Source organism: Lactococcus sp. LG1074 (assembly GCF_017309525.1).
GTDB lineage: Bacteria > Bacillota > Bacilli > Lactobacillales > Streptococcaceae > Lactococcus > Lactococcus petauri.
The window spans coordinates 805,818-863,488 of record NZ_CP071293.1; the positions used below are offsets into that span (position 1 = coordinate 805,818).

Genomic DNA, 57,671 nt, shown 5'->3' on the forward strand with positions numbered 1-57,671 from the left:
GCACCGCGTTACAGATACTGTTCCGAATTTATCATCAAAGCACCCCAAATCTCTGAACTTCAATTACGAGAAGTACTGCAAGAAAAGGGCGATTCAATGGTTACTGCAGGAAATGCTAAACAGTTAAAAATCCATATGCACACTAATGAGCCTCAAAAGGTCTTGGCAAAGCTAGAAAAATACGGACAAATTATCTACCAAAAAGTAGACGATATGCGCCTACAGTACGAAATTTCTCAACAAATGTTAGCTCCAATAGCGATTGTTACAGATTCTATTGCTGATTTACCTCAAGAATTTGTGCTTGCACATCAAGTGCATGTTTTACCTGTAAATGTCACTGTGGGAGACCAAAATTTTCTAGACAAGTTGACAATTAATGCACAACTCATCAAAGAAAAAGCAGATGAAAATCTTAAGATGGGTACTTCACAGCCAAGCATCCAAACGATTGATGCGCTTTTCTCTTTTTTGGAAGGTAAGTATGAACATGTGCTTGTTATCACGGTAGCGTCACAACTTAGTGGCACATATCAGTTGATTGAGCAACGTATCAAAGAAAAAAATTATTCGAAAAACTGGATTCATCTCATTGATTCACGATTAAACTCTGTTGCTCAAGGTTTACTTGTACAACGGGCAGCCCAACTTGCGGAGAGGAAAGTTCCTATCCGACAGCTTGTGCAAGAAATCCAGCAGCTACGTGAAAGAATCTTCATCTATGTGGCAGTAGCTGACTTATCTCCGATGATACAGTCAGGAAGAATTCCTCAGTCTTTGGGAGCAATAGCTCAAAAACTCTCACTTCATCCAATAATTAGTCTAGACAAAACGGGCAATGGGAAACTCATCGGTGCTTCCTTAAGTCAGAAGCAAAGTATGAAAAAAATACTCAAAAAAATCCAATCCTTAGCAAAAAGTGGACAGATTGAAGATATTGCTCTGACTCATGTCTTGGCCCAAGGTGATATAGAAGATTGGCAGAAAATATTAAAAGAAAAAACAGGCAATGATTATAAGGTGATTGAGAGTTCATCTGCCATTGCTATCTCTGCGGGAGCGGGAAGTATCGCTGTCGCTGGAATTACAAAGGAGCAGTTATGATTTATGGAATAGTTTTAGGGGTTTTGCTTGTTTATTTTATTTGCTGGTTTAAAGTAGCAGACCAGAAGAAAAACTACGGATTAATCGATATAGCATGGGGCGGAGGTTTTGTTTTAACAGCGTGTTTAAGCTATTTCTTCAATACTCAAATAACCATGCAAAATAGAGCAATTTTGGTTTTGGTTGGGCTTTGGGGTGTGAGGTTATTCGTTCATTTAGCCCGACGCAATTGGAACAAACCCGAAGATTATCGCTATACAAACATGCGCCGCAGATGGGGGAGTCACGCGCCAAAACTAAAGGCTTTTTTCTCCGTCTTTATGGTTCAGTACCTTTTACTTTTTATTATTGCGCTGCCAATCATGCAAAGCAATCACCGCCCGGAAAGTCAAATTTTCTGGTGGCAAATTCTTGGAGTAGTGGTTTGGCTGATAGGTTTTGTTTTTGAAGTAATAGGTGATTGGCAACTGGAACAGTTTAAGAAGCATAAAGAAAACAAAGGAAAATTACTGACCAGCGGCTTCTGGTCAGTGACACGACATCCGAATTATTTTGGAGAAGCTGCATGTTGGTGGGGCATCTTCTTGATCGCTTTTACAGACATTTCTGATCTTTGGTTGATCGTGAGTCCACTTTTAATCACTGGTTTACTCTTATTTGTTTCTGGAGTCCCATTACTTGAAAGGAAATACAAAGCGCGCAAAGATTTTCAAGCATATGCACAAGTCACCCCTAAATTTTTCCCTTTCATCGGCAAGAAAGGACTGTAAAAAATCCCAAGATAAATTTCTTGGGATTTTTATGTCACGCCTCAGTTAACGTTCAAGGATAAACTCAGAGTTAACAGAGGTCTGTTTATTTGCTTTTGAAACAGCCTGCTCAAAAGCCATCCGCCCGACTTGACGGCAATGGTTGTCAATGGTGGGTAATTTGAGCAATTGTCCAGCGAGCAAACGTTCTTGTCCTACAATAATCGGTTTAGGAAGTCCTTGCTCTTCAAACCAACGCCAGACATTGGCCGCAATTTCGTCGGAATTAGCAAAAATTCCGTCAAATTGTGTCAATTGTGGAGCAAAGCGATAAGCATCCTCAGATGAGATAAGGCCTGATTTGATCTGCTCTGGTCTTGCTTCAAGTTGGTAAACATCCTTGTAAGCCTGTAGAGTAGTTGAGATTGTTGGACTTTTACCTCTGGATAAGAGAAAGCCAATATTTGAACAGTGTTGCTCCTTGAGCCATTCAAAGGCTTCACGATAAGCAGGGATTCGATTTGCATAGGTTGCTGGAATCCCTGAATTTTCAGGTTTGTAGCAGAGCACGATAGGACCATATTTCTGATATTTAAGAATCGTCTCTTCAGGCACTTGACGTGAAGTGAAAATGATGGCTTCAAAGGCCTTTTTACGTAATTTTTCTAGATATTCAATTTCTAAATCCTGATTATAGTTTGAGGGGAGAATAATAATTTTATATCCTGTTTCAAAGCTTTTCTCAAGGATTCCTTCTAAAATTTTGCTGAAAAAGGGTGACTTGATGTAAGGAAGTACAACACCGATATTATGTGTAGCTCCATATGCCAATTCTTGAGCAATCGCATTTGTCGCATAGTCTAATTCGGCAGCAGTTTTCAAGATTTCTTCACGCGTGTGTTGAGAGGCATAGCCATTACCAGAAAGCACACGAGAAACGGTGGCTTTGGAGTATCCAGTAAGTTTGGCAATATCAGAAAGAGATGTCATAAGGTTACCTGTTCGTTGATTTCACGAATAGCTGAGAGCGCCTCAGTTACACCGTGATCTGTATTTTTAGCTACCACTATTTTAACATGGGCTTTCACTTCTTCGCTAGCATTATCTACTGCGATAGGAAGACCGGCAACCTTCAAGAGCGGAATATCGTTATGTCCATCACCGATTGCAGCAATTTCCTCAAAGTTAATTTCCTTTTCTTCCAAAATAGCTTCCGCAGCATCAGCCTTAGTTTTTTCAGCAGATGTAATCTCTAAAGTATGTACTGTGGAACGAGTCACATGGATATCAGGAATATCCAGCTCTTTTAAAGCTTGTTCAATTTGTAGCATTTCTTCAGGGTTGAAAGACATCAGCATAATTTTGTAGATTTCAGATTGTCCGTCAAATGCTTTAATACGTGGTTCAGCTCCAGTAAGGGCTTTTTGGAAGAAAACTCCCTTGTCCTGTTTCTTAATGTACCAATGTGCCAAGCTGTACCAGCTGAGGCTTACATTTGGAAAGTTTGAAGAGAAGTAATCCAAAAGAGCGGAAACAATATCAGCCGGTAAGGTGTGCTTTTCAATCACTTGAATCCCAAAATCATTTTGAGTAAAAGTTAGATTTCCGTTGAAAGCGATCTGTGGTGTCTTTAGCTGAAGTTTATTCAATATAGGGCCCATCTCAATCGGGCTTCGTGCGGAAACAAGGCTAACGGGGATATCACTCAGGCAGACTGACCAGCGATTTGTATCAGAAAGGCTGCCACGTGTATCGAGAAGTGTCCCATCCATGTCTGTAAAAATGTGTTTAATCATCGTTAAATCTCCTTTATGTTTTTTTTGATGCTTTCATTGTAATTTATGAAACGCGTTCCATGTCAAGCGATATGCTTTTCCGATTTGGAAGATAAATTGAGGAGAAAAACTGGAATTTCATAAATTTTCACATAATTCTGTATAAATTCTTGCAATTTAAAATATTTTTACGTATAATAAGTTTTAAATTCATAAAGGAGAAAATCACATGAGCAAAACACTTCCATTGACAGTCTATTTCTTTTGGCGCAGATAAGTTGTGTTTATGCTTGGCATAGATACAACTTTTGAGTATTCTCAAAAAGTATCTGTGCCCGTGATAAAAAGCCGGGTAAATTACCCGGCTTTTTCTTTTTGAATTTAACCGCTCTTTAGTTTTTGTTAAACCATTAAAGTTAATCTATCGTGATCCAAGCAGGGCTTTACCTTTTTTATAAAAAACTAAAGAAGCAAAAAAAATAGAAATGAGGGATTTTACTTGGAAAATTCTAATCAAGAACTGAAGTCTTCAATGAAGACGAGACATGTGATTATGCTATCACTTGGTGGCGCCATTGGAGCGGGCTTATTTGCTGGTTCCAGTAACGCCATCCAAGCCGCTGGTCCAGCGGTAATGATTGCTTATCTTTTAGCTGGCGTAATTTTATATGTCGTGATGCATGGTGTTGGCCAAATAATCATTCATCAAAAAGAGAACACTGTTGGTTTAGCAGGGCTCATCTCCCCTTATGTGGGAAAAAGATTTGCCCACTTTACAGACTGGGTTTATTGGTCCTTATGGATGGCTGTTATGGTAGCAGAATCAGCAGCCATTGCTCAATTTTTAGGAGTTTGGCTCCCCCAAATTCCATCGTGGATTTTTGTACTTATAGTAGCTATTATTACCTTGGGGCTAAACCTTTATTCAGTACGTGTCTTTGCAGAAACAGAGTATTGGCTGGCTTGGACAAAAATTATTGTCATTCTTATTTTGATTGTTGTGGGACTTTATTTAGTCGCTACTCAAGTTTTCCATCTCGGCCTTAGTGACGGCCTTGGAAGAATGAATACTTATGGCGGATTTATGCCTAATGGCATGCAGGGAGTGTTTAATTCCATGCTTATCGTTCTTTATTCTTATGGTGGATCAGAACTTATCGCCTTGACGGTTGCAGAAGTAGAAAATCCTAAGAAAGCTATACCAAGAGCGATTCGAGGAGTTATTATCCGTATTTTCTCTTTCTATGTTATTCCAATGTTTATCTTTGTGGAGCTCTACTCATGGAAGTTTTTGAGTACAACAAAAGAAAGCCCGTTTGTCTTATTTTTTGAAAAACTTGGGATTCCAGGGGCAGCTTTGATTGTTAACTTTGTTATTATTTTAGCTCTCTTTTCTGTTATTAACTCGGCTATTTATGCCACATCACGTTCGGTTTATTCACGGGCCAAAGATGCAAAGGGTCCAATCGGACAAACGCTAGGTAGACTCTCGAAGAAACAAATCCCTGTCGCAGCAATCATCTTTTGCTCAGGCATGCTCTTTATCGGAGCTATTCTCTCCTTTATTTTTGGCGATAATCTTTTTGTCTATCTTGCAGGATCAATCTCTTATACGATTCTTATTGTATGGATGATGCTCTTGATTGCGGCGATTATTTTCTATTTTAAAACAGGACTTGGTGGTTGGTTTGTCAAGACGGTTTCCATCCTTACTTTAATTGTACTGCTTATTGTGGGCTACAATGTTGTGATTTCAAATCCGTGGGGAATTTCTGTATTTGCCTTAGTCGTCTGCCTTCTTAGCCTTTTAAGCTATCGTAAAAAAGAAGAGTAAATAAATGAAACAATAAACTGTCAAGTATTTTTCTTGACAGTATTTTTTTGTTTTGATAAACTTATCTTAATAATAAAAGCGAGGTAAGGTCTATTGAAATTATAAGTCATGAAAATTGAAAAAACGTTAAAAGCGGTTCTGCAAGAAAGACCGCAGATGTTTTTTCGCATTCATGATTTATAGAAATAGACTTTCAAAAATAAAGACCTTTTTGGGCTTATTTTGAACTCCTTTTCTCTATTTTTGTGGATGCGAAAATAGAGAAAAGGAGTTTTTATTTTGAATAAAAAACAGAAAGAGATGCAAGCTCGATTAGAGAAAATTAAAGCAGCACAGAAAAAAATACCTGTTCAAACAGGTAAGAAAATACAGGCAAAAGGCCTTAAACATGCAACAAAAGCCCACACAAGTTCGCAGCATTATACGATAGGTTTTAGCTAAAAATGAGAACAGTGTGGTTTAAAAAGCATATAAGCTTTTAGAATAGGAGAAAAATGTCGAACATTAAAATAAATCATTTAACATTTGGCTATACCGATCAGCTTATTTTTGATAATGTAAGTATTAATATTGATGATCAATGGAAGCTGGGATTAGTTGGCCGTAACGGGAGGGGGAAAACTACACTTTTAAAAATCCTTCTCGGAGAAGTGGAAGCACACATTGACATAAAGACAAATAAGAGCTTTGTTTATTTTCCTCAGACGATTAATGATAAAGAGCAGTTGACCTTATTTGTCTTGCAGGAATTAGCTGACTTTGAGCAGTGGAAACTAGAACGTGAATTAACATTAATGGGGGTTGACTTAGACACTTTATGGCGTCCTTTCAATAGTCTTTCTGGTGGAGAGCAGACAAAGATGCTGCTAGCAGTTCTATTCTTGGATGAGCACAATTATCCGCTCATAGATGAACCAACCAACCATCTTGACAAGGCATCACGTGAGAAAATTGCTGCCTATTTGGCAGAAAAGAAAGGCTATATTTTAATCTCACATGATCGTCAATTTCTTAATAAAACAACGGATCATACAATGGCGATAGAACGTGCGGATTTACAAGTGTATGCAGGTAATTTTGCTGTCTACGAGGAGGAAAAACGTTTGCGCGATCTAACGGAAAAGGCGCAAGACGATAAACTCAAGAAAGAAATCGGTAGATTGAAGCAAACAGCGCGTGAAAAAGAAGCGTGGTCACGCAATTTAGAAGCAACAAAATCCCGTAAGAAGCGAGGATTTGATTCAGAAACCAAACGTGTTGATAAAGGTTTTATTGGACGAAAAGCAGCAAATATGATGCAAAAGTCTAAAAATCTCGAAAAGCGCATGAAAGAGGATATCGCTGACAAGAAACTACTTCTAAAAAATTGGGAAGAAGTACCTGGCTTGGAAATGAGTGTCTTAGAGAGCCATCAAAAACGCTTACTGACAGTGGATAATTTAACGGCTGGCTTTGAAGTCTTTCTTTTTGAACCTGTGTCTTTTACACTTGAGCAAGGCCAAGTAATTGCCCTAACAGGAGAAAACGGTCGAGGAAAGTCTTCATTAATGAAAGTCCTCACTGGAGACTTTAATGGACGTTATGCTGGTTCATTTGAGTTGGCTCATAACTTGGTCATTTCCGAAGTAAGGCAGCTTGCAGATAACAAAGGTTTCCTAAATGAATTTGCTAAAGAAGAAAACTTAGAATTAGAACTTTTCCTTAACAATTTGCGCAAGTTAGGCGTAGAGCGCAAAGTTTTTGAGCAAAAAATCGAAAATATGAGTCAAGGACAGCAGCGTAAAGTCGAACTCGCTCGCGCCTTAAGTCAGCCAGCGCACATTTATCTTTGGGATGAGCCGCTCAACTATCTTGATGTTTTTAATCAAGAGCAAATCATTCAAATGATAAAGAACAGCAAGCCCAGCATGCTCGTCATTGAGCACGATCAGTATTTTGTTGATCAAGTAGCAGATATCCAAATCGAACTCGTAAAAAGCAGCGTTTAGCACACTGCTTTTTTATTTGAAAAAATTTAGAGATTTCTTGACATGTTCCTTTTATTCCTGTATACTAAAGAAGTCGAAAGAATGAAAGCGTTTTACGTGCGCGTTATTTTAAAGACACTGCTCTCTATCCAAGAGCAAACTTTCCTATAAAATGTTTACAAAAGTAAGAACGTCCGTTGGTGAAGCGGGCGTTTTTACTTTTTTTGAATAAAAACTCTACGAAAAGCATTATTACCTAAAATAAAAGCGAAACAGTCCTTAATTTGCTATAATTAGATAAGAATAATTTTAGAAAAAGGAGTTTTATTTTGGGGATTCTTGCCATTGTTGAACTATCTATTTTTGTCCTAAACTTCTTTTTATCATTGACCATTATTTTTCGCGAGCGAAAAAGCACCTCAACAACATGGGCTTGGCTCTTTGTGGTCAATCTTCTACCTGTCTTTGGCTTTATTTTATATATCTTAGTTGGTCGTGGCATTGCACACTATCGCATTTTTAAGGTGCAGCGTGCCTTTCGTGTGGGATTTGAAGAGCAATTGAAACGTACTTGGAGAGTGTATAACGAAGAGGGATTTATAAAAAAAATAACGAGAAATCATGGTATCACACAGCTGATTCATATGCTTTTTGTTGAAGAAAAAGCCGTTATTTCAGCAAATACCGGAGTGAAAATCTTTACAGATGGTCGTGCAAAGTTTGATGCACTACTTGATGATATTCATAATGCCCGACATCACATCCATTTAGAGTATTACATTTTTCGGATGGATCATCTGGGAAGGGAACTTACGAATGCTCTTACTGCAGCTGTAAAACGTGGTGTTGAAGTGAAAGTACTCATTGATGCTTGGGGAAGCAATAAGACAAAAATGCGTGAGTTTGATGAATTGACGAAAGCTGGTGGAGAAGTGTCCTATTTCTTTCCACTGATTTTATCCCTCATCAACCCGCGAACAAATTATCGCCTACACCGTAAGATTGTCGTTATCGATGGTCAAATTGGTTACACAGGTGGTTTCAATGTGGGAGACGAATATGCAACAGAAACGGCTAAATTTGGCTACTGGCGAGATACCCATCTCCGTTTAACAGGCGATGTTGTGTACTCGTTGCAGAATCGCTTTATTATGGATTGGAACAGTCAGCATAAGTTTGAAATATCAGAAGCAGAAGAGTACTTCCCAGCAGCCTTAGAAGAAGATCGGATCATTACACAGTTTGTGACCTCTGGTCCAGACGAAGTCAAAGCGCAAATAAAAATGACCTATATGAAGATGATAAACAGTGCAGAACGTGAAATCATTATTCAAACACCCTATTACGTGCCCGATGATGCCCTGCACGAATCTTTAAAATTAGCCCTTTTATCTGGGGTGGAAGTTCGGCTCATGATTCCTAACAAACCGGATCATCCATTGGTTTATTGGGCGACCTATTATTATGCAGCTGACTTGCTTAAGATGGGAGCAAAGGTTTATACTTATGAGAAGGGCTTTGTACATTCTAAAACGCTCATTATCGATGGGGAGTATGCATCTGTAGGATCAGCAAACTTCGACAATCGAAGTCTCCAACTTTGTTTTGAGGGAAATATGGTCCTTTACGATTATGATATTTCGCAAAAATTACGGGAAGACTTTAAGAAAGACCTTGAAGTCAGCAAGCGATTGACCATGGAGATATATGAAGAGCGAAGCACAAGCATTCGCTTCAAAGAAGGGCTTGCAAGGCTCATTAGTCCAATGCTTTAAACAAAAAATGATCCTATTTATACTTTAATAAGAAAGAGGAGAAAAACATGGATAACAAACTGAATATTGTCATTATTACCGGGATGTCAGGTGCAGGTAAAACTGTAGCCATTCAATCTTTTGAAGATATGGGCTACTTTGCCGTTGACAATATGCCACCTAACTTAATTGAAAAATTTGTTGAGCTTCTCAATACACCCGACAGTAAAATAAACAAAGTTGCAATGGTTGTTGACATGCGCTCACGTATCTTCTTTGACCGTTTACGTGGTATCGTTGCAGAACTCTCAAATCTACCAGAAGTGAATTTTAAACTTTTATTCCTTGATGCAAGTGATGTTGAATTGGTTGCACGATATAAAGAAACACGTCGCTCACATCCGCTCGCTATTGATGGACGTGTATTGGATGGGATTACGCAAGAGCGCGAAATTCTCTCGGATTTGAAGTCCTTGGCTGAAGTTGTAATCGATACAAGTGAGCTCACACCACGTAATTTGCGGGCTCGTATTCTTGAGCGCTTTTCAGAAACAAAAGAAGCTCCATTTCGTATCGAAGTTGTTTCCTTTGGCTTTAAGTACGGTTTGCCTATGGATGCAGACTTAGTCTTTGATGTGCGTTTTCTACCAAATCCACACTACATTCCAGAGCTTCGTGATAAAACAGGGCAAGATAAAGAAGTCTTCAACTATGTCATGAATCAAGAAGCTTCTGAAGCATTTTATAAAAATTTAATGAACATGCTCTTGCCGATTATTCCTGCTTACCAAAAAGAAGGAAAATCTGTATTGACAATTGCTTTTGGCTGTACAGGTGGGCAACACCGATCTGTCGCATTTGCTGAACGCGTATCCAAAGCACTTCTTAAAGAAGACTGGCATTTAAATACTAGCCACAGAGATAAGGATAGACGGAAAGAAACGGTTAATCGATCATGAGCAAATCAAAAGTAGTAGTTATAGGAGGCGGGACTGGAATTCCCGTCATTTTGAAGTCTTTGCGACAAGAAAATATTGATCTTTCCGCAATTGTAACAGTAGCAGATGATGGTGGATCTTCAGGTCGCCTGCGTTCAGCAATTAATATTGCTCCGCCAGGAGACTTGCGTAATGTTCTTATTGCCATGAGCGACATGCCCAAATTTTATGCAGATATTCTGCAATATCGTTTTGATGCAAGCGATGGAGAACTTGCTGGCCATCCTTTAGGTAACTTGATTATCGCTGCGATTGGTGAGATGCAAGGTTCAACTTATCAAGCAGTACAAACTTTAGCACGATTTTTCCACGTGCGTGGCAATGTTTATCCTTCCAGTGATGTGGCACTGACCTTGCATGCTGTTTTTAATGATGGGCACGAAGTTGAAGGTGAAAGTAAAATTGCTGATTATGATGGCTTGATTCATCATGTTTATTTGACGGAGACAAACACAGGCCAGAGCCCACGCGCCTCTAAAAAGGTGGTGCAATCTATAATGGAAGCAGATACGATCGTTTTAGGGCCTGGCTCCCTCTTTACTTCAATCTTACCAAATATAGTCATCCCAGAAATTGGTGAAGCCTTACTTAAAACAAAAGCTCGTATCATTTATGTCTGCAATATCATGACACAACGCGGGGAAACTGAGCACTTTAGTGATGCAGATCATGTGCGTGTTATCCATGAACATTTAGGCACTCGTGTGATTGATACCGTACTTGTAAATAGTGCGGAAGTGCCAGAAGAGTATATGAATTCAAATGAATTCGATGAGTATTTGGTCCAAGTTGTTCATGACTTTAAAGCACTCAAAGATGAAGAAGTTAACATTATTTCAAATGATTTCTTACAGTTGGTTAATGGAGGAGCCTTCCATAATGGTGATGCCATTGCTTCAGAAATCATGGGTATCAGTGCACGTTGTGAGAGAAAAAAAGAATGAGTTTTACGAGTGAAATAAAAAAAGAGCTCACGAGTCAAAAAGCAAGTCGAGGAACTTTACTCGCTTTAATACGCATGAATGGATCTCTGGGTATTTCTGGAGGTTTGACCTTGTCTTTGTCTACTGAAAATGCAGCTACCGCAAAGTATATCTATCAGATGCTCCTTGAAATTTATCAAATACGTGCTGAAATTCGGGTGCATCAGAAAACAACACTTTCCAAAAATAGAGTGTACACCGTTTTTATTGAAGATAAAGTTAATGAGTTGCTCAATGAACTGCAACTGTCGGATTCGCTGATGTTTTTGGATTCGGGTATTCCTGAGTCAGTGAAGTATGACCAACAAGCACAAGAAGATTATATGCGGGGGGCTTTTTTATCAAGTGGTTCGATGCATAATCCAGAAAAAGGCGATTATCAGTTGTCTATTTCTAGTGTGTATCAGGAACATGCTGAAGACTTAAAAGATATTTTTAATAATTTCGGATTTGATGCGCGTGTCATTGCGCGGAAGAATCGCTATATCCTTTATTTATCTAAAGCAGAGGAAATCATGGACTTTTTGACCTTAATTGGAGCGATGAAGGCACGTTTAAAATTTGAAGATGCAAAAATAATGCGTGAAATGCGTGGCTTGGCAAACCGTCAATCCAACTTTGAATCGGCAAATATAAACAAATCAGTGTCGGCAGCACAAGATGTAATATCGGCAGTTAAATATTTGGCAGAGAAGAAAGAGCTGGAAAATTTGCCGCCTGCACTTACAGAGGTTGCTCATGCTCGGATTGCTCACCCTGAAGCGACCATCAAAGAATTAGGGCAACTTTTGGATCCACCGTTGGGTAAATCAGGTGTGAATCACCGGTTACGAAAATTGACATCCTTAGCTGAAGAAATAAAAAAAAGCGGAAATTAATCCGCTTTTTTTAGTGCATTTAAAAACATTTCAGTAAGAATCTCAGGGCGCTTCAGTGCCCTTTCCAAAGGGATTGTTTTCATTCCTTCACTCATAATATCGATAAAAAGAATCAGATCCTCATCCGTGTAATCAGGAGAAATTTGTCCTTCTGCACGCCCTTTTTGAAAGAGTTTTTGATAAACAAGATGTTGAATATGTCGCATATCTGTATCAAAGAAGTTAGGATCAGTAGCGTATTGATTCATCATGTTTTGCAAAAAAATATCCGTCATCATATGGATCTGTTTTATTTTAAAACGCGAAACCTGGCGAAAAGTCTCACGAAAATTTTCCTTCGTGTTTACCAAGTGTTGAATTTCCTCAATCATAAAATTAAGTGCATTTCGTATAACGATATTCATCAAGTTATTTTTATTCTTGTAATATTTAAAAATTGTGACCTTAGAGACCTGTGCCAGTTGAGCAATTTCATCCATAGAAATATCTGAAATTAAGCGTTCTCGTAGTAGGTTAGAAGTCACTTCAAGAATGGCTTTTTTCTTTTTTTCTGTTTGATTCATTTTCTCGCCTCCACAAAAGAATACTTTATATGTATTATATCTTTTCGTTTGTACTCTTTCAACTAAAATAGTACAATATGAACTATAAAAGTAAAAATAGTACATATTATTTATGGAGTGAGGAGGAAAAGCAATGCAAAAGATTGTTGAAATAAAAAACTTGCAGAAAAATTTTGGTAAATTTCAAGCTTTGAAGAATGTTACATTAGATGTAAATGCCGGAGAAGTTTTGGGCTATATTGGTCCCAATGGTTCAGGAAAATCAACAACGATTCGTGTTTTGCTGGGGATTATTAAAAAGAGTGGAGGTTCAGCCACAATATTTGGTAAAGATGTGTGGACAGATGCCATTGGGATTCATAAGAAAATTGCTTATGTGCCTGGCGATGTATATCTTTGGCCCAATCTTTCTGGGGGCGAGATTATTGACCTTTTCTTGAAGCTACATGGTCATGCAGATTTAAAAAAACGTGATGAACTTATCAAGAAGTTTGAACTTGATCCCAAGAAAAAGGCGCATAGCTATTCCAAAGGAAACCGTCAGAAGATTGCCTTAATTGCTGCCTTAGCCACGGATGCTGAACTTTATATATTTGACGAGCCAACCAGTGGTTTGGATCCCTTGATGGAATCGGTTTTCCAAGCTGAAGTCCAGCGCCTCAAAAAAGCAGGGAAAGCCATTATTTTGTCCAGCCATATCTTATCTGAAGTCGAACGTCTAGCAGATCGTGTTGCTGTAATTCGAAAAGGAGAAATCGTTGAGACAGGCTCACTTGATGATTTACGTCATTTGACACGTGATACTTTTAAAGTCGAAACTCATCAAGCGCCAGAAGAGTTGCGTGGATTAGAGGGCGTACATGATTTACATCTCAATGGTAACAAGGCTGTTTTTCAAGTGGATTCGGATAAAACAGATGTTATCTTAAAAACCTTACTTAAGTATGGGGTGAAGAAGTTAGAGTCTACACCGCCAACTTTAGAAGAGCTCTTCATGCATCATTATGAGTAGGAGGTGGACATTATGGATAAACCATTAAATAAAACCTTCAGTATGCTGAAGGCCTTGCTCAAGAGAGATTGGTTAAAGCTGGTCTTTTGGATAGCCGGTGTGTTGGCTTTTGCAGCATCAGGAGTGGGTAAATTTGAGCTTATCATGCAGACTGACAGTCAAAGAGAAACTATGTTTAATGTTTTTCAAGGACCAGCTATGACGGCATTATTCGGTCCTATGACGGTCACTCAAGGAAAGGATTTTACCGCAGCAGCAGCTTATGGCACGACCATGCCTTTAATTACAGCAATAACATTTGCTGTTGTTTCTGTTATCTACGTTGTCAATCGAACGCGTAAAGAAGAAGAGGATGGAATTGCTGAAGTTTTCCGTTCTTTTCAAGTGGGAAAGCTAGCCAATACTACAGCTGTCGTTATTGAACTCTTTGTTTTACAAATCTTGATTACTGTGGTTTTGGCGATTTCAATTCAGTTGCAAAATATTCCGGGCATGACTTCTTTTAGCGTAAATCTCTTGTTTGCCTCTGCTATAGGTGCTCAAAGTTTAATGTGGGGCTTATTCGCACTTGTTTTTGCGCAAATCTTTTCCGACTCAGGTAGTGCTAAAGGTGCCACTTTTGGCTTCCTTGGCTTGCTCTATCTTATTCGTATGGGAACAGATACACAAAATGTAAATTGGGGCTATTGGAATCCCTTGAGTTGGTCATATCTGACCGACCCTTATGTTAAGAATCATTGGCTTCCTATCTTGTTAGCATTGGGATTAAGCCTTGTCCTTCTCGTTCTAGCTTATTTCCTTGAGATTAGACGAGATGTCAATGCAGGTTATATTCCAGAGATAAACGGTAAGGACCATGCTTCGAAAAGCTTGCTTAGTTTTACAGGACTTACGCTGAGGCAACAACGTACAGCCAGTATCGGATGGATTTTGGGACTTTTTGTTCTAGGTATCACTTATGGATCTATGATTGACCAAATCGGTGGCTTTGTTGAATCTAGTCCAACTATATCCAAACTCTTTAATATTGACCCTCATCTGGCAAATGAAGCCAGCAAGGCAGCAAGTAAAGCGATGATTGAAAGTTTTATGTCGACAATCTTTATGATTTGTGCGGTAATGGTTGCTTGTTTTGCGGTCACTTCCCTCATGCGGCTGGTAACAGAAGAACGAAAAAATCGGCAAGAACAGCTTTATGCTATGCCGATTAGCCGTTATAAAGTTTATGCAACCTATATGATTATCTCTTGGATATTGGGGGCTCTTGCTCAATTTGCAGTTGTACTTGGTATCTATCTGGCTCAAGCTAATAACGCCAATGCATTTAGCTTTGCTAAAGTAGCTGCTGCGGGGATGTCTTGGACAGCTGGAGTTTTCTTTATTCTGGGTATTTTAGGCTTGCTCATAGCCTTGGTTCCACGTTTGAGTGCTTGGATTTGGGTTTATCTTGGCTTTGCGTTCTTCATGAGTTATATTGGCAACAGATTGAATCTCCCGGCTTGGTTAAATAATTTTAATATTTTCCACCATATTTCAAGGCTTCCGGTCGAAACGATGAACTGGGGTAATTTTGTACTCATATTTGCTTTAGCAGTATCTTTTGTTCTACTTGGAATGGTTGCTTATCGCCAACGTGACTTGATTGGGGATTAAATAAAAAATAGTCCAGATGGACTATTTTTTTAATTGATGATAGCGATTGTACCAAATGTCAACATACTCTTTGGAGAAAGGTCCGCGTTCATTATTTATCCAATCAACAAGAATTTTTACATTTTCTTTCAAAATATGGTCAATTTCAGGAGAGTAGTTCATTTGTCTTCTGTGACGTTCATATTCTTCAACATCCAAGAGTTTTTTCTCGCCATCTTTAAATACTTTTACATCGAGATCGTAGTCGATGTATTTCAGCGCCTCATTGTCTAAAACAAAGGGGCTCGCAAGGTTGCAGTAGTAGCTGACGCCTTCCTCACGAATCATAGCAATGATGTTAAACCAAAACTTTTTGTGGAAATAAACGATTGCAGGTTCACGTGTGACCCAACGACGGTCGTCTGACTCGGTTACAAGTGTGTGGTCATTTACACCAATAATTGAATTTTCATTTGTTTTCAGTATCATCGTATCTCGCCAAATACGATGTAAACTGCCATCATGTTTATAGCTTTGAATCGTGACAAGGTCGCCTTCTTTCGGAAGATTCAAGGCTTCACCAACTTTCCAAAATTCAAAGTTCTCGCTTATTATTATAGCATAATATTCAAAAAGTTTCTGAACTTAGGTTGGCAGTTCAAAAAAACTTAAGCTACTAAGAAACTCCTTTGACAGATTCTGTTCACGATAATTTTGCCAGCTATCAAGTGATCTAATCGCCTGATATCTTTTACGCAAATGATAGTGTTCTTCGATTTGATATTCAGGATAATCTTGCAGAAAATCGCTAACCATTTGCCACTCGTAAGTGTAACCTAAGGGGCGGGAATGATACATGATTCCATCAATAGATTGAGCAGAAATACGATGATGTGCGTGTCCAAAGACCACGTCCGTAATTTGCGGAAACTGAATAAACAGCTCATGGAAAGCTTGGGAACCAAGATAAGCATTGAAGCGCTCAAATTTTTTATAAGCTGTATTAATGGAAAAAGCTTTGTGTGGAACAAAATGCATGGCAATGATGATACGGCCAGAAAAATCTAGATTTTCCAAGATGCTTTTAAGGCTGTTAAGAGTATGTTGTGTTGTGAGAGCATCGCTATAATCACGATGAATTTTACGATCAAAGTAAAAACTATTCTTAAAGGCTAAAAGTTTTTCCTTCGAGTAATCTTGAGTGAAAGAATAATCATACCAGCCATGAAAACTAATCAAAAGTGTATCACCAAAATACTTAAGTGAAAAATCCTGTGCATTAATTTCTTTTTCGGATAAATGTACCATATCGTGATTGCCAAGATTATGGCTGATATCGAAACACTTTGATAATTGATTAAAAAAAGGTGCCGTAATTTTTTTATAGTCGTTGGACATGTCGCCTGCAAAGTGCAAGTCTGTCACAGATTGCTCTTGTAGCGTATCAATAAAAACTTGAATTTCAGTATCTGTAAATTGATTAACATCCAGATGCAAATCTGAAAGCAGTGCTAATTTTTTCATAGTTAAATTATAACAGAAGCGCAAGTCAAGTTCTAATTGTGTTGACCGAAAAAAGACTACAGGAGTTTTTTATTTATTGATAATTTTGGACTAATTTTTCAATTGCCTCATCCAATAAGGTATAAAATGCTGCGATGTGTGCTCCATCCACAAGGGCGTGGTTAGCAAGAATCGAAAGGGGAAGCAACAGTTCATTGTTTTGTTCAAAATACTTTCCCCAGGTGATTCTTGGATTGCTGTCCGCAGGAACTGGTGTTGGATTAATCATAGAAGTGAAAGAGAACCATGGGAGCGTGAAGATAAATAATTTATTTAAAGTATCCTCTGCTTCCTCATCGATTGAGCGTATGGTTTTAGCTTTTTCTTGCTCTTCCACGGCATAGCTCAAAAATGCAGCAAAATCAGGTGTATAATCAAGATTGCAGTAAGTATAGGTTCCATCATCTAAGGAAACTGTGTGTGAAGTCTGACAGTTATCAAATTCTATAATTTTATCTTCAACGATACGTTGCTTAAATTCTGAAACACCGTTTGCTGCTTGTGACACACAGTAACAGATGGTCAAGAAAAATGGTAACTTATTCTCTTTTATCGTTGCAAGAAGTTGTGTAATATTTACGTTCACGGTCACTCCAACATAAGGTTGAGCGAGACTTTTAAAATATTCAAAATGTGAAAGCCGATTATAGGAAGCCATGTCAAGATATTTAAAATTCATTGTTTCTCCTCAAAAATCACTATTACAAGCGAGTACTTCCTTAGAGTGTATCATAGATTTCTATAATTTTGAAGGACTTATCCAGCTGTCAGCTAAATTAAAAGTATTTTTTTATTTTGTGTAGAGATGAAATGGTCGCGCTTTCTTTTCTTGGGGCTTTGTATTAAAATAGAAACAAGGAGTAAAAAAGTATGAAAAAATTAATAATGTTATCTGGTATTGCACTTATGTCATTGACATTGGTTGCTTGTTCGTCCGAAAAAGCTTCTAAAACAAAGTCCTCAGAAGAAAAAACAGAGGTGACAAGTCAAACATCAACGATCGAAAGTTCAGTGTCTACTGAAAGTACAAAAAGTATAGAAAGTGAAACAAGTAGCCCAGAAGAAGTGATACCAAGTTCAGAGCCAGAAACCTCTACTGAAGTTACTCCGGGCTCAAGTACAGAGGTACAAGAAGTTGATTTGGATGAAGCGGCAATTTTAAACAATGATTTTACAACACTGTCTGGCACATGGGGTGCTGGAAATGGCAATATTTTAATAATTAACCCAGACCATAGTGCAACTCTTAATGGAGAGGCACAGACAATTACTGTGGATACTGTAAGTTCAGGGCAAAAAGTACTCAATATTCGAATGGCAACTGGTGTGGCACGTGCTGGAGCAGCAATCGAAACATTAAAGGTTGGAGAAAAAAATCCATATGGCGATCAATCAGATACATCTAAGCCACGTCTGCTTTTAGTGCAAGGTGGGTCAAACAGTCCTGCTGAAGAATATTTCTACAGAAAATAAATTTGTAAGCTTATAAATTATAGCTAACTAGAGTCCGAACGATAATTTTGATATAATAGGGGGGGATCAAAATTAAGATTAGAATTTATATAGGTTATAGATGAAGAATACGGTAAAAATACTGCAAGGGATTTCAAGAATTCTCTTACTCGTTGTTGGCTTAGCATTAATCTCAGGCTCTCTCTTTTTTACTGGGGTTCATATGGCTAATAAAAACGTCACAAAAACTGAAACACAAGGTGTGATTGTCCGCGGGGATGAAGCATTAAAAGAGGTGAAATACACTTTTGAAGGTGTCAGTCACCAAGTACGTCCCTTGGATACTTACTTTAGAAACTTGGGCACTGTTGATACAAAAATCAAAATTTACGTGGATAATGAACATCCAGAACGTATCTTTTTGACTTATCGTGGAGATGGCCTGATGCGTACAGCGGGAATCTTAGCAGGTTGGGGTTTATTATTGTTGGTCATTCTCTTGGGGGAAAGACAGCTGATGAGTCGTATGAAAAAGCTTGAGCAACTTGCCGAAGAAGAAGAAAAAGAAACACTTTCTTGATTGTGTTTCTTTTTTATATCAACTCTTGTGCAAAAAAACACAAGCGCATTTCTTAAGAAAAATATAAAGCTATGCTACCATAGAAATATGACTATCTTACACAATAAAATTTCAAATAAAGAATTAAAAGAACGTTTAGAAGCTGAAACAGAGCCTCGTACAACTATTTCTTTTTATAAATATTTTAATATTGCTGACCCACAAGAATTTCGTGATAATCTTTACATGAAATTTGAGGATTTAAAAGTCTTTGGTCGTGTTTATATTGCGAAAGAAGGAATAAATGCACAAATCAGTGTGCCTACTCCTAATTTAGAAAAGTTCAAAACGACCCTTTACCAAACAGCGCCAGAACTGGATGGCCTTCGTCTGAACTATGCGATTAAAGATGATGGAAAATCTTTCTGGGTCTTACGCATGAAAGTCCGTAACAAAATTGTTGCAGATGGTATTGATGATCCAACGTTTGATCCTTCAGATGTTGGGCAGTACTTAAAAGCTGAAGAAGTGAACGAAATGCTCGGTAAAGAAGACACAATCTTTGTTGATATGCGTAACCACTACGAGTACGAAGTGGGACATTTCAAAGATGCCTTAGAGGTACCATCTGCAACTTTCCGTGAGCAGTTACCAATGGCTGCAGATATGCTTAAAGACGACAAAGATAAAAATATTGTCATGTACTGTACAGGTGGAATTCGTTGTGAAAAAGCCAGTGCCTTTATGAAGCATGAAGGTTTTGAAAATGTTTACCATGTGGAAGGCGGAATTATTGAATACGCGCGTAAAGCTAAAGAACAAGACTTACCGATTGAATTTATCGGTAAAAACTTCGTATTTGATGAACGTATGGGAGAACGTATAACAGACGATGTTCTCTCAACATGTCCGCAATGTGGTGAAGCTTGTGATATGCATACAAACTGTAAAAATAAAGCTTGTCATCGTTTATTTATCCAGTGTGAAAATTGTGCAGAGCGCTTTGAAGGTTGTTGTTCACAAAGCTGTGTGGAGGAACTCAGCTTATCTGATGAAGAAATCAATGCTTTAATCGCAGAGCGTGCAGCGGATCCAACATTCTTCACAAAAGGAAGAAGCTAAAAATAAAAAAAGCAATCTTTTAAAAGATTGCTTTTTTTAATTGTTCCTTGAGTTCTGTTTCAAAAGCAAGCACGCGCTCCAAAGATAAAGCAAAATCCGCATCGGCAATATTCATGCGCACGAAAAATTCCCCTGACTGATAACGAATCATAATATTTGGTCGTACCTTTTCATGCAGAGCATCCTGTGTCTGTTCATTACCATAGATATACCAGAAATATTCAAGCGCTTCTTTGTTATGGAAATCATCGTTTACCAGTAAAAGAACAGTTTTAAGTTGGTCAGAAAATTCGAGTTCTTTTGCATAGGTCCCATCTTTATAAAGCGGAAGTCCGTCATACCAAAAGTGGACATTCTGACCAAAGGTTTCTTCAGCAAGCTTATTCATAATCTTTCAAAACCCATTCGTTAATGGCATGCGCGACACCAGATTCAGCATTAGATTTTGTGACATATTTGGCAATTTTTTTCAGCTCTTCTTTACCATTGCCCATGACAACTGGGTTGCCAACAGCTTCCAACATAGAACGGTCATTTTCTTGATCACCAATTGCCATTAACTCGTCCACATCTAGGAAGAGTTTTTTAGCTAAGTGCAATACAGCATTTCCTTTGCTGGCTTTTTTATTCATAAATTCAAGATAAAATGGAGTTGATTTAACCATGTTATAACGCTCGAAAAATTCAAAAGGCAAGTAGGCGATAGCATTGTCTAAAACTTCAGGTTCATCAATCATCATTACTTTTGCAACTTCAAGTGCTGCAATTTCCTCAGGCTGACGGAAATAGAGGGGCATATTAACCAAGGAAGCTTCGTGAATAGTATATTTACCGATGTCACGATTACTTGTGTAGATTCCTTTTTTAGTAATGGCATGCATATGTACACCGATTTTACGAGCTGCAGCATCAATATCAAGAACATCTTCAGCTTCTAAGGTTTCCATAATGAACTCTTCGCCAGTCGCACGTTGCACTAAAGCACCGTTATAAGTGATGACATAATCACTATAATCCGTCAATTCAAGTTCTTCCAGAATATCATGAACACCCATAAGTGGACGACCTGTTGTAATAACAACCTTAACTCCAGCAGCTTTAGCTTCAGCAATTGCCTGCTTAACTTCTGGCGTGATTTTACGTTCCGGGTCCAATAGTGTACCATCGATGTCAATAGCGATAAGTTTAATCATTTTATTTTTTCTCTTTTCTAATTAAAGGTTGGTTTGCATAAAGGTAATGAATTCAGGATTCTCCAACATCACTTTTGGGAAGTAGAAGCGGCTGTTTCCGTGAATGGTGCCCGCTAAACTTGCCACAATAGGAGAGACCTCGGAAAGCTCAATGAGGCTACCATCTTTTTGTAAAATTTCAATCTGTGTTCGTGGTTTATTCGAATTGGGACGATAAAAGTCATAAGGGAGATCGAAATTACTGTTTGTTCCCGTGAAATATTGCGGGTCAAAGCCAGCTTTTTCCACTTGATCACGCAGTTTGTCCAAAAGCGAAGCATCAGAGTTAAAAAGATCCAGTTGTTTTTCTTGTCCTTGATTATACTCTAAGGATTTTAAAAGATGGCGGTTGATATACATCTGAGCAAGCTTAGACAAAATATCATCTTCGTTAGCCATCCATGTTTGAAAATAGGTATTCATTACACCATCATCCAAGGCGAGATAATCATGCAAAGTTTGTTTATTCTCAAAGAAAGGAACTAAACAAGGACTTGTATGCGCAAAGTAATCGTGATCAAATTGGTATAAATATTTAGCCCGCTTCAGCAAGTTTTGGAGAATGACTTCCATGGAGCGACTTGCCGGATGGAAGTAAACCTGCATGTACATTTGGTAACGGCTCACAATGTAATCTTCAACGGCATGCATACCAGAAATTCTGAAGACAATTCCATCTTCATGAGGCGCAATTACACGCAGAATCCGAGTCAAATCAAACTGTCCATAGACTGCACCAGTATAGTAAGCATCCCTTAAGAGGTAATCCATACGATCTGCATCAATTTGACTGGAAATAAGTTGCACCACTTGTGGGTTAGGATAGTCATGGGAAATGACTGAAGCGACCTGCTCAGGAAAGTCAGGACTTACTTTGCGTAAAACCGCATTGATTTCAGTAGCTGGTGAGGTAATTATCTCACGTGTCATGGCTTCGTGATCTGTGCCAAATAGGCCTTCAAACGTATGAGAATAAGCACCATGACCGACATCATGTAATAAAGCTGCACATTGTGTAACTAAATTTTCTTCTGGATTCCAAGTTTCAGGATAACGCTTAGTGAACCATTCAGTGATTGTTTTAGCGATATGATAAACTCCCATACAATGAGAGAAGCGACTATGCTCGGCTCCGTGAAAAGTGTATGAAGAAGTTCCCAGTTGTTTTATACGACGTAAACGCTGGAATTCTGCAGTGTTAATTAAATCATAAATTGTTTCGTTTTCGACATGAATATAATCATGGACGGGGTCACGAAAAACTTTTTCGAGCTGTGCCATACAACCTCCTTTGCATTTTACATGCAATTATCTTGACGTAATTGAACAAGTTGTGGTTTCAAGATAAGTTTTTCGACAAAGAGTCTTCAAGAGAGACTCTAACTTAATGAAAACTCTTGCATTACTGTAATATAATTATAACCGAAATTAACATAAATTGCCATTTTACTAATAAGGCAAGTTATAGTAAAATAACAGTTATGGAAATTACTATTCGGAACCGTATTGTTATTGATGGACAAGAAGAATTTATTCGTGAAACTTTTGAAGGTGATGTTAAAAAGTTAGGGAATAAAATTGCATTATATTATAAGAATGCTGAAGAAGAAAAAGTCTTGATAAAGTTTGATGACAAAGAGTTGAGTATGACACGTTATGCTGATAAACCGGTTGTCATGCGTTTTCACAAAGAACTTCCAACGCATACTCTTTATGAAGGTTTGGGACGTTTGGAGATTTTGACAGATGGTTTTCATATGAATGAAGAGTTAAAACATGTGAAATTGAAATACCGCTTAGCTCAAAATGATATCCCGATCGGGGAGTATCGAATGAGAATTGATTGGAAATTGAGTTAAAGATGAAAAAAATATTACTCCCTGAGGAACTGTACGACCAGCTGGAGTTGTCAGGTGAAAAAGAAATTGAAGTCGTTGAAAATAATAAAAACAGCTTCACCATACGTGCTAAAACCCCCAACAAGAGAGAAGAGGCAGCGCGGGTCTTTCTAATCCCCACAGCGCTTAGCACACTCCTCTTTTTTGTTGCCAGTCAGGTGATGGGACTGAGTCAGATTAAATTGTCGGGGACAGCCTCGATCTCAACTGGCGTTTTAGTTATTGCTAATACGATCGCTTTAACATCTTTTATCATTGCTTTTATTAAAAAGCGGAAGGAGCTTTATCATACCATGTTACCGCGCGTGTACTGGCGAACTTTTCCCTCTGTTATTCTTTCTGTTTTTATTATCGTCACTTTAGGATTAGTTGCCTTATTTTGGTTCTTGAACCAGCTTTTTTATGGCTTGAGTTTTGATGTTTTTACGTCAATGCTGATTTTTGCTATTTTTTCTGGAATTTTAAATTACCTGTTAATTTTTGCTGTAGACACATTCTCCATCCAAATGATGATTAATATGCTTATTATGGTTTCTGTTGGTGGACTTGTCGCAAGTATGGCCGCCAACAATAACCAATACTGGTGGCAAAAGAACTTCAGCCTGCTAGGAACGAGTGAATCCAACACAAGCTTGCAGTTTAATATGACTTTGGTTGTTTCGGCTGCCTTGATGATTGCTTTATTTGATTATATATTCGTCTCGATTCGTGAAAAATTAGGGCATCGTATACGATTTATGATATTGCAAATCTTATTAACTTTATGTGCCATCTCTATCGCTTTGGTTGGCCTGATTCCTAATAATGGTGATGGTTTGGCGCACATTATGCACGATGTGGCGGCTCAGCTCATTGTTTTGTTTATGAGTTTATCAATCTTAGGAATTCGCTGGTTTTTACCTGACTTAGATAAAAACATGTACCGCATTTCTTATGGTTTAGCAGGTTTGATAGTTTTTGGTTACTTCTTATGGCATCCGCTCTATTATCTGAACTTAACTGCCTTTGAAATTCTTTCCTTTAGCTTATCTTTTGCATGGATCATGCTCTTGATTAATACATTAGTGAGGATATTGTTTAATCCACGTGTCGTTTATCAAGTTGATATCGTAAAAGACGTAGAAAAAATCACAGAAAAATAAGCTGTGGTTTTTTCATATACCAAAAGCAGAGCAGCTTTTTTTTACCTTAAGTAAAAGCTATGGTAAAATAAAGACGATAGGGAGGTCAAAATGAAAGAAGTAAAAGTATTTTATAATGAAAAATCAGGAAAAAATGACGAAAACGAAGTATTAAATACAATTAAAATTTTTTTTGGAAAAGAAGAAAACAAAGCCTCTCATGTGGAATATATCAATCCAGATAGCCCAGAAGATGCAGTACGTTTAGCAAAAAAAGCAAGTCAAGAAAACACAGATCTTGTAGTGGCACTTGGTGGAGATGGAACGATTAATAAAGTATGTGGAGGCGTATTTGAGGGAGGAAGCAAATCTATCTTAGGTATCGTTCCCAATGGTACAGTCAATAACTTGTCAAAATCACTCCATATTCCTCAGAATATAGAAGCTGCCTTGCAAAATCTCAATGAGGGGAAGTTGCAAAAATTTGATATTGCTAAAGTTAACGATGATTATATGATTTCCAGCTTAACCTTGGGAATATTGGCAGATATCGCTCAAAATGTGAGCAGCTCAGAAAAGAAAAAATTTGGACCCTTTACTTACTTGAAGGATGCCTACAAAGTTATTCGCCATAATAAAAGCTACCGTATCGAGCTCAAATATAATGGCAAAACAAAAGCCTTAAAAACGAAATTATTATTAATTACGATGACCGATACGATTGGCGGAAGACAGGCTTTATCTCTTGATGCTAAGGTAGACGATGGTCTTATCCGAGTGTATTCGTTGAAGGAGATTAATTTACTCAAAATTTTATTCCATCTTAATAAGCTACGCAAGGGCCAACTCGAAGATTTTATGGAAATTACTTATTTTGACACAGATCACTTAGAAATAAGTGCCCAATCTAATAAAAAACAAGATATTCCTTATTCAAGAATTGACGGAGATAAAAGCTCGCCACTTCCACTAGACATAACGGTATACCGCAAAGGTTTGACTACGGTGGTTCCTAAATAAGAACTTATCTTATATTATCTATAAAAGCACCTGATGAATGCAAACTTAACTGTAAATGACAAATTGAAGTAAAAAAACCTTGCATTCCACTTGAATTGAAGAATATTTTCTGTTATACTTATATAGTTGTCTTTGTGGTCTCCCATAAAGTACAACCGCACGAGGTACCGTTTAAGTAGCATTAGCTCACGGTCCAAGGCGAGTCTTACAGTCGTTTTACGGCACAAAATCTAACAAGGAGGAATCACAATGTCAAACTACGCAATCATCAAAACTGGTGGTAAACAAGTCAAAGTTGAAGAAGGACAAGTTATCTACGTTGAAAAACTTAACGTTGAAGCTGGTCAAACTGTAACTTTTGATGAAGTTGTTCTTGTCGGCGGTGCTACTACTAAAGTTGGTGCTCCACTCGTTTCAGGTGCAACAGTTGTCGGTGAAGTTGAAAAACATGGTAAACAAAAGAAAGTTGTTACTTTCCAATATAAACCTAAAAAACACTCACACCGTAAACAAGGTCACCGTCAACCTTACACTAAGGTTGTTATCAAATCAATCAACGCTTAAGGCATGATTGAAGCGGTTATCAGGACAAAGCGAGATAAAATAGTTTCCTATGAAATCTCTGGACATGCTGAATCAGGTGAATATGGTCACGATGTGGTCTGTGCAGCTGTGAGTGTGTTGTCAATTACAACAGCAAATAATCTCTATGAAATGGCAAAGATTAAACCTATTGCCAATATGGAAGATGGTTATCTTTATGTTGAAATACCTTTGAGTACTCCTGAAAGACAAGGCGAATTGGCTCAAACACTTCTCCAAGCGTTTGAAAATGCTATGCGAGAAGTATCAAATAATTACAGCCAATACATTACACTTAAAATTGAAAATGGAGGGCAATATAATGCTTGAACTTAATCTGCAACTCTTCGCCCACAAAAAAGGTGGGGGTTCTACTTCCAATGGTCGTGACTCACAAGCTAAACGTCTTGGTGCTAAAGCATCTGACGGTGAACTTGTAAGCGGCGGTTCAATCCTTTTCCGTCAACGTGGTACACATATCCATCCAGGTGCTAACGTTGGTCGTGGTGGCGATGACACTCTCTTCGCTAAAATCGAAGGACACGTTAAATTTGAAATGAAACGTGGTAAAAAACACGTTTCAGTTTACCCAGCAGTAGCTAAATAATGGTAAACGAGTCTCTCTTCGGAGAGGCTTTTTTTATAAATATAAAAGAAAAGACAATGAGGAAAGCCCACTCTTGAGGGACAGATTCATGTCTTTTCTTTACATAAATACTTGAGTTTCCTGGATTAATTTTTGTGCTTCCCTAAAATTTAGGACATCATCAAAACCATATTTTGAAAGAAAATAGACTTGGTCGCAATATTTTTCCACCTCTTCTAAGATGTGGGAAGTAAGCAGAATGATTTTTGTTTTGGAAAGCTCTTTTAAGATTTGGAAGGCTTTGGCACGCATCGCATTGTCAAGCCCATTCATCAGCTCATCGACAATGATAAGGTCTGCTTCAAGGCTTACAGTGTAAATGAAAGCCAGTATTTCTTTCATTCCGAGAGAATATTTTTTGATTGGTCTTTTAAAGAAACGTGAAGCAGAAAATAAGGGCATGTATTTTTCTGCGCTTTTTAGCTCTGTCTTTGTCAAAACCTTAATATAATCGATTGCTCTAAGATTAGGGTCAAAAATATCAAGTGTCGCAACATATGAAACTCTACCTTGATGCCAGCCATCAGAAATCTGAATATCTCCCTCGTAGTTCATTTCCTTATTAATTGCCGTGAAAAGGGTAGATTTTCCTGTGCCATTTCGACCGATAATACCATAAAGACCTGGTTTATCAAGTGTGAGACATATGTTACTCAGCGTAAAGGTTGTTAGATTATTTATTATAAGTTTCATAAGTTACTAGGCCTTTCTATAGATGTACTTTGTGAATAAGATATAGCTGATACCATAGAAAAGAATACTGCAAGAGAGGAGTACAAGAGCACCAATCCAGAGGGAGTCTCTCTCAAAGAGAAAGTTCCCAGAAGTTGGCCAAGAATTTTCACCGTTGGAAAACTGCAAGACAGTATTAATGTTTAAGTAGGTTAAAGGGATCCATTTAACGATTGTTTTCATCGCTTCATGCGTATGGATAACAGAATAAGTGACCAGCAGTAAAGCGATAATCGCTGAAGGAATATAAGCTTTTCTGATAAACTGTGAGAGGAGCTGTCCTAAACTTGTAATAAATAGGATGGCCAGAAGCAGATAGAGCAGGCGCCAGAGCAACTCCTCGCCCTGAAATACATCATAAATCGCCCCAACGACAAAGTTAGGAAAGTTCCAAGAGCCCATGCCAAACTGGAGTCCAGCGATGAGCGCAAAAACCAGCAAGGCAGAAAGAATAAGTAGGAGTACAAAGCCAGCAGGGATAAATAGATGTTGGAAATGAAACATTTTTTTATCCTTTTTCATCAAATGGTAATAGCGCAAACCGTTTGGCATCTCCATTGCCAAGGTATCTCCACAGATAAAAGTCAGCAGGATTAGACCATAAAGTCCACCTAAGCCAATCAAAATATAGAGGGCAGCGCCGATGCTGGATGGGTTTACCCCTGGAGCTTGAGTAAAGTCTTGCCCACTGTCTAGGACTTGGTGGTACCATTTGGAAGTTGCCTTGAAATACTCATATCCCCCACCAAAAGGAATCTCTTCACCATTTTTTTGTGCTTCCTCTAACTTTTTAATTCTTTGTTCATTATAAAGGTTATCTAAACGCCAGAATTCATTGTAATTATTTACTTCTAATGCTTGAAGTTTTGCCTTATCTAATTTTAACTCATCATTGAGTTCTCTTAAGAGTTCTTCAGCGTTTTCTGGAGGATCTCCAGATTCAATAAAACTTTTGAGTTCCCTGATACTTTTTTCGCTGGCTTTGATATTTTCCTGTGTTGTATCTTCCAATCCTAAACCATTAGGGGGATGAGTTCCTACAGTTTTAAAAGCAACAAACTGAAAGATTAAGCCGATGAACAGTAAGGAAATCAGGACTTTATTTTTATTACTGCTTACAAATTTTTTTAGTATAAACATATTTTTTCCTCATGAAAAGAACGAAGGGAAACATATGCTATTTTCCCTCTCACCATTTTTTCATTTGCTTAGTAAGTATGATAAATGTAGTCTTGATAGTAACGCGTTCTGTTTCTGTTAAGATAGAGAGGTGTTACTCTGACTCTATAGCCATTTCTGACCCTTAATTCACGGTAATGTGTCTGTAGAAGACTTCCTCTGACATTGTATACTTTTTGTCGAACAACAGTTCCTACCCAGACTCGAGGTGCAGGCCTTTGAATGTCATTCGCTTGTACTAAAGCCGGACCTGACGTGGGTGCAAGAGCTGTGAGAGCAGTAATAAGCAGTTTTTTTAGTTTTTTGTTTGACATGTAATTTACTCCTTTTTCTATAAATATTGATGTTATATTGAGTGTTTCCTTTCAATGCCTAACATCTTTTTTGCCTTACACTATATAAGACGTAAATACATCTTACTTTTCACTAAAAATATACCTTGTAGAATATAAAACAAAAATATCTTATTATTCTAAAAAGACAGTGTTATTTTCCCTTTTCGTAAGTTAAGCGCTTTATTGATGATATATTTACTCTATAAATTTGAGTTGCATTGAAGGAGAAAAGAATGAAAATTGGTGTAGTAAAAGACTTGAAACAAGGGGAAGCACGAGTAGGAATGACGCCGGAAAATGTAAAAATTTTGGTAGAGGTCTGGCATACGCTATATGTCGAAAATAATGCAGGTTTTGGTGCTGGTTTTCCAAATGAGCAGTATATCGCAGCGGGAGCCAAGATAGTGGAACGTGAAGAAACATGGGAAGCAGAAATGATGGTTCGCGTAAAAGAGCCCTTAGAGGAAGAATATCAATACCTTAAAGAGGGACAAATAATCTGGGGATTTTTACATTTACCTGCAAATAAAGCTTGTGTTGAAAAAATGATAGAAATGAAGGTGACTGCTTTTTCGGCTGAAAATATCGCTACGGAGGGAACTTTTCCATTACTCAAACCCTTGAGTGCAATTGCGGGACGACGTGCCGTTAATATTGGACAATATTATCTGGAAAAACAACATGGGGGACAAGGAATTCTACTTCCAGGCATTCCCGAAAGTGGTATCGAGGCAGGACATATCGTTATATTTGGTGGTGGTACTGCAGCAGATATTGCTTTGAGTATTGGTTGTTCCGTCCTTATTTTAGAGCTGAGTGATACACGTATTCAAGAGCTGGAAACGCGTTATGCGGGTAAAAAGCTGCAGATCGTCAAGTCAACAACCGAAGCACTTGAAGAGCACATAAAAAAAGCAGACGTTTTTATTTCAACAATTCTGATTCCTGGGGCTAAACCACCAAAGCTTGTGAAAGAGTATATGGTCAAATCAATGAAACCAGGTGCTGTGATTGTTGATATCGCTATTGATCAAGGAGGGACGGTTGAAACTATTGATCACGCAACGAATCATGCAGAACCGGTATTTACAAGACACAATGTCATTCATTATGCAGTGCCAAATATGCCAGGGGCAACACCTCGGACTTCAACTCTGGTAATGTCTAAAGGGAATATAGAATACTTGAAGCAGATTGCCGACAATGGTTTAGAAGAAGCACTTAATCTTAGTGAATCGCTTCGCTCTGGTATGAGTGTCTATAAAGGAACAATAGTGTCGCATGCGTTGGCTGATTCGATTGGGCTTCCTTATACAAAAATTAAGTAAAGATTATTGGGGCTTCCCAATGATCTTTTTGCTTGCATGAAAGGTATGGAAGCGTATAAACCTTGAAATATGATATAATGAGACAAAGATTATAAATAAAAGAACAGGAAGGTATTTGTTTGGCTAGACATTCCGTAGAATTTAAGTTGGAAAATCCAGAAGATGCAGTTTTACTTTTTGGTTCACAGGATAAAAATGCACAGTTGATTGAATCTCAACTTGCTGTTGATATAAACTATCGCGGAGAGCGCGTACAGATTTTTGCTGATAATGAAGTAGCGCCTGAGCAAGCACGTAAAGTTTTACAGGCTCTTTTAGTTTTGATTTCTCGTGGTTTACCTGTCCATAGCTCTGATGCGATGATTGCAGTTAAAATGGTGCTTGAAGATAATATCGAAAATTTCATTACACTTTATGAAATCGAGCTCACTAAAGATGCTGTTGGTACACCAATTCGGTTAAAAAATGTGGGGCAGAAGTTCTATGTAGACAGTGTGAAGCAGCATGATGTCGTCTTCGGCATTGGTCCTGCGGGGACCGGGAAAACCTTTTTGGCTGTCGTTATGGCAGTCCAAGCATTGCGTAATGGTCAGGTGAAACGCATTATTTTGACACGTCCGGCTGTAGAGGCTGGTGAAAATCTGGGGTTCTTACCGGGAGATTTGCAAGAAAAAGTAGATCCTTATCTGCGTCCTGTTTATGATGCACTCTTCCAGATTTTAGGAAAAAATGCAACGGAACGTATGATGGAGCGTGGGATTATTGAAATTGCACCTTTAGCTTACATGCGTGGACGTACTTTAGATGATGCCTTTGTTATCTTGGATGAAGCGCAAAACACAACAACGATGCAAATGAAAATGTTCCTGACACGTTTGGGCTTCAACTCAAAAATGATTGTCAATGGTGATATTTCACAGATTGATTTGCCGGCTAAGGCTAAATCTGGTTTGATTGACGCAAAAGAAAAACTTTCTGGTTTAAATAGTATTGATTTTGTCTACTTTACAGCTAAGGACGTCGTTCGTCATCCTGTTGTAGCTCAAATTATTGATGCTTACGAGAAAAAAGGAGAGTAAGATGTCTGAAGGTTATGTTCTCGACTTACGTAAAATATTAGGCCCGCGCCCACTTGTTGTTGCATGTGCTAGCATAATTATCTATAATGAAGATGGAATCTTGCTTCAGAAACGTAAGGATACAGGGTGTTGGTCTTATCATGGGGGTTCAATCGAACCTGGAGAAACAGCAGAAGAAGCTGCGAGCAGAGAGCTTTTTGAAGAGATAGGTTTGACTGTAGGAAACATGGAGCTATTTACCGTATGTTCTGGAGAGGAACAGCATTTTTGCTATCCAAATGGTGATGAAGTTCATATTGTAGATACTGTTTATGTCAGCAATGATTTTTCAGGTCAAATGGTTTTTGAAGAAAGCGAAGTTCTGGATGCACAATGGTTTGCATTTGACCAATTGCCAGAAAATATTATGCCTTCAACAAGAACACCGCTCTTAGATTTCGCGAAAAAAATGAGAGAGAACATCGAAAATATATAAGGGAAAAGAATGTATATAGAATTAGTTGATGAAACAGGAAAAGTTTCAAAAGAAATTATTGAGCAAACTGAAAAGTTATTAAGCTTTGCTGCAGATTATATAAAGCTTGCCGACTCAAAAGAAATGTCTGTTACTTTCGTTGATAATGCGCGGTCACAAGAAATTAATCTGGAATATAGAGAGAAAGATGCACCGACGGATGTTATTTCGCTTGAATATAAGCCTGATGAAGATGAGTTTTTCTTTGATGAAGATATGGATATTCCAGAAGAGTTGATGGATGAGCTTGATCCTTTTATTGGTGAGCTCTTTATCTCAATCGATAAAGCTGCCGAGCAAGCAGAAGATTATGGGCATTCCCTTGAACGTGAATATGGCTGGTTAGCTGTTCATGGCTTCTTACACATTAATGGTTACGATCATTATTCTCCAGAAGAAGAAGCAGAAATGTTCGGACTTCAGGAGGAGATTTTGACTGCTTATGGACTTAAAAGATAACGAAAAAGATGTAAAAATTTTTAATAAGGAAGACTTTGCGGACGGTGAAGTCCCAGAGAATACCCAGCGCAAACGTTGGAAAAATACGAATGTTATTTCCAGCATGGAGTTCGCAATTACGGGTATCTGGACAGCTTTTAAAGAAGAAAGAAATATGCGCAAGCATACACTTTCTGGTGTGTTGGCTTTGATCCTAGGTGTTGTTTTGCAAATTCAAGAATTTGAGTGGCTTTTCCTTTTTCTTGCCATCTTTTTAGTCTTTATGGCAGAGCTCTTCAATTCGGCTATTGAGAATGTGGTTGATTTGGCTGCTGATTACCAGTTTCATTTGCGCGCCAAAAGAGCCAAAGATATGGCTGCAGGAGCTGTTTTAGTCATTTCTGGTTTTGCCGTGATTGTTGCTGCGTTTATCTTCTTACCTAAAATTTGGCACCTTTTCTTTTAAACTCAACGGCATAAGGAAAAGGTTTTGATTTCCTGAGCCCCTCCTTGTTTTAAGACAGCTATAGCATGTTGGAGCGTCCGACCGGTAGTATAGACGTCATCCACCAGTAAAATTTTATCTGGCATTTTTACCTTTGCTTTTAAAGTAAAGGTATTTTTGTTTTTAAGACGTTCATTTCTGGTACGTGTATTTTGTGCAGGACCTTCTTCTTTTTCCAGAAGAGAACTGAAAGGAAGTTGCTGCAGGAGCGCAGCGACCTGATTGAAACCTCTCTCCTGAAAGCGTTGCTTACTCACGGGGATTGGAACAATCGTATATCCTTTTTCTGTTTGAAAATATTTGTAAAAAACATGATGTAGGCGATAATCTCCCAAAAATTTGTAACGACTAAAGAATTCTTCCATGGCTTTATTATAGGTAAAGACAGCTTGATGATTTACAATAATACCTTCCTTTTCCCAAATCTTGCAGTCAGAGCAGACGTCCTTTATGTCTGGCTTATAACAGCGGCTACAATAAGGTGGAGTAATCAGTTGAAACTTATTGTGACAGGTTGTACAAAGCCCGGGAGAAGAGTCTTTTAAGAGAAAAAGTTGATGGAAAGTGGGTTCAATAGTGTATTCAGTATGGCAAAGCAAACAAATCATTGGAAACCTCCTGCCTTATTTATATTTCTGATATTTTTATAAGCTTCCAACATTGCTGTTATTTTTCCTAAATGAAAGAAAAACACTTTGCCGTCAGGTCTTTCGGTACTTCGACCTACTCGTCCAGCAATTTGGATGAGGCTTGATCTTGTGAAATTATGGTGATGACTTTGAAATACAAAAACGTCAACCTTAGGAAAAGTTACACCACGTTCTAAAATAGTCGTTGAGACAAGGATAGAAATATTGCCCTGGCGAAAACGTTCCACAGCCTCTAAGCGTTCAAGACTCGTTGAAGCAACAAAGGCAATTTTTTCATGAGGAAAACTACTCTGTAAGTCTTGGTTCAGTTTTTCTCCCAGTCTTATTTCAGGGACAAAGATAAGTAATGGGAAACCAGATTCGCGTTGTTTTTTGACCATTTTATAAAACTTGCTCTGCCAAAAAAATTGTGGGAGTACCAATGGAAAACCATGAAAACGTCGGGGAAGTTGTAACTTTTCGATTTGCCCCAACTTGACTTGTCTTTCCAAATTATCGGTGGTTGTTGCAGTAAGATAAATCAAGCTTGAAGAAGGTTTACGAGCTTGAGTCAGTGCAAAAGAAAGCATGTCATTATCTGGAAATGGAAAAGCATCAACCTCATCAAGAATGAGTAAGTCAAAGGCATGACGAAAACTCATAAGCTGATGTGTCGTCGCAATTACGAGTGGCGAGCGGCTGTATTTCTCACTTTTTCCGTGTAAAAGCGAGATGGGACAAGAAAAATCTCGCTTTAAGCGATAGTAGAGTTCTAGACAGACATCAATACGAGGGCTAGTTAAAGCTACAGCTTTTCCTTTTTTAAGGGTGTTATCAATCATCTGATAAATCATTTCAGTTTTTCCTGCACCCGTGACAGCCTGTACCAGCACCGTTTTTTGTTGCTGATGTAATTTGACTAGAGTATCAGATATATATTGCTGAGGGGCTGTGAGTTTTCCCTGCCAGTTTAGAAAAGAAGCTGCTAAAAAATCCTCCTGAGGAAGATGATAAAGTTTTTCATCCGAGCGAACACGTCCCATCTGAATACAATGGGGACAATAATAAGCACCAACGGGGAGTAGGACCTCTTTTTTCTTACTTTTTTTGCCACAGCGATTGCACATAATCACTGTTCTTGAAATATCGTGCATACTATCAAAAAGTGTTGCTTTGTCTGGGATTTTCGACAATTCTTTTTGTAAAAGGAGTCTACCATATAATTCATTCATACCTTTAAGACGAAAAAAGTCGCATGTTTTCACTATTTTTGATAAAATTTATTTATGACAATTACCATAAAAGAGGATTTCATTGCAGAAGAAGAAATCAAAAAATCGCGCTTCATTTGCCATTTGAAGCGCGTTTATACTGAGGAAGAAGCACGAGCTTTTATTTCTGAAATAAAAAAAGAGCATCATAAGGCGAATCATAATTGTTCCGCCTTTACTTTAGGCGACCGTCAGGAGATTCAGCGTTCAAGTGATGATGGCGAACCTTCTGGTACAGCTGGTGTACCTATGTTGGAAATTCTTAAGAAAAGAGAAATTACCAACGTTTGCGCAGTTGTGACTCGATATTTTGGAGGAATTAAACTCGGTGCTGGTGGTTTAATCCGTGCATATGCGGGGAGTGTTGGCCATGCTCTAGATCAGGTTGGTTTGGTCAAATTTGTCACACAGGAGCAATTAATCTTGACTCTTGATTACGGGAATTATGACGGGCTACAGCGCTTTTTAAGTTCCCAAGGCTTAGTCATCTCAGAGAGTGAATTTCTCTCCGATGTTACGGTCAAGCTCTTTGTTGACTTGGATAAGACAGAGCAACTTTTGGCCGATTTGGTTGAACAGTTCAGTGGAAAAATTTCCGCGGCAAAAGGGGACAAGCAACTGGTGGAAGTTGATATTTAGAAAAAGGGATTTATGAAAATTTTTAGAAGCTCGTTTATTGTTAGTATTATTGCGTTAATTATCGCTTACCTCTACGCCGGATGGGATGGCTTAATGATTACAGCTATCCTAGCAGTGTTGGAAATTTCACTTTCCATGGATAATGCCATTGTTAATGCACGTATTTTGGAGCGTATGAGCCATGCTTGGCGTAAAATATTTTTGACGGTGGGGATTTTAATTGCTGTTGTAGGGATGCGCCTGGTCTTTCCGCTTTTAATTGTTGGTGTCTCCGCAAAACTGGATCCGATAAGTGCCATGCGCTTAGCTTTAGAAAAAGGTGATCCCAGTGATCCAGGGACCTACGGTTATATTTTACACCATGCGCATCCTTCAATCGCTGCATTTGGTGGAATGTTTCTTTTGATGCTTGCACTTGGTTTTTTCTTTGATCAAAGAGCACATACATGGCTAAAATTGCCCGAAAAAGTCTTGCAACAGGTTGGACATTTTCCTGCAGCAAATGCGATAATTTCAATGCTTGTTCTTTTATTGACTGCTGAATTTATCGCGGCTGATGCACACACTGTTCTATTCTCCGGTGTTTTGGGGATTGTAACTTATATGTTGGTGAATGGCTTTGGCGATATGATGACCGAGCACATGCCTACCGAAACAGCAGGTCAGACGACTTACGCTGTGGGAAGAGCAGCTTTCTCGCTCTTCCTTTACCTGGAAGTTATTGATGCTTCCTTTAGTTTTGATGGTGTTATTGGTGCCTTCGCCATTACCTCAGACCCTATTATTATCCTACTAGGGCTAGGTGTTATCGGGGCAATGTTTGTCCGATCACTGACCCTTTACTTGGTAGAAAAAGGAACACTGAATGAGCTTGTTTATTTAGAACACGGTGCGCATTGGGCGATTCTTACCTTAGCCATTCTGATTTTGGCAAGTATCCATTGGGAAATTGGTGAGGCAGTGACAGGTCTACTTGGCGGGATTATTATCGTGTTATCCTTTATCTCAAGCATTATTTACAATCGAACACATTAAAAAACAAAAAAGTTGCACCTCTTGTGCAGCTTTTTTAATGTTGTAGGGTATTTTCTTGAATGAATTGGAGTGTTTGCTCGTAGCAGAGCTGTGCTTCTTTCGTACGGTAATCAAATTGATACTCATGTCCAATTTTTTTACTGGAATCACTAAAGAAAAGCTCGGATACAGGAACGTTTAGCTCCTTTAAACGCTTTGCCAAAGCTTCACCTTCTGGAGCGAAACTAAGAGTATTTCCATCCGTAATATAAGTGGGCGGATATTTTTCTGTTACGGCTGGAACCACACTTGCTTGTTTTAGATGTGTATTGGTTTTCCAATCTGTTGTACCTAAGAGTGACCAAGCTACAGTTTTGGTGAAAGCTTTAAGCAATAAATTATTTGACTTATCATGTGCCTTTTCTTGCAAGTTTACAGGGCCACAATAAGAGATGACTCCTTTTAAATTTTGCTGAGAGAGGAGGGGTTTGAAGTTTAATGCATTTGCATAAACTTTATTGGTTTGGATGGCCGCATATTGGGCCGCAATCTGGGCACCAGCGCTATCTCCTCCAAGAATAATTTTATTGAAATCAAGTGAAGGGTATTCGGCTTGATGATCGAGCAAGTCTTCTACTAGTTCGTTTATTTGATGAATTTGGCTGGGATATTGTGCATCAGGTGCAAGTGCATAATTAGGACAGATAACAGCAACTTGAGCATCATGCGCAATCCTAGTGGCAAATTCTTTAACATCGGTTTTATTTCCTCCGACATAAGCACCACCATGAACCCAGATAATTACAGGAATAGGGCCTTTGGCATTTTGAGGCATGTAAATGTCAAAGGTATTTCTTTTTTTGTCTGAATTATAGCTGATGTCACTTTTCAAAAGGACTTTTTTCTTCGTGGACTCATAGGGATTTTGATCTGTTATCTTTCCGCCACTTTTAGCAAAAAGACGATTAATCACAAAAGCCCCGGGGCGTGGGGAGAGATTAAACACCAGCAACACTCCTAAAATTAATACCACAAGAAAGCCTAACAATAAACTTATAACCTTAAATAATTTTTTCATGATGAACTTATTATATCAAATTATTTCATGTTGCAAATGATTTTTGAAAAAGGGTTCAGCAAGCTGAATCTCTCTTTAGCCCCTTCCAATCGGAAACACTAAAAACTTTAAGTCTGGCCTTGACATTTTCAGCAAAAAGGACTACAATTTTAAGGTAAAGCAAGCGACTCGGGACAGTGAAAGCCGAGATTTAAAATGGCCCAAAATCATCGCAATACGAATGAAGTAAAAAATAAAGGTGGAACCGTGCATAGCACCCTTTGTCTTAGGACAGGTGTATTGCGCGGTTTTTATATTATTTTAAGGAGTAGAACATTATGATGAATCCAGCAGAAATATTGGCTGCAACTATTCACCATGGACAAGAAAAGGTCAAACGACCGATGTTAGAAAAAGCTGTACTTGGCTTTATTGGAGGCGCGTTAATCTCTTTAGGTTATCTGCTTTATATCCGCGTCATATCAAGTGTCGTCGATGATTTTGGAAGTTTGGCAAGTTTCATCGGTGCAGCAGTGTTTCCTATTGGTTTGATTGTTATTTTAATGGGCGGTGGCGAGCTCATCACATCAAATATGACGGCTGTTTCTGTATCTTTCTTTGCAAAGAAAGTAAAGTTTTCAGATTTGCTCAAAAACTGGATTGTCATCACGATTTTTAATCTTCTGGGTGCCTTCTTTGTGGCTTTCTTTTTTGCACACATTGTTGGGTTGACAAGTACAGGTGTGTATCGTGAGGAATTAATCACCGTTGCGCACTCGAAAATAAATGCAACCTGGCTTCAGACTTTGGTTTCTGGAGTAGGGTGTAACTGGTTTGTAGGCCTTGCGATGTGGCTTTCTTACGGAGCCAAAGATGCGGCAGGAAAAGTAATGGTAATCTGGTTCCCGACAATGGCTTTTGTTGCAATTGGTTTCCAGCACAGTGTGGCAAATGCTTTTGCCATCCCCGCTGCAATCTTTGAAGGTGGCGCCACATGGATGGAATTCATCCGCAATTTCAGTCTTGTCTATGCTGGAAACATCATCGGTGGTGTGATTTTCGTTGCTGGTTTCTACTTCCTTGGATATAAACGCCAAATGAATGAACTTAATAAATAATAAGGAGAATTAAATGTCAAATAATAAATTATCATTTCAAGATATGATTCTGACTTTGCAGGCTTTTTGGTCTAAGCAAGGTGCAAACTTGATGCAAGCCTACGATAACGAAGTTGGTGCAGGAACGATGAGTCCTTATACTTTCTTGCGTTCAAATGGACCGGAACCTTGGTCAGCAGCTTATGTACAACCTTCACGTCGACCTGCAGATGGACGTTATGGTGAAAATCCTAACCGCCTTTTCCAACACCACCAATTTCAAGTGGTGATGAAACCTTCACCCAAAAATATCCAAGAACTTTATTTGGAAAGTTTAGCTGCCCTAGGGATTGATGCTTTGGAGCATGATATTCGTTTTGTTGAAGATAACTGGGAAAATCCATCAATGGGTTGTGCCGGTATTGGTTGGGAAGTTTGGATTGATGGACAAGAATGTACACAGTTTACTTATTTCCAACAAGTGGGTGGTATTGAAGTGGATTCTGTAACTTCTGAAATTACCTATGGTCTAGAACGCTTGGCAACAGCTATTCAAGAAGTTGACAGTGTCTACGATCTCGAATGGGGAAATGGCGTGCTCTATGGTGATATTTTCAAAGAACCAGAATATGAGCACTCAAAATTTGCTTTTGAAGAGTCTGATCAAGATATGCTTTTAGACTTGTTTAACAAGTACGAAGCAGAAGCACTTAAATTACTGGATTTAGGTTTGGTTCACCCTGCTTATGACTTTATCTTGAAGAGCTCTCATACCTTTAATCTTTTGGATGCACGTGGCGCAGTTTCGGTAACTGAACGTGCTGGCTACCTGCACCGCGTACGTACAATGGCGCGTAAAGTTGCCAAAACATTTATTGAAGAACGTGCTAAACTTGGTTTCCCACTTTTAAAAGATGAAGACTTACGTGAGAAATATCTGGGAGAAAAAGGGAAATATACAAAAGTTCTGGCACAATTGGCAGAAGAACAGGAGGCAAAATAATGGCAAACTATTTACTCGAAATTGGCTTGGAAGAAATGCCAGCCCACTTGGTAACACCTGCAATCAATCAATTGGCAGAACGTCTTTCGGACTTTTTGAATGAAAATCGTTTAGAATTTGATGCTATCCGCAAATTTTCAACACCACGTCGTTTGGCTGTTTTGGTGGAAGGACTTGCTGAAAATTCCGAAGCAATGGACGAAGAAGTCAAAGGTCCATCTGCTAAAATTGCTAAAGATGCTGAAGGAAACTGGTCAAAAGCCATTCAAGGTTTCTCTCGTGGACAAGGCGTAACACCTGACGAATTGGTCCTCAAGGGCGATTACTATTTCGCAAACAAACATATTGCGGGCGTAGCTGCACAAGAAATATTGACAAAAGTTGGCGATGAAGTCATTTCTAAAATGCAGTTCAAAACTTACATGAAATGGGGAAATAATAGCTTCCTCTTCGTGCGCCCAATCCAATGGATGATTTCTTTACTAGATGCCGAAGTGGTTCCCTTTGACATTCTTGATGTGACTGCAGGAAATACAACACGTGGTCACCGCTTCCTTTCAAACCAAGAGTTTACACTTGAACATGCGACAGATTATGCCAAAGTTTTGACTGATAATTTTGTTATGGTTGATGCTGGAGCACGTAAAGCTGAAATTAGCCAACAAATCAAAAAAATTGCAGCTGAACATGGCTGGAAAGTTGAACTTTCAGACGAAAAACACGTTGAACTTCTTGAAGAAGTCAATAACCTCGTCGAGTACCCAACTGCTTTTGTCGGTAGCTTTGATGAAAAGTATTTGTCAGTTCCGGAAGAAGTTCTGGTTACTTCAATGCGTGATAACCAACGTTATTTTGAAGTTTATACTGCAGAAGGTAAGCTCGCACCGCACTTTATCTCCGTGCGTAATGGTAATGCTGAAGGTATGAAAAACGTCATCTTAGGCAATGAAAAAGTTCTGGTTGCCCGTTTGGAAGATGCTGAGTTCTTCTGGAAAGAAGATCAAAAATTAAAAATTGCAGATCTTGTGAAGAAACTTGAAAATGTAACTTTCCATGCAAAAATCGGTTCAATCACAGAACATATGGCTCGTACAAAAGCAATTGCAGCACATCTGGCAGATATTGCCAAGCTGACAGAAACTGAAAAGACGGATGTGGCGCGTGCAGCAGATATTTATAAATTTGACCTTTTGACAGGTATGGTTGGTGAATTTGATGAACTTCAAGGCGTTATGGGTGAAAAATATGCTCTTCTTGCAGGAGAGAATGGCAACGTAGCAGCAGCAGTTCGTGAGCATTATATGCCGGTATCTGCTGAAGGAGATTTGCCGGAAACTGCTGTCGGAAGTGTTTTGGCTGCTGCAGATAAAATCGACAGCATTCTTTCATTCTTTAGCGCAGGCTTAATTCCTTCAGGCTCGAATGACCCTTACGCTTTGCGTCGTGCAGCGCAAGGATTGACACGTATTATTGAGAAATTCAACTGGCACTTTGACTTTTCTGAGTTTATCGCCACACTTGATTATGAAAATAAAGAGCAAGTTATTGATTTCCTCAAAGGTCGTGTGCAAAAACTTCTACTGGATAAGAAAATCCGTCACGATATTGTTGAAGCAACAATTGCGGCAGATACAATGGATATTGCTAACATGATGGAAATTGCGCCAATGCTTAACAGTCATAAGGACGAAGAAACTTTTAAACCAGCTATTGAAAATATTTCACGTGTGATCAACTTGGCGAAAAAAGCCGATCATGTCGGAACGGTTTCTTCTGAGCTCTTTGAGAACGATGCTGAAGGCGTGCTTTACAAAGCTACAGAAGAACTTAAAGCAGGTTGGGCAAACTTGTCTGCCTCTGAAAAATATGATATTCTTGTCAACAAAGGTGTTCCAGCCATTAACAATTTCTTTGAAAATGTAATGGTTATGGCAGAAGATGAAAAAGTACGTCAGAATCGTCTGGCCTTGCTTACAGAGCTGTCAGCACTTACCGGAACAATGGCTGACTTTAGTTTAATCAATACAAAATAAGGAGGATATTGGTCTTATGGCAATCACAAATGAACAAGTGGAACGTATCAATGAACTTGCACGTAAACACAAAGCAGAAGGACTAACAGAAGCCGAAACTGCAGAACGTGCTGAATTGCGCCGTATCTATCTTGATAGCGTACGTGAAAATCTCCGCGGTCAAGTTGAAGCAGTAAAATTGGTGGATGAAGATGGCAAAGACATCACACCAGAAAAGCTTAAAGACATTCAACGCGCCAAAGGTATGCGTGATTAAAAGTGGTCGAGCTTTGTGCTCGGCCTGTTTTTAATACGCTCCCAGATTTGCTCCTGAAGGAGCTCATGTTAGACGACAATTCCCAGCGGAATTGCCTGAACATTTTATTAGGCAGGATCGATTTTTTGATTTCTGCATTATTGCTATTATTATACAGGTAAGGGGAATTACTTTTAATGAAAAATATAAAAATTGGAATCTCAAGATGGGCCGTTCTTTATGCCGTTTTAGCTGTTGTGATTGGGGTAATCATTGGAGCTGTCGATGCTTTATTTGGGCGTGGCTTGATTTATATTACGGAGACACGTGACGCAAATCCCTTGTATTTTCTTCCTTTTTTGGCTTTAGCTGGTCTTTTGATTGTGTATGTCTACCAACGTTTTGGTAAAGACAGTCAAAAAGGAATGGGGTTGATTTTTGAAGCGGGAAATAAAGGACGAGAAGATATTCCTAAGCGTTTGGTACCCTTGATTATCTTTTCAACTTGGCTATCGCACCTTTTTGGTGCCAGTGTTGGACGAGAAGGTGTAGCTGTCCAGATTGGTGCCACGATTGGCCATACAGTCGGTGGGAAATTATCTTCCAAGGAAGCACAAAAAGTGCTTTTGATTACGGGGATGGCAGCCGGTTTTGCCGGTCTCTTTCAAACACCAATTGCTGCAACTTTCTTTGCTATTGAAATCCTGATGGTGGGCAAGATTGAATATATCGCACTTTTCCCCGCTTTGGTTGGTTCCTATGCGGCCAGTGCGACATCTCATGCTTTAGGTTTAGAAAAATTTTCCTTTGCGGTCAATACCGACTTAAATATTGATCCGTTGGTACTTCTGAAGCTGCTCGTTGTGGCAATTTGCTTTGGCTTGGTGGGGCGCATCTTTGCGCAAGGCTTAGCCTTTATGAAGACTTATATGGCAAGTAAACTCACTAATCCTTATCGCCGTATCTTACTTATGGGACTGATTTTGAGCTTGGGTCTCATCTTCATCCATCTTGATCGTTATGCAGGTCTAGGAACGAACCTGATTTCCATGAGTTTTAATGGAGAACATATCAATGCCTATGATTGGCTTCTGAAATTGCTCTTCACTGTCTTAAGTATCTCAGCAGGTTTCCAAGGTGGAGAAGTAACACCGCTCTTTGCGATTGGTGCAAGTTTGGGCGCAACCTTAGCCTTACTTTTGGGCTTGCCTGTTGGCTTGGTAGCTGCTGCTGGCTATGTTTCAGTCTTTTCATCAGCAACCAACTCATATTTTGCTTCAATCTTCATCGCTGCAGAAGTCTTTGGCTTTGGTACGGTACAATATATCCTGCCAATCGTGACCATTGCCTATATTCTCAATGGTAATGCTTCGATCTATGCACAAGGAAAACTAAATTTAGAAGTTTAACAGAAGAATAAGGCTTTTGGTCTTATTCTTTTTATTGTCTATTTTCCTATGTCCAGAATGAGCAATTTTTAATCACAAAATATAGCGAAGTGATAAAATAGAAAGAGAATATGAAAACGCCTACGAAACACGTAGGCTTAGAAAAGAAGAGGAGCAGCTGTGAATATCGAAGCTTTACTTGAAAAAAAAGAGCAAATACAGGTTAAGATTCTACGCCAGTTGGTCCTCAAGCGGGATAAGATAACCGCGCAAGAACTGTGTGAGGGGGTAAATCTCTCTCGACCTTCGATTGAAAGTTACTTAGAGGACATTTCTTATCTGGGACAGATGATGGGGAAACCTATGGAAGTGATGCGCCAGGACAATAAACTAGCCCTAAACATGGCAGAGTCTCAAAGTTTAGATGAAGTCATCAGTTTTTTAATCCAAGACAGCATTAAGTATCGCATGCTTCTCTTGCTTTTTGAACAAAAAAATTACATGATTTTTGAACTAGCAGAAGCCTTACTGGTCAGTGAATCAACCTTGTTCCGCAAAATAAAAGAGCTAAATAAACTTTTATCCGAGTTTGAGCTTCAAATTAAAAATAATAAGCTGCTGGGCGAAGAAAGCCAGATTCGCTATTTTTACTACTTGCTGTTTGATTCGCTTCATCCTAAATTTCGACCAAACTTCCTTCAAGTCACGAAGTTTCAAGTTGATTTTATCCTGCAACTCGAAGAAACCTTAAAAGTAACCTTTTCGGAAAGCAGCCAAGATAAACTTTACCGTTGGTTAGCCATTACAGAAAAAAGGCGTAAACTTACAGATATTCAAGTTACTCAATCTTTGGAAATGAAGAAGATCTATCAAGACGATCACCTTTATCAGCTGTTGGATTCTCTTTTTTATCAATACATTTATGATAAACAGAGTAAGAATAATTGTGAGACAATCTTTTTCTACAGTTTTCTCTTGTCTTTTTTCATCTTAGATAAGGAAAGTTATTACCGCTTTGATATTTTCCGCAGTAAAAAAATTCCCACTGTTCTTTTGAATATTTCTTTAAGAGAACGTATGCTGAACCACTATCGTCCCCATCGGTTAGGGTTTGAAGAGGAAAAAGCCATTAGTTATCAGCTGGCACAAGTCAATAATAAATTTGCCTTTTTCCATGGCAGCCTCTTTACAAAGAGCCAGGAAGCTTTGCTCAGTCATAAGCAAAACTGGGTCGACAAGAGTTTTCAAGATTTGCTGGATAATCTCAAAGAAATCGCCTTAAGTTATATTCCCAAAACGCAGGATTTACCTGAACTCATCTTTGGCTATCGCAATGCTTTGATGTTGCTGGAACTTTTATCTGCCCAACAACTGACAGTGGCTTATGACTTGTCTGATACGCCAGCCTATCAAATCCCCATGGAACATTATCTTAAAAATCGTCTCAGAGCAGTGGAAAAGATAAAACTGGAACATTACCATGAAGGACAGAGCTATGACTTGCTTATCTCAAGTAAAAGAAATGACAGTCGAAAGTTTGTCTATGTCCTTTCCGAGTTTTCCAGTGAGTATGACTTTGAAGAGCTACTGACCTGTATTGAAGCCTTGAAGAAAGAAAAATTTCAAAAGAAAGCAATTCTTAATTGAGAATAAACAAGAGCAAGAGGGACATATCCCTCTTTTTTTTGTTCTTCTGCGGATATCATTTTGTATTTATTAAGAGAAATATTACAATTAAATTATAAATGTTAAGGTTGTTTTTTAAAAGTAACAAAATATTTGACGAGGTAAAAGCCATGCTCTATAATCTTCCAGCCCAGCCCAGCCCAGCCCAGCCCAGCCCAGCCCAGCCCAGCCAGACTAATATACTACGCTTTTTCGTCTTATCCCTAGTGCTTCTATTTTGAGAACAAAGCGATGAATAGCGGTAATATGATAAAAAAGGACAAGAATATGAAAGTAAAAAAGAATAAAAAGATGAGATTTTCAAGTAAAAGCAGATACTTCTTAACCCTTGCGGTATTGGCGGGGTTTGTGGGTAATCCTCTTCTCCAAGGAACAACTGTCTTAGCCGAGAGTTTCTCGCCTGATACGTCCTTGGTTACAGGGGATGAAACGCAGCTTCCAGATGTTTTGAATCCCGAGATTCCTGAAGTTCTTGAAGATCAGAGTGAAAGGCAAGCCATCCAGACCGACGAAGAAAAAACAAATGATTTCGATGCAATAGAAAATACTTCGCCAGTATCCAGCGAAGTTAGGACAGAAGAAATAGCTTTGGAAACTGAGAAAGGAGATTCAGAGTTAAGCAGTACTGAGGTAGTTCCTACGCAAGCAATGACAGTTTGGGGAAATGTAAGTACGGAGTGGGATAGTGATACGAGAACTTTAACGCTCATAGAAGGAAGCATTACTAATTCTGATTTTTTTTGCACAAACTGCTGACAATCAAAGATTAAGAAATGCAATACAGCATATTGTATTTGAGGCCGAGATTACTGTAGGTGGCAACAGGAGTTTAAATCGGCTTTTTCTCCAGATGAGAAATCTTACAAGCATTGAAAACTTTGAGCATTTGAATACAGAAGGCGTGACGAACATGGCGCAGATGTTCGCAAGCACAGGTTTAACTCGTGTAGATTTATCAAGTTTGGATACAAGTGCTGTAACTACTATGGAACATATGTTTTCGGGTGCGATATCTTTATTAAGCTTGGATGTGTCTGGATTTGTGACGGACAATGTTACAAATATGGAAGATATGTTTTCTTATACACATAATTTGAGTGAAATAAAAGGTTTAAATGCTTTTAATACGAGTGCGGTCACAACAATGTATGGGATGTTTTGGCATGCTGAAGCTTTAACAAGTTTAGACTTATCTGCATTTGATACGAGTGTGGTTGAAGATATGTCATGGATGTTTGCTAATACCCATGCTTTAACGGAGTTAGATATATCTTCCTTTAATACAGCTGCTGTTACGGATATGCAGGCGATGTTTCTCCGGGCAGCCAATTTGACAGACTTAGATTTATCTTTCTTTGACACAGGTGCTGTTAGAGATATGAGCATGATGTTTGCAGACACGCACCGTCTAAGCAGTTTAGATATATCTTCCTTTGTTACATCTTCTGTGACAACTATGTTTGCAATGTTTACTCGTGCTAGCGCTCTGATCAAATTAGATTTAAGCAGCTTTAACACGAGAGCAGTTACAGATATGAATCAGATGTTTTTAGGTGCAAGTATGCTAACAGAGCTTGACTTGTCCTCCTTCGAAACACCTGCTCTTACACAAGCGGCTATCATGTTTCAAAACGCAAGTGCTTTAAGAAAACTAGACCTCTCCTCTTTTGATACAAGGAATGTTGCTCCCAACAATAGAAATAATTTCTTGGCTGGTTTAAACGCTTTAGTTGAGCTTCGATTAGGTGAAAACACGAATATAGGGAACTCTGCCTTGCCCGATGAGACGACAACACCCGGCTTCCTCAACTCTTGGAAACGAGAAACACAGAGAGGCCCAGCGGATTGGTTAAGTTCCCAAGATTTGATGACTTTATCAGGAACAGCCGGGGAAGCCACTGGAACTTGGCGCCGTGTCCCTTACCAAACGAATGTTCAAGTCAAGGACAGCAGTATATTTATTGGTGAAGATTGGCAGCCAGAGGATAACTTCGTCAGCGCCACGGATAGTTATGGCGAAACCGTTTCCTTTGACCGCATCACAGTAGAGGGGACTGTGGACACAGATACAGCCGGCACTTATAAAGTGACTTACTCTTATGACGGAGTCAGTGCGACAGCAGAAATCACAGTTAAGGAAAGTCAAACTTCTGTTAACGTCAAGAACAGTGCACTCTTTGTAGGCGAGAATTGGACTGCTCAGGATAACTTTGTCAGTGCCACAGATCGCTATGGCGAAACTGTTCCCTTTAATCGTATCACGGTAGAAGGTACCGTAGACACAGATACAGCTGGCACTTATAAAGTGACTTACACTTATGACGGTGTGGAAGCTACAGCTGAAATCACAGTCAAGGAAAGCCAAACCTCAGTACAGGTCAAAGATAGTTCACTCTTTGTGGGCGAGGCTTGGACTGCCCAAGATAACTTTGTCAGCGCCACAGACCGTTATGGCGAAATCGTTCCCTTTGACCGCATCACAGTAGAGGGGACTGTGGACACAGATACAGCCGGCACTTATAAAGTGACCTACACTTATGACGGTGTGGAAGCTACAGCTGAAATCACAGTTAAAGCTAGAGGAGGCAACGGCAATGGTGCTACTAATGGTGGAGAAAGTAATAATGGAGGTACTGAATCCAACAACGGAGACGGGACAAATGGAAATGGTACTTCTGGGGAAGATGATGATAGGAAAGAAGAGCCGAATCATTCGGACAATAAAGAGGATGAACATAAGCAAACAAGCACTGATAATTTGCCAAGGACAGGAGAAATTGGGGGACTATTTGGTGCACTTGGCTTAGCCAATTTAATGCTTGCTTTAACATTATGGCTTAAACGAAGAAAACTGAAGTAGGGTTTATTCAAGATTTTGAAATGTATCTATAGTAAACGAAGAGAGAAAAGCCTTTCTTCGTTTACTTATATCTGATATTATTTTGAATTTAATAACAAAGATATTAAAAAATCATAAGTTAAAATGAGGAGTAACATATGACACCAGAAAAGAAACGTAAATTACGAAACATTGCACTTTTAGCTCTTCTTGGCTTAATTGGAGGCACATTTGCCTTTCAATCATTCAACCAACAAGCCATCAATGACCGTGAAGGGCAAAATAACGAAGGTGCCGCTGGCCGTATTCACGACTACTACAACCGTGAGACGGAAAACAAGGATGTCTTTGTCGAAAATTATGGAGATGAGCCCTTACTTGTCCGTATCCAACTCAAAGAATTTCTCTCAAAAAATGGAGAATCTATCGTAATTGATGCCGAACGAGAAAACTTAGAGTCATGGACAGTTTGGCAGCCCTCAGCCCGTGATATTCATCGACGGAATGAGGATTCACCGAGTCATGCTTTTGAGTCTTATACGGACTGGACATTTGGTTTTTCAGGTGAGGGTGTCCATGAAATGTCTGCTCGAAATATGGCAATATCTGGAGGGGCTCCTTATATGCCAACTTTCAATCATGATCGTGGTGATGAGCGGACTGCAGCAGCGGGAGATGCTCTTGACTATGTAGAAGGAGGAGCAACACATCCTGGAGATGGGACTGAAGGTTATTGGAGACAGCATGCAACTTTCAAAAACTATGATCCCGAAGAAGCTGAGGAAGATAGAAGTCCGCTCTTCCCAGGACGGGCAGTAGAACAAGATGTTCAACACACCCTGCTGCAAGAACGCCCCCCAATAACGATGGCAGTATGGGAAGGCTTAGACGAACATGAAAAAATAGGGCGCTATTGGGTCGTAGATGAAGAAACGGGCTGGGCTTACTGGGCTTCTTACCTTCAACATGGCCAGGCCCCCTCTTATCTTATTGACCAGGCAGATATGGCAGATGCGATTAAAGCAACGCCAGGCTCTTGGTTTTATGCTATCCTTGTCCAAGGGAACATGGTTTCGCCCACAGAGGACAATATTAATACTTTCTTTGAGCAAGGAGGAGATACCGCGCGAGCCAGAGATTTGGTTAATCGTATGGGAGAAACGAATATTCCAAACTTCAATGGCGATATTCAGCCAGATGAAAGCTTTTTTGTGGAAGGGGTAGAATATGGCTATATAGGTCCCCATGGCGGCGGACACTTGGTTGTACCTATGCAAAGTATAGGACGAAGCAACTTTGGTGAAACAACAGACTATATGAGCTCTAATGTGAGGCAAACGGCTAATGCCTACTATAATTCACTTCCTGCTCAACTCCAACGTCGTGTTCTTCCTGTAAGTTATGGTTCTGGTAGAGGCATTGATGAAGAGGAACTTGAGCACCAGCTGAATAGTGGTGATGCTCTTGATATTGAGGATTACATTACTCGAGTAGATGAGCGAGGAGAAAGGACAGCATTTATTCTGTCAATAGTTGACATCCTTTTTTATGATGGAAAGAGACACCGCAACACAGCGGAGCCCCCTTCTTTACCGGATTTCTGGACACGTACAACTGCTGGTAAGGATTTCGGCATTACGCAAGTATACGGTTGGAGCGTAATCAGTGATGCACCACAATGGAGAAAATGGGAGATTAATGAAATAAGGGACGTCCTTCCTGCGCTCATGCTTTCACAGATTGGAGAGATGCAAAAATAATACCTGTGAGGAGTCCCAAGCTATTGATGAGGACAACTTAGAAAATAAAGCAGGTTCATTCCTCCGTTATCATTAACTATCAATACACAAAGCTTCTCAGTAATTGAGAAGTTTTTTTATATTTAAAACGAACACTTTCAATTTTTTTTAGAATTTCTTAAAAAATGAAAGTATTTCATTATCTTTAAATGCTATAATATGAAATATAGAAAGCGTTTACAAAGGAGAACGAACATGACAGAAACTTCTTACATTATGGCAATTGACCAAGGTACAACAAGCTCAAGAGCTATTATATTTGATAAACAGGGTAAACACATTGGGAGTTCCCAAAAGGAATTCACCCAGTATTTTCCTAAAGAAGGTTGGGTCGAACATGATGCCAACGAGATTTGGAACTCTGTACAGTCTGTTATCGCAGGAGCTTTTATCGAATCTGGTATCAAACCTGTACAGGTTGCCGGTATCGGTATAACTAACCAACGCGAAACCACCATTATCTGGGACAAAAAGACAGGCAAGCCCATTTACCATGCTATTGTGTGGCAATCTCGTCAATCTGCCGACATTGCCAATGGCCTTAAAGAAGCAGGGCATGATGAACTCTTCCACAAAAAGACAGGACTTATTGTTGATTCCTACTTTTCAGCCACAAAGATTCGTTGGATTCTTGATCACGTAGAAGGTGCACAAGAGCGTGCCGAACGGGGCGAGCTCCTCTTTGGAACCATCGATACATGGCTCTTGTGGAAGTTGACAGATGGCGATGCACACTATACCGACTATTCGAATGCCAGCCGTACTATGCTCTACAATATTCACGAGTTGAAATGGGATGAAGAAATCCTGAAAATTCTTAATATTCCAGCTTCAATGCTTCCAGAAGTTAAGTCCAACTCAGAAGTTTATGGTGTAACTAAAGGTTTCCATTTCTTCGGCTCTGAAGTACCAATCTCTGGTATGGCGGGAGACCAGCAAGCTGCATTATTTGGTCAAATGGCCTTTGAGCCTGGGATGATTAAAAATACCTATGGTACAGGTTCATTTATTGTCATGAACACAGGTGAGAAACCCCATATTTCGAAAAATAACATGCTGACAACGATTGGCTATGGTATTAACGGAAAAGTATATTATGCCTTAGAGGGAAGCATCTTTGTCGCAGGCTCATCTATCCAATGGTTACGTGATGGTTTGAAAATGTTGGAGCGGGCCAGTGATTCCGAAGAAGTGGCACTCCAATCTAGGAGTCAAGATGAAGTTTATGTAGTGCCAGCTTTTGTCGGTCTTGGTGCTCCGTATTGGGACCAAGAAGCGCGTGGTGCGATGTTTGGCTTGACACGTGGAACAACAAAAGAAGATATTGTGAAAGCAACCTTACAAGGGATTGCTTATCAAGTTCGTGATGTAGTCAGCACCATGAAAGAAGATACAGGAATCGATATGTCTGTGCTCAAGGTAGACGGCGGTGCTGCAAACAATGAATACTTGATGCAGTTCCAAGCGGATATCCTGAATATCCCAATCCAACGTGCGGGCGATTTGGAAACAACAGCACTTGGTGCAGCCTTCCTTGCAGGACTAGCTGTTGGTTTCTGGAAAGACTTAGAAGAACTTAAAGAATCCTATGAACCGGGCAAAATTTTCCAAACTCAAATGCAAGAAGAACGCAGAGAAGAACTTTATGCCGGTTGGAAAAAAGCCGTGAATGCGACACGCGCTTTCAAATAATAAGCAATTAGACAGTAACCTAAAAGGAGAATAGAAATGGCTTTTTCTAAAAAAACAAGACAAGAAGCAATCACAAAAGTTCAAAATGAAGAGATGGACCTACTCGTTATCGGAGGGGGAATCACTGGTGCTGGATTGACATTACAAGCAGCGGCTGCTGGCATGAAAGTTGCCGTACTTGAAATGCAGGACTTTTCAGAGGGAACATCTTCACGGTCGACAAAACTCGTGCATGGAGGGATCCGCTACCTCAAAAACTTCGATGTCGAAGTTGTTTCTGATACGGTTTCAGAACGTGCTGTTGTTCAAGGCATTGCGCCCCATATTCCTAAGCCAGATCCGATGTTACTTCCTATCTACGATGATGAAGGCAAGACAACTTTTGATATGTTTTCTGTGAAAATTGCGATGGATTTGTATGACCGTTTGGCCGGTGTGGATGAAGATTCACCATATGCTAACTATACTATCTCACCAGAAGAAGTATTGCGCCGTGAGCCACTCATCAAGAAAAAAGGGTTACAAGGAGCTGGTGTTTATCTTGACTATCGTAACAATGATGCACGCTTGGTAATTGATAATATCAAGAAAGCCGTAGAAGACGGTGCGCAAGCCATTAGCAAGATGAAAGTCATTGATTTTACCTATACCGATGGACAAATCTCTGGTGTTCGTGCGCGTGATTTGTTGACAGACCAAGTCATTGAAGTCAAAGCTAAACTTGTGATTAACACAAGTGGTCCTTGGGTAGACAAGATTCGTTATCTGAACTTCACCCGTCCTATCGTGCCAAAAATGCGTCCAACAAAAGGTGTACATCTGGTAGTGGATGCGGCTAAACTACCTGTACCACAACCAACTTATTTTGACACAGGCAAACACGATAAACGTATGGTCTTTGCTATTCCCCGTGAAAATAAAACTTATTTTGGTACGACAGATACAGATTATCATGGCGACTTTACTGATCCAAAAGTAACCCAAGAAGATGTGGATTACCTCTTGGATGTCATTAATTTCCGCTACCCTGAAGCAAATATCACGATTAATGACATTGAAGCTTCATGGGCTGGATTGCGCCCATTATTAGGTGGAAATTCTGGTTCAGACTATAACGGTGGAGATAATGGTGCGGTTTCTGAAACTAGCTTTAACGCTGTCGTTGAGGCGGTGCTCCGCTATAAAAATAAAACAGCAACAAAAGCCGAAGTAGAGCATTTGTTGAACAATATGGAATCAAACCTTTCCGAAAAAGGAGATGCACCATCTTCCGTATCTCGTGGAAGTTCCCTCGAACGCGAGAGCGATGGTTTGATTACTCTAGCGGGCGGTAAAATCACGGACTACCGTAAAATGGCAGCGGGTGCGATGGAGCTTATCTGCCAACTGCTTGAGGAGGACTTTGGTTTGAACTATGAACCTATTGACTCTAAAAAATACCAAATCTCTGGTGGTGAATTTGACCCAACTAAGGTTGAAGAAGTTGTTGCTGAAAACATGAAAGTTGGTGTTGCTGCAGGACTAACAGAGGAAGAAGCAAAATACATCGCGGACTTTTATGGCATGAACGCCCTCCAAGTGTTTGCCTATGCTTCTGAAATGGAGCCATATGAAGGTCTATCTCTCGCCGAATCAGCACGTTTACGTTATGCGCTTGAAGATGAAATGATCTTGACGCCAGTGGATTACTTGCTTCGTCGTACCAACCATATTTTATTTATGCGTGAAGGTGTAGATGCTATCAAGGTACATGTTGTTAATGCCATGGCGGAATACCTCGGCTGGTCTGAAGAAGAAAAAGCAGAACAAGAAAAAGCTTTGGAAGAAGCACTTCGTGAATCTGACTTGTCGGACTTGAAGAAGTAAAATAATCCCAAAAATGATTGAAACAAATAAAATATAGAAAAAAGGAGTCAATATGCACTCAGAAATGGTACAATTACTCGGTGAATTTTTAGGCACATTTATCTTAATCCTTCTTGGTAACGGTGTAGTTTCAGGCGTTGTTCTGAACAAGACGAAAGCAACAGGAGCAGGGTGGGTTGCTATCACACTCGGTTGGGGCTTTGCAGTAATGATGGGGGTTTACATTTCCGGATTTATGTCGCCTGCCCACTTGAATCCAGCAGTAACGATTGCAATGGCAATGATTGGTAGCTTTAGCTGGAGTTTGGTTTTCCCTTATATTATCGCCCAAATGCTTGGGGCAATGGTCGCCAGCATTATCCTCTACCTGATGTTTTACCCTCACTACGCTGAAACTAAAAATCCAGCAGATATCTTAGGCACATTTTCTACAGGTCCAGCCATTCGTCAGACGGGGTCGAACTTAATCAGTGAAATTGTTGGAACAGCAGTCTTAACGACAGGTATTCTGGCCTTTGGTCAATATGCCATTACGCAAACTTCTGGTGTTTCACCTCTTTTAGTCGGTGCTATCATCACAGCCATTGGTTTATCACTTGGTGCGACAACCGGTTACTCTTTGAATCCTGCACGTGACTTAGGTCCTCGTATCATGCACGCTATCTTACCTATCAAGGGCAAAGGAGATTCTGACTGGTCTTACGCATGGATTCCTGTCGTAGGTCCAATCATTGGCGGTAGCTTAGGCGCCCTTATCTTTAACATGGTTATTCAATTTGCAAGTAAATAAATTGAAATATTAGACAAAAGTAGAGTTAGACAAAGATCTAGCTCTTTTTTTTTTATGAAAAAAATACCAGTAATCCTCCAGCTGATGGGAATAAAAACTAAATAAAGAAAACGCTTTATTTTCTCTTGCTTTTGAAAATAAGAGGTGCTATATCACAAATATAACAAAACTAAAAGAAAAATTTTGGAGGAAACAAAATGTCGAAAAAAATAGTAGCCGTTACGGCCTGTGCTGCTGGAATAGCGCACACCTATATGGCCGCCGAATCTATCGAAAAAGCGGCTAAAAAAATGGGCTATGAGGTCAAAGTAGAGACAAATGGAGCTATTGGAGCAGAGAATGTCTTAACTCCTGAAGAGATCGAAAACGCAGATCTTGTACTTGTTGCCTCAGACATTAAGATTGATCCGATTCGTTTCACAGGTAAGCCTCTTTATGTTACAAAATCTATCCCGGCAATTGAAGATTCGGAAGCCTTGATAAAAAAAGCATTCGCTGAGGCTGAAGTTTTTGGCAAGAAAGGAAGTAAGGTAGGGAATATTCAGATTGGTAATGATAAAGATAAGGTTACTTTTCTGACCCATGTGATGAGTGGTATTTCTTACATGGTGCCAATGGTCATCGCTGCCGGTCTTCTCCTTACCATTGCCAATCTCTATGCCTTTCAAAGAGACGACCTAGGACGTATTGTCAAGTGGGGTTTTGACAATACGACACAAATGGGCTTCCTCATGGAAAAACTCTTTTATGTTGGGCAGATGGGTTTTAAACTGATGATTCCACTATTTGCTGGTTTTGTGGCAAATTCCATTGCAGACAAACCCGCAATAGCTCCTGCCATGATTGGTGCTTATCTTGTTAATGACCCAGAATTTTTAGGAACTGAAGCAGGTGGAGGTTTTATTGGTGCTATTATTGTGGCTTTCATTGTTGGCTATATGGTCAAAGGATTGAAAAAAATAAAATGGCCTAAAATTGTTATGCCAATCGTGCCAATTATGATTATTCCTTTTATTGCAACAGCAGTTATCAGCTTGATCGTGCTTTATATCATCGGAAATCCAATATCGGTGGGGATGGATGCTATGTATGATGGGTTAACCAATTTAAATAATAATTTCGCAGGTGCACCAATCATTATCGGAGCCATTTGTGGCGCAATGATTGGGTTTGACTTGGGTGGACCAATCAATAAAACGGCTTTAGTATTTGGGACAGCAATATTTACCGATACAATGACAAAATACGGTATTGAAGGTGCAAACTTTGTACCTGGTACAGCAACACAAGCAGCGATTTCGGTAGCTCCCTTAGGCGTATGGTTGGCTACGATATTATTTAAAAATAAATTTTCAAAAGATGAAAAAATTGCTGCCAGTGCAGCCTTCGGTATGGGGATTGTGGGTGTCACTGAAGGAGCTATTCCATTTGTGGCAGCACATCCTGTACGAATGATTTTCTCAAACGTTGTAGGATCAGCTGTTGCAGGCGGACTTATTTCAGCTACTGGTTCGAAATTTTATGGCGGTATTGGCTCGCCTCTGGGGACCTTTATTGGTTATATTGAGCAACCGATTCCTTTTGTAACATGGATTTTGTGCGTATGTGCAGGTATTTTGACCACCGCATTATTGATTGGATTTACACGAGGTATTGAATTCAAAAAGCCAGTAAAAGCTAAAGCAAAATAAGAAAGTGAATAAAGATGAACAAAGAAGTTTTTAATCAAGAACATATCCTTTTCGATACAAGCGCACGTACACAGGAAGAAGCCTTTGCAGTTATTGCACAGTTTACACATTCTCTGGGCTTTGTGGACAATGAAGCCGAATATTTTGAAGGCCTAAAACAGCGAGAAGCAGAAGCAACAACAGGATTTAAAGATCATATCGCCATTCCTCATTGTAAAGATAAAACGAACTTAAAGCCGGGCATGTTTTTCGTTAGATTTGCCAATGAAATTCCTTGGAATGCTTTGGATGGAAAACCCGTGAAAGTTGCTCTGGCACTTACGATTCCTGATGAAGGTGCGACTGAGCACTTGAAGTTGCTGAGCTTAATCGCTCGAAAACTAATCGATGATCAATTTCGTGAAGATATTTTATCAGAGAAAGACCCGAATAATCTGACTGCCGTTATAGATAAAATTGATTTTTAACTCAAAGGTCAAATCATCTTGATTTGGCCTTTTGAAAAAATGAATAAGGAAGTAAAAATGAAGAAAAAAGTACACGTCATTCATCATACACATTGGGATTTAGAATGGTATTTTACTCATAATGAATCTTTCGTCCAGTTGGCTTATCATTTGGATGAAGTAATGAGCGCTTTGGAGAATAATGAAATTTCTTATTATCTCCTCGATGGGCAAATGAGCATTTTGGATGACTACCTCCAAAGTTTCCCTGAACAAAAAACACGACTCAAAAAGTTGGTTCAAGCTGGAAAACTCTGGATTGGTCCATGGTATACTCAAACAGATGAACTCATCATAAGTGGCGAGTCAATTGTGAGAAATTTGACTCTGGGAATGGAATTAGCAGAAGATTTGGGTGGTTATATGAATATCGGTTACCTGCCAGACTCTTTCGGCCAGAGCAAAGATATGCCTAAGATATATCAAGGTTTAGGAATTGATCGTACAGTCTTTTGGCGAGGATTGCCGCAGGAAAAAACAAGGGACCGCGAATTTTATTGGCAAGCTGAAGATGGTTCAAAAGTTTTAGCCGCAAATATTAAGGATGGTTATTTTGTCGGCGTTGGACTTATTTATAGTGACCAAACCCAAGAACTTATGACGCAGATTGAAGACGGTGCTGTGGGGCAACATCTTGTCTTACCTGTAGGAGGAGACCAGCGTTATGTAGATTTTAACCTACGTGAGCGGATTGATTTTTACAACCAGAAACTGAGTGACTATGAGTTAAAAGAAAGCAATTATGAGGAGCTATTCTCCGAACTCGAAAAAGAGGAACTGACCACAATTGAAGGAGAATTTATCTCCAGCTCAGTCTCGAAAATCCATCGCTCGATTTATTCTTCACGTTACGACCATAAGTATTTGAATGATAAGCTGGAAAGACGGATGATTTATCAGGTAGAACCACTCGTTCTTATGGCTGAAAAACTTGGTATTGCTAACAAGCAAGGCTTAATTGACAGAATCTGGAAATTGCTGGCAAAAAATCAAGCCCACGACAGTGCGGGCGGCTGTAATAGCGATAAAACCAATCGCATTATTCGCGAGCGTTTTATCGAAGCAGACCAACTGTCTTATTCCATAGTCGACTACTTGACCAGAAAAATCAGTGAGTCACAGAAAAAAGTTTGTGACCACCAAGTCAGCATTTTTAATACCCTGCCTTGGGAAGTAACTAAAACAGTAAAAATTAATGTCTCTACTGAGTTTAAAGATATCCAACTGAAAAACACGGCAGGGGAAGCGCTAAGTTTTGATGTTCTGGCAAGAAATAAAGAATATTCTGGTGAGATCAGACGCGAAGAAACTGCTCAAGATCCGGATAAATATTATTATATTCATGAACTGGCTGTAGAAGTTACGGTTCCTGCGCTTAGTTTTGTGAATTACTTCGTTGAAGAAAGTCAACGGTCAAGCATGGTCATCAGCGAAGACAAGCAAGATTATATTGAAAATGATTACTACAAGCTGAGCTATGAAAAAGGACAGCTTCATTTATTTGATAAGAAAAAGCAGCAAAGTTATGACAACATCTTATCTTTTGAAGATGGTGGTGATGAAGGTGATACTTACGATTACTCGCCAGCTCATGCAGATTGTGTCTTTGATTTGACACTTACGGGAAGTGAGCGAAAAGCTTTTTGTGGGGAAAATTATCAAGAGCTGATTTTGACTGGTACTTGGGACCTTCCCAAGGATTTGAAAGAACGTGCAGAAGGCATTTGCGAACAAAAACAAGACTACGAATTAAAAATTACCTTAAAAAAAGGGAGCAAGCATCTCGAATGCCATTTGACGATAGATAATCAAGCGCTGGACCATCGTATGCGTGCAGTCATCAATCTTCCTTTTGCTAATCAATATTCTTACACAGATACGC

At 39.2% G+C, this 57,671-nt stretch carries 56 protein-coding genes and 1 other annotated feature (2 of these 57 cut by a window edge); of the genes, 42 read left to right on the forward strand and 14 right to left on the reverse strand.

Annotated features, from left to right (window positions below; all coding sequences use genetic code 11):
• A protein-coding gene (locus tag J0J36_RS04050; protein WP_019291885.1) for a DAK2 domain-containing protein crosses the window boundary here: on the forward strand, positions 1-1,104 show its 3' portion. It extends 690 nt beyond the left edge of the window; only the last 1,104 of its 1,794 coding nucleotides appear in the window; its start codon lies beyond the left edge, outside the window; it ends in the stop codon at positions 1,102-1,104.
• Complete coding sequence (locus tag J0J36_RS04055; RefSeq protein WP_153924696.1) at positions 1,101-1,874, forward strand: DUF1295 domain-containing protein; 774 nt, start codon at positions 1,101-1,103, stop codon at positions 1,872-1,874. The genes J0J36_RS04050 and J0J36_RS04055 overlap by 4 nt, the downstream gene beginning before the upstream one ends.
• A gap of 45 nt (positions 1,875-1,919) precedes the next feature.
• Here the strand turns inward: J0J36_RS04055 and J0J36_RS04060 are convergent, their stop codons facing one another.
• Both J0J36_RS04060 and J0J36_RS04065 read right to left on the reverse strand, forming a co-directional pair.
• Positions 1,920-2,843 carry a LacI family DNA-binding transcriptional regulator gene (locus J0J36_RS04060; RefSeq protein WP_017369743.1) on the reverse strand — a complete coding sequence of 308 codons (924 nt, stop codon included), beginning with the start codon at positions 2,841-2,843 and terminating at the stop codon, positions 1,920-1,922.
• Positions 2,840-3,649, reverse strand: a complete 810-nt coding sequence (locus J0J36_RS04065; protein ID WP_019335346.1) for a Cof-type HAD-IIB family hydrolase — start codon at positions 3,647-3,649, stop codon at positions 2,840-2,842. Before J0J36_RS04065 ends, J0J36_RS04060 begins: the two co-directional genes overlap by 4 nt.
• A 478-nt stretch (positions 3,650-4,127) precedes the next feature.
• On the opposite strand from J0J36_RS04065, the gene J0J36_RS04070 reads away from it, so the two are divergent.
• From J0J36_RS04070 to whiA, 7 genes are all read left to right on the forward strand, one after another.
• On the forward strand, positions 4,128-5,462 hold the full coding sequence (locus J0J36_RS04070; protein WP_206886790.1) for an amino acid permease: 1,335 nt from the start codon (positions 4,128-4,130) through the stop codon (positions 5,460-5,462).
• A 279-nt stretch (positions 5,463-5,741) separates the two neighbouring features.
• Entirely contained in the window at positions 5,742-5,903 is a 162-nt protein-coding gene (locus J0J36_RS04075) for a hypothetical protein (protein ID WP_019291881.1), read from the forward strand.
• A gap of 53 nt (positions 5,904-5,956) precedes the next feature.
• Positions 5,957-7,450 carry an ABC-F type ribosomal protection protein Lsa(D) gene (gene lsa(D), locus J0J36_RS04080; protein ID WP_206886791.1) on the forward strand — a complete coding sequence of 498 codons (1,494 nt, stop codon included), beginning with the start codon at positions 5,957-5,959 and terminating at the stop codon, positions 7,448-7,450.
• A gap of 308 nt (positions 7,451-7,758) precedes the next feature.
• Positions 7,759-9,204: a cardiolipin synthase gene (gene cls, locus J0J36_RS04085; RefSeq protein ID WP_019291879.1), complete on the forward strand. Its 1,446-nt coding sequence runs from the start codon at positions 7,759-7,761 to the stop codon at positions 9,202-9,204.
• Positions 9,205-9,251: 47 nt separating this feature from the next.
• On the forward strand, positions 9,252-10,142 hold the full coding sequence (gene rapZ / locus J0J36_RS04090; RefSeq protein ID WP_019291878.1) for an RNase adapter RapZ: 891 nt from the start codon (positions 9,252-9,254) through the stop codon (positions 10,140-10,142).
• Positions 10,139-11,125 (forward strand): YvcK family protein, encoded by a 987-nt coding sequence (gene yvcK, locus J0J36_RS04095; protein ID WP_019291877.1) that lies wholly within the window; start codon positions 10,139-10,141, stop codon positions 11,123-11,125. The genes rapZ and yvcK overlap by 4 nt, the downstream gene beginning before the upstream one ends.
• The gene (whiA, locus tag J0J36_RS04100; RefSeq protein WP_019291876.1) at positions 11,122-12,042 is read left to right on the forward strand and encodes a DNA-binding protein WhiA; all 921 of its coding nucleotides are present in this window, start codon (positions 11,122-11,124) and stop codon (positions 12,040-12,042) included. The genes yvcK and whiA overlap by 4 nt, the downstream gene beginning before the upstream one ends.
• On the opposite strand, the gene J0J36_RS04105 is transcribed toward whiA, so the two are convergent.
• Positions 12,039-12,605: a TetR/AcrR family transcriptional regulator gene (locus J0J36_RS04105; protein ID WP_019291875.1), complete on the reverse strand. Its 567-nt coding sequence runs from the start codon at positions 12,603-12,605 to the stop codon at positions 12,039-12,041. The genes whiA and J0J36_RS04105 overlap by 4 nt on opposite strands.
• A gap of 133 nt (positions 12,606-12,738) precedes the next feature.
• Between J0J36_RS04105 and J0J36_RS04110 the strand changes: the two genes are divergently transcribed.
• Entirely contained in the window at positions 12,739-13,617 is an 879-nt protein-coding gene (locus J0J36_RS04110) for an ABC transporter ATP-binding protein (RefSeq protein WP_019291874.1), read from the forward strand.
• Positions 13,618-13,629: 12 nt separating this feature from the next.
• Positions 13,630-15,270, forward strand: coding sequence for an ABC transporter permease (locus J0J36_RS04115; protein WP_153924699.1), 1,641 nt, complete (start codon positions 13,630-13,632; stop codon positions 15,268-15,270).
• A 21-nt stretch (positions 15,271-15,291) separates the two neighbouring features.
• Here J0J36_RS04115 and J0J36_RS04120 read toward each other — a convergent pair whose 3' ends face one another.
• The 3 genes from J0J36_RS04120 to J0J36_RS04130 form a co-directional block, all read right to left on the reverse strand.
• Entirely contained in the window at positions 15,292-15,822 is a 531-nt protein-coding gene (locus J0J36_RS04120) for a DUF402 domain-containing protein (protein ID WP_153924702.1), read from the reverse strand.
• Between the two features lie 72 nt (positions 15,823-15,894).
• Complete coding sequence (locus J0J36_RS04125) at positions 15,895-16,773, reverse strand: phosphoesterase (protein WP_029343339.1); 879 nt, start codon at positions 16,771-16,773, stop codon at positions 15,895-15,897.
• Between the two features lie 73 nt (positions 16,774-16,846).
• Positions 16,847-17,491, reverse strand: a complete 645-nt coding sequence (locus J0J36_RS04130; protein ID WP_153924704.1) for a CatA-like O-acetyltransferase — start codon at positions 17,489-17,491, stop codon at positions 16,847-16,849.
• 191 nt (positions 17,492-17,682) lie between these two features.
• Here J0J36_RS04130 and J0J36_RS04135 point away from each other — a divergent pair, with 191 nt between their 5' ends.
• The 3 genes from J0J36_RS04135 to J0J36_RS04145 all read left to right on the forward strand — a co-directional run bounded on the left by J0J36_RS04135 (position 17,683) and on the right by J0J36_RS04145 (position 19,945).
• Entirely contained in the window at positions 17,683-18,285 is a 603-nt protein-coding gene (locus tag J0J36_RS04135; RefSeq protein ID WP_153924706.1) for a DUF6287 domain-containing protein, read from the forward strand.
• Positions 18,286-18,385: 100 nt separating this feature from the next.
• Complete coding sequence (locus tag J0J36_RS04140; RefSeq protein ID WP_019291869.1) at positions 18,386-18,844, forward strand: hypothetical protein; 459 nt, start codon at positions 18,386-18,388, stop codon at positions 18,842-18,844.
• An 87-nt stretch (positions 18,845-18,931) separates the two neighbouring features.
• Entirely contained in the window at positions 18,932-19,945 is a 1,014-nt protein-coding gene (locus tag J0J36_RS04145; RefSeq protein ID WP_019291868.1) for a rhodanese-related sulfurtransferase, read from the forward strand.
• A gap of 19 nt (positions 19,946-19,964) precedes the next feature.
• On the opposite strand, the gene J0J36_RS04150 is transcribed toward J0J36_RS04145, so the two are convergent.
• The 3 genes from J0J36_RS04150 to J0J36_RS04160 are packed head-to-tail and all read right to left on the reverse strand — an operon-like array spanning position 19,965 to position 22,458.
• Entirely contained in the window at positions 19,965-20,333 is a 369-nt protein-coding gene (locus J0J36_RS04150) for a hypothetical protein (protein ID WP_019335349.1), read from the reverse strand.
• Positions 20,326-21,138: a sugar-phosphatase gene (yidA, locus tag J0J36_RS04155; RefSeq protein WP_019292784.1), complete on the reverse strand. Its 813-nt coding sequence runs from the start codon at positions 21,136-21,138 to the stop codon at positions 20,326-20,328. Before yidA ends, J0J36_RS04150 begins: the two co-directional genes overlap by 8 nt.
• Positions 21,139-21,159: 21 nt before the next feature.
• Complete coding sequence (locus J0J36_RS04160) at positions 21,160-22,458, reverse strand: HD domain-containing protein (protein WP_019292783.1); 1,299 nt, start codon at positions 22,456-22,458, stop codon at positions 21,160-21,162.
• Between the two features lie 200 nt (positions 22,459-22,658).
• On the opposite strand from J0J36_RS04160, the gene J0J36_RS04165 reads away from it, so the two are divergent.
• The 6 genes from J0J36_RS04165 (at position 22,659) to rpmA (ending at position 26,405) form a co-directional block, all read left to right on the forward strand.
• On the forward strand, positions 22,659-23,036 hold the full coding sequence (locus tag J0J36_RS04165; RefSeq protein WP_019292782.1) for a DUF1934 domain-containing protein: 378 nt from the start codon (positions 22,659-22,661) through the stop codon (positions 23,034-23,036).
• A gap of 2 nt (positions 23,037-23,038) precedes the next feature.
• A complete protein-coding gene (locus tag J0J36_RS04170; protein WP_029345738.1) occupies positions 23,039-24,217 on the forward strand; it encodes a DUF998 domain-containing protein in 1,179 nt (392 codons plus the stop codon).
• A gap of 90 nt (positions 24,218-24,307) precedes the next feature.
• Positions 24,308-25,216 (forward strand): diacylglycerol kinase family protein, encoded by a 909-nt coding sequence (locus J0J36_RS04175; RefSeq protein ID WP_040086322.1) that lies wholly within the window; start codon positions 24,308-24,310, stop codon positions 25,214-25,216.
• A gap of 143 nt (positions 25,217-25,359) precedes the next feature.
• Positions 25,360-25,432 (forward strand) — a sequence feature (ribosomal protein L21 leader region).
• 33 nt (positions 25,433-25,465) lie between these two features.
• Positions 25,466-25,780 (forward strand): 50S ribosomal protein L21, encoded by a 315-nt coding sequence (rplU, locus tag J0J36_RS04180; RefSeq protein ID WP_003136338.1) that lies wholly within the window; start codon positions 25,466-25,468, stop codon positions 25,778-25,780.
• A gap of 3 nt (positions 25,781-25,783) precedes the next feature.
• Positions 25,784-26,128, forward strand: coding sequence for a ribosomal-processing cysteine protease Prp (locus J0J36_RS04185; RefSeq protein ID WP_004257958.1), 345 nt, complete (start codon positions 25,784-25,786; stop codon positions 26,126-26,128).
• A complete protein-coding gene (rpmA, locus tag J0J36_RS04190; protein WP_004257956.1) occupies positions 26,121-26,405 on the forward strand; it encodes a 50S ribosomal protein L27 in 285 nt (94 codons plus the stop codon). Before J0J36_RS04185 ends, rpmA begins: the two co-directional genes overlap by 8 nt.
• Positions 26,406-26,504: 99 nt before the next feature.
• Here rpmA and J0J36_RS04195 read toward each other — a convergent pair whose 3' ends face one another.
• Complete coding sequence (locus tag J0J36_RS04195) at positions 26,505-27,137, reverse strand: ATP-binding cassette domain-containing protein (protein WP_153924708.1); 633 nt, start codon at positions 27,135-27,137, stop codon at positions 26,505-26,507.
• A 6-nt stretch (positions 27,138-27,143) separates the two neighbouring features.
• Positions 27,144-28,316: a hypothetical protein gene (locus J0J36_RS04200; RefSeq protein ID WP_153924710.1), complete on the reverse strand. Its 1,173-nt coding sequence runs from the start codon at positions 28,314-28,316 to the stop codon at positions 27,144-27,146.
• Between the two features lie 607 nt (positions 28,317-28,923).
• Between J0J36_RS04200 and J0J36_RS04205 the strand changes: the two genes are divergently transcribed.
• The 5 genes from J0J36_RS04205 to J0J36_RS04225 all read left to right on the forward strand — a co-directional run bounded on the left by J0J36_RS04205 (position 28,924) and on the right by J0J36_RS04225 (position 32,515).
• Positions 28,924-30,018: an alanine dehydrogenase gene (locus J0J36_RS04205; protein ID WP_153924713.1), complete on the forward strand. Its 1,095-nt coding sequence runs from the start codon at positions 28,924-28,926 to the stop codon at positions 30,016-30,018.
• Between the two features lie 119 nt (positions 30,019-30,137).
• Entirely contained in the window at positions 30,138-31,097 is a 960-nt protein-coding gene (locus J0J36_RS04210; protein WP_153924716.1) for a PhoH family protein, read from the forward strand.
• A 1-nt stretch (position 31,098) separates the two neighbouring features.
• Complete coding sequence (locus J0J36_RS04215; protein ID WP_019292774.1) at positions 31,099-31,572, forward strand: NUDIX hydrolase; 474 nt, start codon at positions 31,099-31,101, stop codon at positions 31,570-31,572.
• A gap of 9 nt (positions 31,573-31,581) precedes the next feature.
• Positions 31,582-32,070, forward strand: a complete 489-nt coding sequence (ybeY, locus tag J0J36_RS04220) for an rRNA maturation RNase YbeY (protein WP_019292773.1) — start codon at positions 31,582-31,584, stop codon at positions 32,068-32,070.
• Positions 32,054-32,515 carry a diacylglycerol kinase family protein gene (locus J0J36_RS04225; RefSeq protein WP_019292772.1) on the forward strand — a complete coding sequence of 154 codons (462 nt, stop codon included), beginning with the start codon at positions 32,054-32,056 and terminating at the stop codon, positions 32,513-32,515. Before ybeY ends, J0J36_RS04225 begins: the two co-directional genes overlap by 17 nt.
• A gap of 2 nt (positions 32,516-32,517) precedes the next feature.
• Here the strand turns inward: J0J36_RS04225 and J0J36_RS04230 are convergent, their stop codons facing one another.
• Complete coding sequence (locus tag J0J36_RS04230; protein ID WP_019292771.1) at positions 32,518-33,162, reverse strand: ComF family protein; 645 nt, start codon at positions 33,160-33,162, stop codon at positions 32,518-32,520.
• Positions 33,159-34,415 carry a DEAD/DEAH box helicase gene (locus J0J36_RS04235; RefSeq protein WP_153924719.1) on the reverse strand — a complete coding sequence of 419 codons (1,257 nt, stop codon included), beginning with the start codon at positions 34,413-34,415 and terminating at the stop codon, positions 33,159-33,161. Before J0J36_RS04235 ends, J0J36_RS04230 begins: the two co-directional genes overlap by 4 nt.
• Before the next feature lie 54 nt (positions 34,416-34,469).
• Between J0J36_RS04235 and J0J36_RS04240 the strand changes: the two genes are divergently transcribed.
• Positions 34,470-35,093, forward strand: a complete 624-nt coding sequence (locus J0J36_RS04240; protein ID WP_019292769.1) for a YigZ family protein — start codon at positions 34,470-34,472, stop codon at positions 35,091-35,093.
• A 12-nt stretch (positions 35,094-35,105) separates the two neighbouring features.
• The gene (locus J0J36_RS04245) at positions 35,106-36,128 is read left to right on the forward strand and encodes a DUF475 domain-containing protein (protein ID WP_153924722.1); all 1,023 of its coding nucleotides are present in this window, start codon (positions 35,106-35,108) and stop codon (positions 36,126-36,128) included.
• Positions 36,129-36,162: 34 nt separating this feature from the next.
• On the opposite strand, the gene J0J36_RS04250 is transcribed toward J0J36_RS04245, so the two are convergent.
• Positions 36,163-37,185, reverse strand: coding sequence for an alpha/beta hydrolase (locus tag J0J36_RS04250; protein WP_153924725.1), 1,023 nt, complete (start codon positions 37,183-37,185; stop codon positions 36,163-36,165).
• A 317-nt stretch (positions 37,186-37,502) separates the two neighbouring features.
• Here J0J36_RS04250 and J0J36_RS04255 point away from each other — a divergent pair, with 317 nt between their 5' ends.
• The 15 genes from J0J36_RS04255 to J0J36_RS04325 all read left to right on the forward strand — a co-directional run.
• A complete protein-coding gene (locus J0J36_RS04255) occupies positions 37,503-38,282 on the forward strand; it encodes a formate/nitrite transporter family protein (protein WP_019292766.1) in 780 nt (259 codons plus the stop codon).
• A gap of 13 nt (positions 38,283-38,295) precedes the next feature.
• A complete protein-coding gene (gene glyQ / locus J0J36_RS04260) occupies positions 38,296-39,264 on the forward strand; it encodes a glycine--tRNA ligase subunit alpha (protein WP_019292765.1) in 969 nt (322 codons plus the stop codon).
• Positions 39,264-41,297: a glycine--tRNA ligase subunit beta gene (glyS, locus tag J0J36_RS04265; protein WP_019335357.1), complete on the forward strand. Its 2,034-nt coding sequence runs from the start codon at positions 39,264-39,266 to the stop codon at positions 41,295-41,297. The genes glyQ and glyS overlap by 1 nt, the downstream gene beginning before the upstream one ends.
• A 16-nt stretch (positions 41,298-41,313) precedes the next feature.
• Entirely contained in the window at positions 41,314-41,553 is a 240-nt protein-coding gene (locus J0J36_RS04270; RefSeq protein ID WP_004257921.1) for a DUF896 domain-containing protein, read from the forward strand.
• Between the two features lie 176 nt (positions 41,554-41,729).
• The gene (locus J0J36_RS04275) at positions 41,730-42,941 is read left to right on the forward strand and encodes a chloride channel protein (RefSeq protein ID WP_019335358.1); all 1,212 of its coding nucleotides are present in this window, start codon (positions 41,730-41,732) and stop codon (positions 42,939-42,941) included.
• 159 nt (positions 42,942-43,100) lie between these two features.
• Positions 43,101-44,567 (forward strand): helix-turn-helix domain-containing protein, encoded by a 1,467-nt coding sequence (locus J0J36_RS04280; protein ID WP_019292762.1) that lies wholly within the window; start codon positions 43,101-43,103, stop codon positions 44,565-44,567.
• A 330-nt stretch (positions 44,568-44,897) separates the two neighbouring features.
• Positions 44,898-45,362, forward strand: coding sequence for a hypothetical protein (locus tag J0J36_RS04285; RefSeq protein WP_165719026.1), 465 nt, complete (start codon positions 44,898-44,900; stop codon positions 45,360-45,362).
• Positions 45,363-45,411: 49 nt separating this feature from the next.
• Entirely contained in the window at positions 45,412-47,466 is a 2,055-nt protein-coding gene (locus J0J36_RS04290) for a bacterial Ig-like domain-containing protein (protein ID WP_255566841.1), read from the forward strand.
• 137 nt (positions 47,467-47,603) lie between these two features.
• Complete coding sequence (locus tag J0J36_RS04295; protein WP_153924734.1) at positions 47,604-49,205, forward strand: hypothetical protein; 1,602 nt, start codon at positions 47,604-47,606, stop codon at positions 49,203-49,205.
• 234 nt (positions 49,206-49,439) lie between these two features.
• Positions 49,440-50,936 carry a glycerol kinase GlpK gene (glpK, locus tag J0J36_RS04300; protein WP_019292543.1) on the forward strand — a complete coding sequence of 499 codons (1,497 nt, stop codon included), beginning with the start codon at positions 49,440-49,442 and terminating at the stop codon, positions 50,934-50,936.
• A 36-nt stretch (positions 50,937-50,972) separates the two neighbouring features.
• Positions 50,973-52,802: a type 1 glycerol-3-phosphate oxidase gene (glpO, locus tag J0J36_RS04305; RefSeq protein WP_019335787.1), complete on the forward strand. Its 1,830-nt coding sequence runs from the start codon at positions 50,973-50,975 to the stop codon at positions 52,800-52,802.
• Between the two features lie 52 nt (positions 52,803-52,854).
• Entirely contained in the window at positions 52,855-53,592 is a 738-nt protein-coding gene (locus J0J36_RS04310; RefSeq protein ID WP_019292545.1) for an MIP/aquaporin family protein, read from the forward strand.
• Positions 53,593-53,789: 197 nt separating this feature from the next.
• Positions 53,790-55,283, forward strand: a complete 1,494-nt coding sequence (locus J0J36_RS04315) for a PTS fructose transporter subunit IIC (RefSeq protein WP_019293549.1) — start codon at positions 53,790-53,792, stop codon at positions 55,281-55,283.
• Between the two features lie 14 nt (positions 55,284-55,297).
• Positions 55,298-55,750: a PTS sugar transporter subunit IIA gene (locus tag J0J36_RS04320; protein WP_153924737.1), complete on the forward strand. Its 453-nt coding sequence runs from the start codon at positions 55,298-55,300 to the stop codon at positions 55,748-55,750.
• A 57-nt stretch (positions 55,751-55,807) separates the two neighbouring features.
• Positions 55,808-57,671, forward strand: the 5' portion of a protein-coding gene (locus tag J0J36_RS04325) for a glycoside hydrolase family 38 C-terminal domain-containing protein (protein WP_019292548.1). It continues 755 nt past the right edge of the window; 1,864 of the gene's 2,619 nt are visible here — the first part of the coding sequence; it begins with the start codon at positions 55,808-55,810; its stop codon lies beyond the right edge, outside the window.

Coding starts and splice junctions, on each gene's coding strand:
- J0J36_RS04055 (WP_153924696.1), top strand. CDS start 1,101: ATGATTTATGGAATAGTTTTAGGGGTTTTGCTTGTTTATTTTATTTGC.
- J0J36_RS04060 (WP_017369743.1), bottom strand. CDS start 2,843: ATGACATCTCTTTCTGATATTGCCAAACTTACTGGATACTCCAAAGCC.
- J0J36_RS04065 (WP_019335346.1), bottom strand. CDS start 3,649: ATGATTAAACACATTTTTACAGACATGGATGGGACACTTCTCGATACA.
- rapZ (WP_019291878.1), top strand. CDS start 9,252: ATGGATAACAAACTGAATATTGTCATTATTACCGGGATGTCAGGTGCA.
- yvcK (WP_019291877.1), top strand. CDS start 10,139: ATGAGCAAATCAAAAGTAGTAGTTATAGGAGGCGGGACTGGAATTCCC.
- whiA (WP_019291876.1), top strand. CDS start 11,122: ATGAGTTTTACGAGTGAAATAAAAAAAGAGCTCACGAGTCAAAAAGCA.
- J0J36_RS04105 (WP_019291875.1), bottom strand. CDS start 12,605: ATGAATCAAACAGAAAAAAAGAAAAAAGCCATTCTTGAAGTGACTTCT.
- J0J36_RS04110 (WP_019291874.1), top strand. CDS start 12,739: ATGCAAAAGATTGTTGAAATAAAAAACTTGCAGAAAAATTTTGGTAAA.
- J0J36_RS04115 (WP_153924699.1), top strand. CDS start 13,630: ATGGATAAACCATTAAATAAAACCTTCAGTATGCTGAAGGCCTTGCTC.
- J0J36_RS04125 (WP_029343339.1), bottom strand. CDS start 16,773: ATGAAAAAATTAGCACTGCTTTCAGATTTGCATCTGGATGTTAATCAA.
- J0J36_RS04130 (WP_153924704.1), bottom strand. CDS start 17,491: ATGAATTTTAAATATCTTGACATGGCTTCCTATAATCGGCTTTCACAT.
- J0J36_RS04135 (WP_153924706.1), top strand. CDS start 17,683: ATGAAAAAATTAATAATGTTATCTGGTATTGCACTTATGTCATTGACA.
- J0J36_RS04140 (WP_019291869.1), top strand. CDS start 18,386: ATGAAGAATACGGTAAAAATACTGCAAGGGATTTCAAGAATTCTCTTA.
- J0J36_RS04145 (WP_019291868.1), top strand. CDS start 18,932: ATGACTATCTTACACAATAAAATTTCAAATAAAGAATTAAAAGAACGT.
- J0J36_RS04150 (WP_019335349.1), bottom strand. CDS start 20,333: ATGAATAAGCTTGCTGAAGAAACCTTTGGTCAGAATGTCCACTTTTGG.
- yidA (WP_019292784.1), bottom strand. CDS start 21,138: ATGATTAAACTTATCGCTATTGACATCGATGGTACACTATTGGACCCG.
- J0J36_RS04160 (WP_019292783.1), bottom strand. CDS start 22,458: ATGGCACAGCTCGAAAAAGTTTTTCGTGACCCCGTCCATGATTATATT.
- J0J36_RS04165 (WP_019292782.1), top strand. CDS start 22,659: ATGGAAATTACTATTCGGAACCGTATTGTTATTGATGGACAAGAAGAA.
- J0J36_RS04170 (WP_029345738.1), top strand. CDS start 23,039: ATGAAAAAAATATTACTCCCTGAGGAACTGTACGACCAGCTGGAGTTG.
- J0J36_RS04175 (WP_040086322.1), top strand. CDS start 24,308: ATGAAAGAAGTAAAAGTATTTTATAATGAAAAATCAGGAAAAAATGAC.
- rplU (WP_003136338.1), top strand. CDS start 25,466: ATGTCAAACTACGCAATCATCAAAACTGGTGGTAAACAAGTCAAAGTT.
- J0J36_RS04185 (WP_004257958.1), top strand. CDS start 25,784: ATGATTGAAGCGGTTATCAGGACAAAGCGAGATAAAATAGTTTCCTAT.
- rpmA (WP_004257956.1), top strand. CDS start 26,121: ATGCTTGAACTTAATCTGCAACTCTTCGCCCACAAAAAAGGTGGGGGT.
- J0J36_RS04195 (WP_153924708.1), bottom strand. CDS start 27,137: ATGAAACTTATAATAAATAATCTAACAACCTTTACGCTGAGTAACATA.
- J0J36_RS04200 (WP_153924710.1), bottom strand. CDS start 28,316: ATGTTTATACTAAAAAAATTTGTAAGCAGTAATAAAAATAAAGTCCTG.
- J0J36_RS04205 (WP_153924713.1), top strand. CDS start 28,924: ATGAAAATTGGTGTAGTAAAAGACTTGAAACAAGGGGAAGCACGAGTA.
- J0J36_RS04215 (WP_019292774.1), top strand. CDS start 31,099: ATGTCTGAAGGTTATGTTCTCGACTTACGTAAAATATTAGGCCCGCGC.
- ybeY (WP_019292773.1), top strand. CDS start 31,582: ATGTATATAGAATTAGTTGATGAAACAGGAAAAGTTTCAAAAGAAATT.
- J0J36_RS04225 (WP_019292772.1), top strand. CDS start 32,054: ATGGACTTAAAAGATAACGAAAAAGATGTAAAAATTTTTAATAAGGAA.
- J0J36_RS04230 (WP_019292771.1), bottom strand. CDS start 33,162: ATGATTTGTTTGCTTTGCCATACTGAATACACTATTGAACCCACTTTC.
- J0J36_RS04235 (WP_153924719.1), bottom strand. CDS start 34,415: ATGAATGAATTATATGGTAGACTCCTTTTACAAAAAGAATTGTCGAAA.
- J0J36_RS04240 (WP_019292769.1), top strand. CDS start 34,470: ATGACAATTACCATAAAAGAGGATTTCATTGCAGAAGAAGAAATCAAA.
- J0J36_RS04245 (WP_153924722.1), top strand. CDS start 35,106: ATGAAAATTTTTAGAAGCTCGTTTATTGTTAGTATTATTGCGTTAATT.
- J0J36_RS04250 (WP_153924725.1), bottom strand. CDS start 37,185: ATGAAAAAATTATTTAAGGTTATAAGTTTATTGTTAGGCTTTCTTGTG.
- J0J36_RS04255 (WP_019292766.1), top strand. CDS start 37,503: ATGATGAATCCAGCAGAAATATTGGCTGCAACTATTCACCATGGACAA.
- glyQ (WP_019292765.1), top strand. CDS start 38,296: ATGTCAAATAATAAATTATCATTTCAAGATATGATTCTGACTTTGCAG.
- glyS (WP_019335357.1), top strand. CDS start 39,264: ATGGCAAACTATTTACTCGAAATTGGCTTGGAAGAAATGCCAGCCCAC.
- J0J36_RS04270 (WP_004257921.1), top strand. CDS start 41,314: ATGGCAATCACAAATGAACAAGTGGAACGTATCAATGAACTTGCACGT.
- J0J36_RS04275 (WP_019335358.1), top strand. CDS start 41,730: ATGAAAAATATAAAAATTGGAATCTCAAGATGGGCCGTTCTTTATGCC.
- J0J36_RS04285 (WP_165719026.1), top strand. CDS start 44,898: ATGAGATTTTCAAGTAAAAGCAGATACTTCTTAACCCTTGCGGTATTG.
- J0J36_RS04295 (WP_153924734.1), top strand. CDS start 47,604: ATGACACCAGAAAAGAAACGTAAATTACGAAACATTGCACTTTTAGCT.
- glpK (WP_019292543.1), top strand. CDS start 49,440: ATGACAGAAACTTCTTACATTATGGCAATTGACCAAGGTACAACAAGC.
- glpO (WP_019335787.1), top strand. CDS start 50,973: ATGGCTTTTTCTAAAAAAACAAGACAAGAAGCAATCACAAAAGTTCAA.
- J0J36_RS04310 (WP_019292545.1), top strand. CDS start 52,855: ATGCACTCAGAAATGGTACAATTACTCGGTGAATTTTTAGGCACATTT.
- J0J36_RS04315 (WP_019293549.1), top strand. CDS start 53,790: ATGTCGAAAAAAATAGTAGCCGTTACGGCCTGTGCTGCTGGAATAGCG.
- J0J36_RS04320 (WP_153924737.1), top strand. CDS start 55,298: ATGAACAAAGAAGTTTTTAATCAAGAACATATCCTTTTCGATACAAGC.